General features: G+C 69.3%; 49 protein-coding genes (1 of these 49 only partly in view). 6 read left to right on the top strand and 43 right to left on the bottom strand.

What is annotated here, in order from left to right; genetic code table 11:
• Positions 1 to 409: integrase core domain-containing protein (locus NFU04_RS06440; RefSeq protein WP_251308698.1), on the top strand; the 409-nt coding region annotated here is incomplete at its 5' end.
• On the opposite strand, the gene ppc is transcribed toward NFU04_RS06440, so the two are convergent.
• The 5 genes from ppc to cysM form a co-directional block, all read right to left on the bottom strand.
• Positions 406 to 3,054 (bottom strand): phosphoenolpyruvate carboxylase, encoded by a 2,649-nt coding sequence (gene ppc, locus NFU04_RS06445; RefSeq protein ID WP_251308699.1) that lies wholly within the window; start codon positions 3,052 to 3,054, stop codon positions 406 to 408. The genes NFU04_RS06440 and ppc overlap by 4 nt on opposite strands.
• Complete coding sequence (gene mazG, locus NFU04_RS06450) at positions 3,051 to 3,908, bottom strand: nucleoside triphosphate pyrophosphohydrolase (protein WP_251308700.1); 858 nt, start codon at positions 3,906 to 3,908, stop codon at positions 3,051 to 3,053. Before mazG ends, ppc begins: the two co-directional genes overlap by 4 nt.
• On the bottom strand, positions 3,905 to 6,160 hold the full coding sequence (gene relA / locus NFU04_RS06455; protein WP_251308701.1) for a GTP diphosphokinase: 2,256 nt from the start codon (positions 6,158 to 6,160) through the stop codon (positions 3,905 to 3,907). The genes mazG and relA overlap by 4 nt, the downstream gene beginning before the upstream one ends.
• Before the next feature lie 251 nt (positions 6,161 to 6,411).
• On the bottom strand, positions 6,412 to 7,803 hold the full coding sequence (rlmD, locus tag NFU04_RS06460; protein ID WP_251308702.1) for a 23S rRNA (uracil(1939)-C(5))-methyltransferase RlmD: 1,392 nt from the start codon (positions 7,801 to 7,803) through the stop codon (positions 6,412 to 6,414).
• Position 7,804: 1 nt separating this feature from the next.
• On the bottom strand, positions 7,805 to 8,695 hold the full coding sequence (gene cysM / locus NFU04_RS06465; protein ID WP_251308703.1) for a cysteine synthase CysM: 891 nt from the start codon (positions 8,693 to 8,695) through the stop codon (positions 7,805 to 7,807).
• Between the two features lie 117 nt (positions 8,696 to 8,812).
• Between cysM and NFU04_RS06470 the strand changes: the two genes are divergently transcribed.
• Complete coding sequence (locus NFU04_RS06470) at positions 8,813 to 11,515, top strand: ATP-binding protein (RefSeq protein ID WP_251308704.1); 2,703 nt, start codon at positions 8,813 to 8,815, stop codon at positions 11,513 to 11,515.
• A gap of 99 nt (positions 11,516 to 11,614) precedes the next feature.
• On the opposite strand, the gene pdxJ is transcribed toward NFU04_RS06470, so the two are convergent.
• The 11 genes from pdxJ to rpoE form a co-directional block, all read right to left on the bottom strand.
• Positions 11,615 to 12,403, bottom strand: a complete 789-nt coding sequence (gene pdxJ / locus NFU04_RS06475; protein ID WP_251308705.1) for a pyridoxine 5'-phosphate synthase — start codon at positions 12,401 to 12,403, stop codon at positions 11,615 to 11,617.
• A 149-nt stretch (positions 12,404 to 12,552) separates the two neighbouring features.
• Positions 12,553 to 13,275: a DNA repair protein RecO gene (gene recO / locus NFU04_RS06480; RefSeq protein WP_251308706.1), complete on the bottom strand. Its 723-nt coding sequence runs from the start codon at positions 13,273 to 13,275 to the stop codon at positions 12,553 to 12,555.
• Between the two features lie 312 nt (positions 13,276 to 13,587).
• Positions 13,588 to 14,487 (bottom strand): GTPase Era, encoded by a 900-nt coding sequence (era, locus tag NFU04_RS06485; protein WP_251308707.1) that lies wholly within the window; start codon positions 14,485 to 14,487, stop codon positions 13,588 to 13,590.
• Complete coding sequence (rnc, locus tag NFU04_RS06490) at positions 14,484 to 15,173, bottom strand: ribonuclease III (protein WP_251308708.1); 690 nt, start codon at positions 15,171 to 15,173, stop codon at positions 14,484 to 14,486. Before rnc ends, era begins: the two co-directional genes overlap by 4 nt.
• 72 nt (positions 15,174 to 15,245) lie before the next feature.
• Positions 15,246 to 16,049 (bottom strand): signal peptidase I, encoded by an 804-nt coding sequence (lepB, locus tag NFU04_RS06495; protein WP_251308709.1) that lies wholly within the window; start codon positions 16,047 to 16,049, stop codon positions 15,246 to 15,248.
• Between the two features lie 10 nt (positions 16,050 to 16,059).
• A complete protein-coding gene (gene lepA / locus NFU04_RS06500) occupies positions 16,060 to 17,877 on the bottom strand; it encodes a translation elongation factor 4 (RefSeq protein ID WP_251308710.1) in 1,818 nt (605 codons plus the stop codon).
• 162 nt (positions 17,878 to 18,039) lie between these two features.
• On the bottom strand, positions 18,040 to 19,452 hold the full coding sequence (locus NFU04_RS06505; protein WP_251308711.1) for a DegQ family serine endoprotease: 1,413 nt from the start codon (positions 19,450 to 19,452) through the stop codon (positions 18,040 to 18,042).
• A gap of 71 nt (positions 19,453 to 19,523) precedes the next feature.
• Positions 19,524 to 19,973 (bottom strand): SoxR reducing system RseC family protein, encoded by a 450-nt coding sequence (locus NFU04_RS06510; protein WP_251308712.1) that lies wholly within the window; start codon positions 19,971 to 19,973, stop codon positions 19,524 to 19,526.
• 1 nt (position 19,974) lies between these two features.
• The gene (locus NFU04_RS06515; RefSeq protein WP_251308713.1) at positions 19,975 to 20,955 is read right to left on the bottom strand and encodes a MucB/RseB C-terminal domain-containing protein; all 981 of its coding nucleotides are present in this window, start codon (positions 20,953 to 20,955) and stop codon (positions 19,975 to 19,977) included.
• A complete protein-coding gene (locus tag NFU04_RS06520) occupies positions 20,955 to 21,620 on the bottom strand; it encodes a sigma-E factor negative regulatory protein (protein ID WP_251308714.1) in 666 nt (221 codons plus the stop codon). The genes NFU04_RS06515 and NFU04_RS06520 overlap by 1 nt, the downstream gene beginning before the upstream one ends.
• A 181-nt stretch (positions 21,621 to 21,801) precedes the next feature.
• Positions 21,802 to 22,407, bottom strand: a complete 606-nt coding sequence (gene rpoE, locus NFU04_RS06525) for an RNA polymerase sigma factor RpoE (RefSeq protein ID WP_146804249.1) — start codon at positions 22,405 to 22,407, stop codon at positions 21,802 to 21,804.
• Between the two features lie 307 nt (positions 22,408 to 22,714).
• Between rpoE and NFU04_RS06530 the strand changes: the two genes are divergently transcribed.
• Positions 22,715 to 23,791: a 3-deoxy-7-phosphoheptulonate synthase gene (locus tag NFU04_RS06530; RefSeq protein ID WP_146804248.1), complete on the top strand. Its 1,077-nt coding sequence runs from the start codon at positions 22,715 to 22,717 to the stop codon at positions 23,789 to 23,791.
• Between the two features lie 71 nt (positions 23,792 to 23,862).
• On the opposite strand, the gene dinG is transcribed toward NFU04_RS06530, so the two are convergent.
• A complete protein-coding gene (dinG, locus tag NFU04_RS06535) occupies positions 23,863 to 25,995 on the bottom strand; it encodes an ATP-dependent DNA helicase DinG (protein WP_251308715.1) in 2,133 nt (710 codons plus the stop codon).
• Positions 25,996 to 25,999: 4 nt separating this feature from the next.
• Entirely contained in the window at positions 26,000 to 27,286 is a 1,287-nt protein-coding gene (locus NFU04_RS06540) for a DEAD/DEAH box helicase (protein WP_251308716.1), read from the bottom strand.
• A gap of 169 nt (positions 27,287 to 27,455) precedes the next feature.
• On the opposite strand from NFU04_RS06540, the gene NFU04_RS06545 reads away from it, so the two are divergent.
• Together NFU04_RS06545 and xthA are read left to right on the top strand one after the other, a co-directional pair.
• Complete coding sequence (locus NFU04_RS06545) at positions 27,456 to 27,692, top strand: hypothetical protein (RefSeq protein ID WP_146804245.1); 237 nt, start codon at positions 27,456 to 27,458, stop codon at positions 27,690 to 27,692.
• The gene (xthA, locus tag NFU04_RS06550; protein ID WP_251308782.1) at positions 27,692 to 28,519 is read left to right on the top strand and encodes an exodeoxyribonuclease III; all 828 of its coding nucleotides are present in this window, start codon (positions 27,692 to 27,694) and stop codon (positions 28,517 to 28,519) included. Before NFU04_RS06545 ends, xthA begins: the two co-directional genes overlap by 1 nt.
• An 82-nt stretch (positions 28,520 to 28,601) precedes the next feature.
• Here the strand turns inward: xthA and NFU04_RS06555 are convergent, their stop codons facing one another.
• The 12 genes from NFU04_RS06555 to NFU04_RS06610 all read right to left on the bottom strand — a co-directional run bounded on the left by NFU04_RS06555 (position 28,602) and on the right by NFU04_RS06610 (position 42,440).
• Positions 28,602 to 29,642 carry a hypothetical protein gene (locus NFU04_RS06555; protein ID WP_251308717.1) on the bottom strand — a complete coding sequence of 347 codons (1,041 nt, stop codon included), beginning with the start codon at positions 29,640 to 29,642 and terminating at the stop codon, positions 28,602 to 28,604.
• 240 nt (positions 29,643 to 29,882) lie between these two features.
• Positions 29,883 to 30,620 carry an energy transducer TonB gene (locus NFU04_RS06560; RefSeq protein ID WP_251308718.1) on the bottom strand — a complete coding sequence of 246 codons (738 nt, stop codon included), beginning with the start codon at positions 30,618 to 30,620 and terminating at the stop codon, positions 29,883 to 29,885.
• Positions 30,617 to 31,024: an ExbD/TolR family protein gene (locus NFU04_RS06565; protein ID WP_146804449.1), complete on the bottom strand. Its 408-nt coding sequence runs from the start codon at positions 31,022 to 31,024 to the stop codon at positions 30,617 to 30,619. The genes NFU04_RS06560 and NFU04_RS06565 overlap by 4 nt, the downstream gene beginning before the upstream one ends.
• Positions 31,017 to 31,550 carry a MotA/TolQ/ExbB proton channel family protein gene (locus tag NFU04_RS06570; protein ID WP_146804450.1) on the bottom strand — a complete coding sequence of 178 codons (534 nt, stop codon included), beginning with the start codon at positions 31,548 to 31,550 and terminating at the stop codon, positions 31,017 to 31,019. The genes NFU04_RS06565 and NFU04_RS06570 overlap by 8 nt, the downstream gene beginning before the upstream one ends.
• On the bottom strand, positions 31,534 to 32,904 hold the full coding sequence (locus tag NFU04_RS06575) for a MotA/TolQ/ExbB proton channel family protein (RefSeq protein WP_459382071.1): 1,371 nt from the start codon (positions 32,902 to 32,904) through the stop codon (positions 31,534 to 31,536). The genes NFU04_RS06570 and NFU04_RS06575 overlap by 17 nt, the downstream gene beginning before the upstream one ends.
• 5 nt (positions 32,905 to 32,909) lie before the next feature.
• Positions 32,910 to 33,635, bottom strand: a complete 726-nt coding sequence (locus tag NFU04_RS06580; protein WP_251308720.1) for a DUF3450 domain-containing protein — start codon at positions 33,633 to 33,635, stop codon at positions 32,910 to 32,912.
• Between the two features lie 333 nt (positions 33,636 to 33,968).
• Positions 33,969 to 34,844, bottom strand: coding sequence for a DUF7281 domain-containing protein (locus NFU04_RS06585; protein WP_251308721.1), 876 nt, complete (start codon positions 34,842 to 34,844; stop codon positions 33,969 to 33,971).
• Between the two features lie 9 nt (positions 34,845 to 34,853).
• Positions 34,854 to 36,092, bottom strand: coding sequence for a hypothetical protein (locus NFU04_RS06590; RefSeq protein ID WP_251308722.1), 1,239 nt, complete (start codon positions 36,090 to 36,092; stop codon positions 34,854 to 34,856).
• The gene (locus tag NFU04_RS06595; protein WP_309296786.1) at positions 36,089 to 36,715 is read right to left on the bottom strand and encodes a condensin complex protein MksE; all 627 of its coding nucleotides are present in this window, start codon (positions 36,713 to 36,715) and stop codon (positions 36,089 to 36,091) included. Before NFU04_RS06595 ends, NFU04_RS06590 begins: the two co-directional genes overlap by 4 nt.
• Before the next feature lie 11 nt (positions 36,716 to 36,726).
• A complete protein-coding gene (locus tag NFU04_RS06600; RefSeq protein ID WP_251308724.1) occupies positions 36,727 to 40,401 on the bottom strand; it encodes an ATP-binding protein in 3,675 nt (1,224 codons plus the stop codon).
• Between the two features lie 351 nt (positions 40,402 to 40,752).
• Complete coding sequence (locus NFU04_RS06605) at positions 40,753 to 41,679, bottom strand: electron transfer flavoprotein subunit alpha/FixB family protein (protein ID WP_251308725.1); 927 nt, start codon at positions 41,677 to 41,679, stop codon at positions 40,753 to 40,755.
• Entirely contained in the window at positions 41,676 to 42,440 is a 765-nt protein-coding gene (locus NFU04_RS06610; RefSeq protein WP_251308726.1) for an electron transfer flavoprotein subunit beta/FixA family protein, read from the bottom strand. Before NFU04_RS06610 ends, NFU04_RS06605 begins: the two co-directional genes overlap by 4 nt.
• 446 nt (positions 42,441 to 42,886) lie before the next feature.
• On the opposite strand from NFU04_RS06610, the gene NFU04_RS06615 reads away from it, so the two are divergent.
• A complete protein-coding gene (locus NFU04_RS06615) occupies positions 42,887 to 44,551 on the top strand; it encodes an electron transfer flavoprotein-ubiquinone oxidoreductase (protein WP_251308727.1) in 1,665 nt (554 codons plus the stop codon).
• A gap of 159 nt (positions 44,552 to 44,710) precedes the next feature.
• On the opposite strand, the gene NFU04_RS06620 is transcribed toward NFU04_RS06615, so the two are convergent.
• From NFU04_RS06620 to fabD, 13 genes are all read right to left on the bottom strand, one after another.
• The gene (locus tag NFU04_RS06620; RefSeq protein ID WP_251308728.1) at positions 44,711 to 45,535 is read right to left on the bottom strand and encodes a sulfurtransferase; all 825 of its coding nucleotides are present in this window, start codon (positions 45,533 to 45,535) and stop codon (positions 44,711 to 44,713) included.
• Positions 45,532 to 47,736, bottom strand: a complete 2,205-nt coding sequence (locus tag NFU04_RS06625) for an ATP-dependent helicase (protein WP_251308729.1) — start codon at positions 47,734 to 47,736, stop codon at positions 45,532 to 45,534. Before NFU04_RS06625 ends, NFU04_RS06620 begins: the two co-directional genes overlap by 4 nt.
• Entirely contained in the window at positions 47,727 to 48,293 is a 567-nt protein-coding gene (locus tag NFU04_RS06630; protein ID WP_251308730.1) for a DUF1285 domain-containing protein, read from the bottom strand. The genes NFU04_RS06625 and NFU04_RS06630 overlap by 10 nt, the downstream gene beginning before the upstream one ends.
• Before the next feature lie 21 nt (positions 48,294 to 48,314).
• The gene (locus NFU04_RS06635) at positions 48,315 to 49,160 is read right to left on the bottom strand and encodes a TatD family hydrolase (RefSeq protein ID WP_251308731.1); all 846 of its coding nucleotides are present in this window, start codon (positions 49,158 to 49,160) and stop codon (positions 48,315 to 48,317) included.
• A gap of 81 nt (positions 49,161 to 49,241) precedes the next feature.
• Positions 49,242 to 49,577: a PilZ domain-containing protein gene (locus NFU04_RS06640; protein ID WP_251308732.1), complete on the bottom strand. Its 336-nt coding sequence runs from the start codon at positions 49,575 to 49,577 to the stop codon at positions 49,242 to 49,244.
• 23 nt (positions 49,578 to 49,600) lie between these two features.
• Complete coding sequence (locus NFU04_RS06645) at positions 49,601 to 50,590, bottom strand: DNA polymerase III subunit delta' (RefSeq protein ID WP_251308733.1); 990 nt, start codon at positions 50,588 to 50,590, stop codon at positions 49,601 to 49,603.
• Positions 50,581 to 51,234, bottom strand: a complete 654-nt coding sequence (tmk, locus tag NFU04_RS06650; protein ID WP_251308734.1) for a dTMP kinase — start codon at positions 51,232 to 51,234, stop codon at positions 50,581 to 50,583. Before tmk ends, NFU04_RS06645 begins: the two co-directional genes overlap by 10 nt.
• A 30-nt stretch (positions 51,235 to 51,264) precedes the next feature.
• Entirely contained in the window at positions 51,265 to 52,266 is a 1,002-nt protein-coding gene (gene mltG / locus NFU04_RS06655; protein WP_251308735.1) for an endolytic transglycosylase MltG, read from the bottom strand.
• Between the two features lie 27 nt (positions 52,267 to 52,293).
• Positions 52,294 to 53,094, bottom strand: a complete 801-nt coding sequence (pabC, locus tag NFU04_RS06660) for an aminodeoxychorismate lyase (RefSeq protein ID WP_251308736.1) — start codon at positions 53,092 to 53,094, stop codon at positions 52,294 to 52,296.
• Between the two features lie 8 nt (positions 53,095 to 53,102).
• Positions 53,103 to 54,341 (bottom strand): beta-ketoacyl-ACP synthase II, encoded by a 1,239-nt coding sequence (fabF, locus tag NFU04_RS06665; protein WP_251308737.1) that lies wholly within the window; start codon positions 54,339 to 54,341, stop codon positions 53,103 to 53,105.
• A 227-nt stretch (positions 54,342 to 54,568) separates the two neighbouring features.
• The gene (gene acpP, locus NFU04_RS06670; protein WP_016414620.1) at positions 54,569 to 54,802 is read right to left on the bottom strand and encodes an acyl carrier protein; all 234 of its coding nucleotides are present in this window, start codon (positions 54,800 to 54,802) and stop codon (positions 54,569 to 54,571) included.
• 123 nt (positions 54,803 to 54,925) lie between these two features.
• Positions 54,926 to 55,669, bottom strand: coding sequence for a 3-oxoacyl-ACP reductase FabG (gene fabG / locus NFU04_RS06675; protein WP_251308738.1), 744 nt, complete (start codon positions 55,667 to 55,669; stop codon positions 54,926 to 54,928).
• Between the two features lie 39 nt (positions 55,670 to 55,708).
• Positions 55,709 to 56,595: the 3' portion of an ACP S-malonyltransferase gene (gene fabD, locus NFU04_RS06680; protein WP_251308739.1), read on the bottom strand. Its footprint extends 64 nt past the window's final position; the window shows 887 of its 951 coding nt (coding positions 65-951); the start codon falls outside the window, past its right edge; the stop codon is at positions 55,709 to 55,711.

A 56,595-nucleotide genomic window follows, 5' to 3' on the forward strand; every position in this document is an offset into this window, starting at 1 on the left:
TGGCACTCGCTACCCCGATGAGACCGGGTGGAGTGCGTGTTATGCGCTGCTGGAGACCGTGCGGTACTACCGGGGGCTGGGGGTTCGCTTCACACGCGTGCTAACCGACAACGGTGCCTGCTATCGATCCCGGGCCTTCCGCCGCCTATGCCGGCGACTGGGGCTGAAGCACAAGCGTACCCGCCCCTATCGCCCACGCACCAACGGCAAGGCAGAGCGGTTTATTCAAACCGCCCTGCGCGAGTGGGCCTATGCGCGATCCTATGACAGCTCGGAGCAGCGGGGCCGGTATCTGCTGGTTTGGCTTCACCAGTACAACTGGCATCGACCGCATGCCAGCCTGGATTACCATCCTCCGGTTAGCCGGCTAGGTCTTTCCGTGAACAACCTGGTGGGTTTACACACCTAGCCGGTATTGCGCAGCCCGGCCGAGATACCCGCCATGGTCACCATCAACGCCCGGGAGAGCTCGGGACTGATGGCGCCGTCGGCGTCCCGGTTACGCTGCAGGAGTTCCGCCTGGAGGCCATGCAGGGGGTCGATATAGGGGTTACGCACCTCGATGGCCTGACGAATCAGCGGCGTGCCCTCGAGCAGCTCCTGTTGATCGAGGATCTCCAGCAATCCCTGATGCAAGCGGCCGAAGCGCTGGCGCAGGGCCCCCCCCAGCTCCAGCAGCGGCGGCTCGTCCACCAGGCGATGCTCGTAATAGGCGGCGATCTCCACGTCGGCCTTGGCCAGCAGCATCTCCAGCATGTCCAGGTAGGTGCCGAAGAAGGGCCAGTGGGCGCGCATCTCGCGCAGCCGCTCCAGGCCGCCCTCCTCCGCCAGCCGGGTGGCGAAGGCCTCGCCGCTGCCCAGCCAGGCGGGCAGCATCAAGCGGGTCTGGGTCCAGGCGAAGATCCAAGGGATCGCCCTCAGGGTCTCCACGCCGCCGTCCTGGCGCCGCTTGGTGGGCCGCGAGCCCAGCGGCAGGCGGCCCAGGGAGCCCTCCGGGGTCACCGCCCGGAAGTAGGGCACGAAGTCCGGGTTCTCCCGCACCACCCCCACATAGCCGCGGTGGGCGATGCCCGCCAGGCGATCCATCTCCTCCCGCCACTCGGGCTTGGGCGCCGGGGGCGGCAGCAGCGAGGCCTCCAGCACGGCACAGGCGTAGATCTCCATGGAGCGCAGGGCGATATCCGGCTGGCCGAACTTGAAGCGGATCATCTCACCCTGCTCGGTGACCCTCAGGCTGCCGTTTACCGAGCCCGGCGGCTGGGAGAGGATGGCGGCGTGGGCCGGGCCGCCACCGCGGCCCACGGTGCCGCCGCGACCGTGGAACAGGGTCAGGTCGACGCCGTGGCGCTCGCAGACCGCCACCAGGGTCTCCTGGGCCCGGTACTGGGCCCAGGCGGCGGCCAACTGGCCGGCGTCCTTGGCGGAGTCGGAGTAGCCGATCATCACCTCCTGGCTGTCGCCGGCCAGGGCCCGGTAGCCGGGCAGCGCCAGCAGCTGGTCGATCACCTGGCCGGCCCGGTCCAGGTCGGCCAGGGTCTCGAACAGCGGGGCGATGGGCAGGCGCACGTCGCCGCCCACCTCCTTCATCAGCAGCGCCACCGCCAGCACGTCCGAGGGCTGGCCGGCCATGGAGATGATGTAGGTACCCAGCGCCTCGCGCTGCTCCCGGGCGATGACCCGGAAGGTATCGAGTACCTCATGGGTCTCGGTGGAGCACTCCCAGCGGCGCGGGATCAGCGGCCGGTTGGAGGCGAGCTCCTCGAGCAGGAAGGCCTGGCGCCGGGCCTCGTCCCACTCCCGGTAGTTGCCGAGCCCCAGGTAGTCGCTGAGCTCCTCGAAGACCTGGGCGTGACGGGCGGCGTCTTGGCGAATATCCAGCTTGGTCAGGGTGACGCCGAATACCGCCACCCGGCGCAGGGTATCGAGCAGCACGCCGTTGGCGATGGTGTCCAGGCCCACGTCGCACAGGGAGCGGTAGCAGGTGAGCAGGGGCGCATAGAGCTGGTCGCGGTTCTCGATGATCGGGCCACCCTCGTAGGGGCGCCCGTCCAGGCACGCCTTGGCCCAGTCCCGGGTCGCCTCGACCCGGGCGGCCAGGCGCTTGAGCAGCGCCCGATAGGGCTCGGCCACGTCCCCCACCTCGGCCTTCAGCGCGCTGTTGGCCTTCCACATGGAGAGCTCCGCCTTGAGCTGCTCCAGGTCGCGCAGGTAGAGGTCCGCGGCCATCCAGCGGCCCAGCAGCAGCACCTCCCGGGTGACCTTGGCGGTGACATTGGGGTTGCCGTCCCGGTCGCCGCCCATCCAGGAGGCGAAGCGCAGCGGCGCGGCGTCCAGGGGCAGGCGCTCGCCGGCCTCCTCCAGCAGCAGGTTGTCCAGGTCGCGGTGGAAATCGGGCACCGCCTGCCACAGGGAGTTCTCGATCACCGCGAAGCCCCACTTGGCCTCGTCCACCGGCGAGGGCCGCTCGTGGCGAATCTCGTCGGTGTGCCAGGCCTGGCTGATCAGCTCCTCCAGGCGGCCCTGGGCGCGGCTGGCCCGCTCCGGGTACTCGCCGGAGGCCTCGATGGTGGTCAGGCAGTCGTCGATGGCGTCGTACTTCTGGATCAGGGTACGCCGGATGACCTCGGTGGGGTGGGCGGTCAGCACCAGCTCCACGCGCATGCCGGCCAGGGTCTCCACCAGGGTCTGGGCGGAGTAGCCGGAGGCCCGGGCCCGGGCCAGCAGCTCGCCGAGCACCGGCTGGCTGCCGGGCTTGTAGTCCTCCACCCGGCGGAAGCGCGCCCGGTAGTGCTGCTCGGCGATATTGGCCAGGTTGAGGAACTGGTTGAAGGCCCGGGTCACCGGCAGCAGGTCGCGGTCCGGCAGCCGGCGCAGGTATTCGATCAGCTCGCGACGCCCCTGGGCATCCCCGGAGCGGCCGCGCTTGGCGAAGGCGCGGATCGCCTCGATGCGATCCACGAAGGCTTCCCCCAGGTCATCGGCGATGGTGCGCCCCAGGCTGTCGCCCAGGATGCGGACGTTATCGCGCAGGGATTCATGCAGGTCGTGACTCATTTGGCTCCCTCCTCGGAATGCGCAGTGGCCGACTCCTCGTGCTTGGCGGCCTGCCAGTGATCTTCCATCTCGTCCAGGCTGGCGTCGGCGAGATCCCGCCCCGCCTCGGCCAGGGCCGCCTCCACCCGGCGGAAGCGGCGCTCGAACTTGGCGTTGGTGCCGCGCAGGCACCGTTCGGGGTCGGCCTTGAGCCGGCGCGCCAGGTTGGTCACCGCGAACAGCAGGTCGCCCACCTCCTCGGCGGCGTGATCCCGGTCCCCGGCGGCCAGGGCGGCCTCCACCTCGGCCAGCTCCTCGCGAATCTTGGCGATCACCCCGGTCTCGTCGGGCCAGTCGAAGCCGACCCGGGCGGCGCGCTTGGCCAGCTTGGCGGCCCGGGACAGGGCCGGCAGGGTCCTCGGCACGTCGTCGAGCACCGAGCGGGCGTCCCGCTCGGCGCGCTCCTCGGCCTTGAGGCTCTCCCAGCGGGAGTGGACCTGGCGGGTCTCGATCGCCTCGGCGCTCACCCCGGGGGGCCGCCGCGAGACCAGGGTGCCCTCGGGAAAGACATGGGGGTGGCGGCGCAGCATCTTGGCGGTCAGGGCGTGGACCACGTCGTGGAAGTCGAAGCGTCCCTCCTCGGCCCCGAACTGGGCGTAGTAGATCACCTGGAAGAGCAGGTCGCCGAGCTCCCCGGGCAGCTCCTCATAGGCGCGCCGTTCGATGGCGTCGGCCACCTCGTAGGCCTCCTCCAGGGTATGCGGCACGATGCTGTCCCAGTCCTGCTTGAGGTCCCAGGGGCAGCCCTGGTCGGCGTCGCGCAGCACCGCCATCAGGGTCAGCAGGTCATCGAGGCCGTAGCGGGGCTCGCTCATGCCTTGCCCCCCTTGCCGGTGCGCAACCGCTTGACGTCGATCACGTTGGGCAGCTGCTGGATCCGCGAGAAGAGTCGCCCCAGGGTCTCCAGGCTATCCACCTCCAGGGTGATGGCCAGCCGGGCGATGCCGTCCTCGCTGTCGGTGCGGGTGTTCACCGAGAGCACATTGACCTTCTCGTTGCCCAGCAGGCCGGTGACGTCGCGCAGCAGGCCGGAGCGATCCCAGGCCTCGATGACGATATCCACCGGGTACTGGGTCCCCGGGCGCTCGCCCCACTCCACCTCGATGATGCGCTGGGGCTCGTCGAGGCGCAGCTGGAGGATATTCGGACACTCCTGGCGGTGGATGGTGACCCCACGCCCCTGGGTGATAAAGCCGACGATGGCCTCCCCGGGTACCGGGTGGCAGCAGTTGGCCATGCTGGTCTTGAGGTTGCCCACCCCGAGTACGGTGATATCGCTCTTGCCGCCCTTGGGCGCCGCCTTGCGGGGCTTGGCCAGCAGCCGATCGAGCCGCTCCTGGTCGTCGGACTCGCCGAACAGTTGCTGGGCCTGGTGCAGCACCTGGCCGATGCGCAGGTCGCCGGCGCCGAGGGCCGCGTACATGTCATCGACGCTGACGTAGTTGACCTTGTGGGCCAGGGTCTCCAGGTCCATGTCCTCGAGGTCGAGGCGCTTCATCTCGCGTTCGAAGAGCGCCTTGCCCTCCTCCAGGTTCTGGCCCCGGGCCTGCTGCTTGAACCAGGCCTGGATCTTGGCCCGGGCCCGGGAGGTACGCACATAGCCGAGGCCGGGGTTGAGCCAGTCGCGACTGGGGCCGCCCTTGCTGGCGGTGAGGATCTCCACCTGCTGGCCGGTCTTGAGCTTGTAGGTGAGTGGCACGATGCGGCCGTTGACCTTGGCGCCCCGACAGCGATGCCCCACCTCGGTATGCACCCGGTAGGCGAAATCGATGGGGGTGGCGATGCGCGGCAGGTCGATGACATGGCCGTCGGGGGTGAAGACATAGATGCGATCCGGGGCCACGTCGCTGTTGAGGCCCTCGCGCAGGTCGCCGAACTCGCCCACTTCCTCCTGCCATTCGAGGACCTGGCGCAGCCAGGCGATCTTCTCCTCGTAGCTGGAGCTCTTGGCCTTGGTGTCGTGTCCCTTGTAGCGCCAGTGGGCGCAGACGCCGAGCTCCGCCTCCTCGTGCATGGCGAAGGTGCGGATCTGGATCTCCAGCACCTTGTTCTCCGGTCCCAGCACGGCGGTGTGCAGGGACTGGTAGCCGTTCTTCTTGGGGTTGGCGATATAGTCGTCGAACTCGTGGGGCACGTGGTGCCAGCGGGAGTGGACGAGCCCCAGGGCGGTGTAGCAGTCGGCAACCTCCGGCACCAACAGGCGCACCGCACGGACGTCATAGACCTGGGAGAAGTCGATGCGCTTGCGCTTCATCTTGCGCCAGATGGAATAGATATGCTTGGCGCGACCGTCCACCTCGTAGCGGGTGATGCCCTGGGCCTCCAGCAGCTCCTCGAGGGTGCCCACCACATCGCTGATATAGCGGTCCCGATCGAGGCGCTTCTCGGCCAGCAGCTTGGCGATGGCCTTGTAGTCTTCCTCGTGGAGGTAGCGGAAGGAGAGGTCCTCGAGCTCCCACTTGAGGTGGCCGATGCCCAGGCGGTGGGCCAGGGGGGCGTAGATATCGAACACCTCCCGGGCCACCTGCAGGCGCTTGTCGCGGGGGGCGTCCTTGACCTGGCGCAGGGCACAGGTGCGCTCGGCGATCTTGATCAGGGCGACGCGCACGTCGTCGATCATGGTCACCAGCATCTTGCGCAGGTTGTCCTGCTGGTCGTGCTGCTGCATGCCGTGGCTGGGGGCCTGCTGACTGATGGCGGCCATCTGCAGCACGCCGTCGATCAGCCGCGCCACCTCGTCGCCGAACTGCTTGGCGACCTGCTCCTGGCTCAGCAGCCCCTCGCGTACCGTGCGGTAGAGTACCGCGGCCTCGAGCGCCGCCTGGTCGAGCTTGAGCTCGCCGAGGATATCGGCCATCTCCAGCCCCATGCGGAAGCTGGTGTCCCTAGGCAGCCAGGTCTTGTGGCCACCGGCGTTATCGGCGGCCAGGCACTGGGCCAGCTCACAGGCTCGGCGCAGCTTCGCCGGGTCACTCAGGGTCACGTCTTCCTGCAGGCGCACCAGCCACTGGTCGATATCGACCCGGCCCTCGCCGTTCAGCGGCTGGTCTTCACGAACCTTCACCATCTCCTGGCGCTCCTTGATTCCACCCCGGGCCGCCGGCCGACGGCCCGCTAATTGTTCTAACAACCTGGCCAAGGCAAACGATGGCATCTTGGCCCACCAGCCTGGCCAGATCCCGGGGCTAACCTGGGGGTAGGCACTCCGCAAAGACGCTGTGAATCCTTCCATGGAAGCTCGACTTTATCGTCCATGATAAAGACGCTTTGCTCCGACCTACCCCCAGCGCCCCTGTGTTCCCAATGGTGTATCCCCGACTAACCTTCCCCGCGGCGAAATAGCAGCACCGACTCCAGGTGCGCCGTCTGGGCGAACATATCGGCCACGGCGCCACGCACCGGGCGCAGCCCCCCCGCCGCCAGGATGGCGGCATCCCGAGCCAGGGTCGCCGGGTCACAGGAGACATAGAGTAACCGCTCCACCGCTTCCTGGTTGGCCAGGGCGCGACATACCGCTTCGGCGCCCTCCCGGGGCGGGTCGAGCAGTACCGCCGTCGCCGGCACCTCGTCGAGCAATCGCGTCACCGCCCCGGGGTCGTTGAGGTCGGCCTGGCGCGCGGCGAGGGAGAGCGCATTGGCCCGGGCGTTGTCGGCCAGGCGCTCGACCATCGCCGGACTGCCCTCGACACCGGTGACCCGGGCCCCGGCGGCGGCCAGCGGCAGGCTGAAGTTGCCGACCCCGGCGAAGAGGTCGAGCACGGCCTCCCCCGGGGCCGGCGCCAGCCAGGTCAGGGCATGCTCCACCAGGGCACGATTGACCTCGCCATTGACCTGGATAAAGTCCCCCGGCGCGAAGTTGACCCGCAGCTCGCCCAGGGCATAGTGCAGGCTCGGAGCCTCGCCGAGCCAGCGCAGCACCGGCGCCTCGCGGCCCAGCAGCCAGGCCAGGTGCACGCCCTGGCGCTCGGCGAAGGCGCGCCAGCGCTCGGCGTCGCGGGGATTGTCGCGCAACTGGCGCACCACCAGGGCCACCCCGGCATCGCTATCGATCAGCTCCAGATGCCCCACCTGGCGAGGTGCCTCCAGGCTCGGGAGATGCTCCCGCAGGGCCGGAAGCAGCCGGTCGAGGGGCGGGGTCAGCACCGGGCAGGCGGCGATATCCACCAGGTGGTGGCTACGCCGGCCGCGAAACCCCAGATGCAGGGTCCCCTCGGCGTCGAGCCGCACGCCGAGGCGTGCCCGGCGCCGATAGCCGAGCCCCTCGCCGGCCAGCAGTTGCGGCGGCGCCTCCAGGGTCACGCCCTGACGGCCGAGTTGCTCGGCGAGCACCGCCTGCTTGTGGCGACGCTGGGCGTCCGGGCTCAGGTGCTGGAGGTCACAGCCGCCGCAGCTGCCGTAGTGGGCGCAGGGGGGCTCGATTCGCTCCGGCGAGGCCGTGATCAGCTCGCGCAGATGGGCCTCGTCGAAGCGCTTGCGCTGACGATGCACCGCCAGGTGCACCCGCTCGCCGGGCAGGGCGCCCTCGACGAAGCAGGCCTTGCCGTCGGCGCCATGGGTCAGGCCACGGCCATCATGAGCGAGACGCTCGATCACCACGCCGTCCTCGTCGCCGGCGGGCGCCGTCTCCGGCGCCGGCGTGGTGGCGCGGCCACTGAGTCCCGACACGCCGGAGCGCCGCCGCGGGGGGCGACGTTTGCCAAGCATCGCCATGTCAGGCTCCGAACAGGCCGGTGGAGAGGTAGCGGTCGCCGCGGTCGCAGACGATAAAGACGATCACCGCATTCTCCACCCGCTCGGCGATACGCAGGGCCCCGGCCAGGGCACCGCCGGAGGAGACGCCGGCCATGATGCCTTCTTCCCGGGCCAGGCGGCGCATATGCACCTCGGCCTCTTCCTGGCCGATATCCAGCACCCGGTCGACGCGGCTGGCATCATAGATCCGCGGCAGATACTCCTCGGGCCAGCGACGGATGCCGGCGATGCTGGCGCCATCCTCCGGCTGCAGGCCGACGATCTGCACCTCGGGGTTGCGCTCCTTGAGGTAGTGGGAGACCCCCATGATGGTGCCGGTGGTACCCATGGAGCTGACGAAGTGGGTGATTTTCCCCTCGGTCTGGCGCCACAGCTCGGGACCGGTCCCCTGGTAGTGGGCCAGGGGGTTATCGGGGTTGGCGAACTGATCGAGGCCCTTGCCCTCGCCCCGGCCGATCATCGCCTCGGCCAGGTCCCGGGCCTCTTCCATGCCCCCCTCCTTGCTGACGCCGATCAGCTCGGCGCCGTAGGCGGCCATGGCCTGCTTGCGTTCCTCGGAGGCGTTCTCGGGCATGATCAGCACCATGCGGTAGCCCTTGATGGCGGCGGCCATGGCCAGGGCGATACCGGTGTTGCCGGAGGTGGCCTCCACCAGGGTATCGCCGGGGCGGATCTCGCCACGGGCCTCGGCCTGCTGGATCATCGACAGGGCCGGACGATCCTTGACGGAACCCGCCGGGTTATTGCCCTCCAGCTTGGCCAACAGGGTGTTGTTACGGCCGGCGCCGATGCGCTGCAGGCGCACCAGGGGCGTGTTGCCGACCACGTCCTCGAGGGTGGGAAACTGCATCTAACTTTCCTTATGGAAACGTTTTTTCCATTATATCCGTGGGACCAGCCGGGTGACAGTGATGATCCCCGGCTATGTCATACTGTCCGCCAACTCCTGGTGCCAAGGGAAGCCCCGATGTCCTTGCGAACCCGCCTGATGCTGCTCGTCTTCCTGATGCCGCTGATCCTGATCAGCGGCATCGCCGTGGCGAGCCTCCTCTACCTCGAACACCAGCAGCAAGAGGCCGTCCAGCAGCGCCTGGAGCGCGCCGTGGCGCTGCTGGCTCCCTCCCTGGCCGAGGCCGTCGAGGCGGGCGACGCATCGCGCCTGGAGCGCCTGGCCCAGCGCCTGATGGACGAGCCACCGGTCCAGGCGCTGAGCCTGCGTGACGCCCAGGGCGATACCCCCCTGCACCTGGGCAAGGGCCAGGAATCGCTGCGCCCCGACCCGGCCGGGGCGTCCACCTGGCAGGAGTGGCGCCTGCTGACGCCCCTGCCGGACCTTTCGCCCCCCCTGTGGGTCGACCTGGAAGTCGACCCCGCCCCCCTGCGCCTGGCGCTCTACCGCCACCTGACCCTGGTCGGCCTGGGCTGCCTGGTACTGGGGCTGGCCCTCTTCCTGCTGGCCTACGCCCTGGGGCGCCAATGGGTGCAGCCGCTGGAGTCGCTGCGCCGCGCCCTGGAACGCTTCAACAGCGGCGACTACCGCCCGCGCCTGGATACCCGCGGCCCGGTGGAGACCGCCGAGCTGGCCCAGGGACTCAATGCCCTGGCCGACTACCTGAGCCATGCCCAGGAGGAGATGCAACAGCATATCGAGCAGACCACCCTGGACCTGCAGGAGTCCATGGAGACCATCGAGATCAAGAACATCGAGCTCGATATGGCCCACCGCCGCGCCCTGGAGGCGAGCCGCATCAAGTCGGAATTCCTGGCCAACATGAGCCACGAGATCCGCACCCCGCTCAACGGCGTCATCGGCTTCTGCCAGCTACTGGCCCGCTCGGAGCTCGACGACCGTCAGCAGGAGTGGCTCAGCCATGTGCACAAGGCCTCCAACAACCTGCTGTCGCTGATCAACGATATCCTCGACTTCTCCAAGATCGAGGCGGGCAAGCTGGAGCTGGAGAGCGTCGACCTGGATATCCTGGTGATCGTCGACGAGGTGCTGGGCCTGCAGGCCCCCATGGCCCAGCAGAAGCAACTGCACCTGCTGGGGCTGATCTATGATGACGTGCCCGCCCAGTTGCAGGGTGACCCCCTGCGCCTCAAGCAGGTACTGACCAACCTGGTCCATAACGCCATCAAGTTCACCGAGAAGGGCGAGATCCTGGTGCGGGTGATGCTCGAGGAGGCCGAAGGCGCCGAGGTGATCCTGCGGGTGCAGATCAGCGATACCGGTATCGGCATGGACGAGGCGAGCCAGCGCCGCCTCTTCCAGGCCTTCCAGCAGGCCCGCGACAGCGATACCCGCCACTATGGCGGCACCGGCCTGGGGCTGATGATCTGTCGCCAGCTGGTCGAACAGATGGGCGGTGACATCGCCGTGGAGAGCGCCCCGGGACGCGGTTCCACCTTCACCCTGAGCCTGCCGCTGCGCGCCAAGTCCCTGGAGGAGCGCCCCCTGGAGCTGGATCTGGGCGGCCAGCGGGTCGCCCTCTACGAGCCCCACGCGGCGACGCGACACGCCCTGGCGCACCTGCTGAGGACCTGGGGCGCCGAGCTGCAGGTCCTGGAGGAGGCGTCGCCCTGCGATGCCCTCCAGACGGCCCCGGACCTGCTGCTGGTGGGGCTACCGCCGCTACCCATGACCAAGGCCGAGATGGTCGGCTGGCGAGAGTGCCTGGCCGGCGTGCGCTGCCCCAGCATCGTGATGGCCAACGTGCCGCCCTTCGATATCCCCGACCTGCCGCTGCCCCATGGCGGCGAGGTGATCAGCAAGCCGCTGTCGCGGCGCAGCCTCGCGGCGGTGATCCAGCGCCAGTTGAATGCCCCGACGCCCGTCCCGATCGAGTCGCCCGTCACCGCCGTTCCCCCCCGGCGGGTGCTGGTCGTCGACGACACCGACTCCAATCGCCTGCTGGTCCGCGAGATGCTCGATGGCCTGGGCCTGGAGGTGGAGGAAGCCGCCAGCGGCGAGGAAGCCCTCGCCCGAGGCCGCACCCGCCCTTACGACCTGGTGCTGATGGATATCCGCATGCCGGGCATGGATGGCGTGGAGGCGATGAAGGCGCTCCGCGAGCTGGGCGATGCCTGGCGACGCTGCCCGATCATCGCGGTGACCGCCCATGCCCTGGAGGAGGAGCGCCAGCGGCTGCTCAAGGCGGGCATGCATGACGTGCTGATCAAACCGATCCAGGCGGAGGCCCTGGTCGGCCTGCTGGGGCAGCATCTCAATATGACCCTGAGCCTGCCCGCCGCGCCGCGCCGGGTGGCCAGGCGCCGCCCGACGCCCACCGCCGACGAGGAACTGCCGGCGGTGGACCTGACCCTGGGCACCCAGTTGGCCGGCGGGCGCGAGGACCTGGCGCGCCAGACCCTGGGAATGCTGCTGGCCAGCCTCGACGACACCGAGCGCCAGCTGCGCGCGGCCTGGGACGCCGGGGACGAGACCGCCTTCCTGGATGTCGTGCACGCCCTCAATGGCGCTTGTCGCTACTGCGGCGTGCCCCAGTTGGCGCTGCTGGCCGAGACCCTGGAGACCCGCCTGCGGGTCGCCGGCCTGGCCGATACCGAGTCGCTGGTCGAGGCCCTGCATGCCGCCATGGCACGGCTCCGAGCCTGGGCCGCCGAGGAGGCCCCTCAGGCCATGGAAACGCCCCTCGGCACGCCGAAATAACTAGCCCGGGGCGCCGAGGAAGCGCCGCGGCTTGTGCAGGGAAACCGCCTCCGATACGCCGAAATGACTGGCCCGGGGCATTAGCGCCCCGGGCGCGGCTCAGTGCTCGTGGTCGTGATCATGATCGTGGGCCTCCAGGGCCGCCACGAAGCCCGCCTCCTGGCCGGCGATGATCAGGCGCTTCATTTCCGCCACCGCCTCCTTGAGCCCCACGAAGAGGGAGCGGGCGATAATGGCATGGCCGATATTGAGTTCATGCAGGCCGGGAATGGCGGCGATGGCCTCCACGTTATGGTAGTGCAGGCCATGGCCGGCATTGACGATCAGCCCCAGCTCCCCGGCCAGCTCGGCGGCGGCGGCGATACGCTCGTGTTCCTGGCGTGCCGCCTCGCCGCTGGCTTCGGCATAGGCGCCGGTATGCAGCTCGATCACCGGCGCCCCGGCCTTGGCGGCGGCCTCGATCTGACTCGGCTCCGGGTCGATAAACAGCGATACCTCACAGTCGGCGGCGGCCAGGCGCGCGCAGGCCGCGGCGATCGCCTCGAAGCCCCCCACCACGTCCAGCCCGCCTTCGGTGGTCAGCTCCTCGCGCTTCTCCGGCACCAGGCAGACATGGGCCGGGCGCACGCTTTCGGCCAGGGCCAGCATCTCCTCGGTAACCGCCATCTCCAGGTTCATGCGGGTATTGAGCACCTCGGCCAGCAGGCGCACGTCGCGCTCCTGGATATGCCGGCGATCCTCGCGCAGGTGCACGGTGATGCCGTCGGCGCCGGCCTCCTCGGCCAGCAGCGCCGCCTGGACCGGGTCCGGGTAGCGGGTGCCACGGGCCTGACGCAGGGTGGCGATATGGTCGATATTGACGCCGAGCAGAATACGCGGGGGATGCATAACGGGCTCCAGGAAAAAGGAAATCAGAGCCTAAGGATAAAGCGGGAAGCCAGAAGCTGAAAGAGCGGCGCCAGGCGCCTGGAAGAGGAAAGAAAACCTGCGAGCCGCCCAGGGGCCAGGATAACAGCGCTGGCGTCCGGGCGTTTTAGCTATGCTTGCCGCTCAGGGCTGTCCGGGCGAGAGCGTCGTGAGGCGGCGAGGCGCTGCATCAGCTCCCGGGAGCGTAGCGGGCGGCTGCCCAGCAACGGCGCCAGGGCCGCCCGGGCGAGTCCCTTGGCGGGCCCCGCCAGCCCCGGCTCGCTCCAGTCGCCCTGGGCCAGCAGGCGCAGGGTACGCCCATCCAGGCCGCCCTCGGCCAGGCGCACGAAGTGACGCGTCTCGGCCCGGTAGGCGTAGCGACCCTGGGGGTCCAGCTCGGCCCCCTGCTCGTCCAGATAGACGGGCGCCGCATCCAGGGCCTCCAGCAGGGCCAGTTCCAGGCGCCGCAGGGCCGGGGCCCGCCGCTCCGGAAACGGCAACGCCTCGAGCAGCGCCCCATAGAAGGCGAACACCTCGGCCACCGGCAACTCCACCGGCAGGGTGCGGGTCAGCAGCTCATTGGCATAGAAACCACACAGCAGCGCCTCGCCGGCCAGCAGCGCCGCCGCGCCGCGGCTCTCCATCAGCCCCAGGCGCTTGAGCTCGGCCTGGCCGCTCCAGGTCAGGTGCAGGGGAGTAAAGGGCTGCAGTCGCCCACGACTGCGGCTGCCGGGGCGCTGTACGCCGCGTGCCACGGCACGTACCCGGCCGTGGTCCAGGGTGATCAGCTCCACCAGGGCGCTGGTCTCCCGGTAGGGACGCTTATGCAGCAGAAATGCGGGTTGTGGCTGCATGGACTGCCATCCAATTCAGGGCGAACTCCTGCAAGCAACAAGGAGCCTTGTTGCCGGAATCGCTGAGGGGCGCTGGGGGCAGGCCGGAGCGAAGCGTCTTTTTCCAGGGGTGAGGAGCACTGCTCCGAACGGGCTGGCCATGGATGGCCAGCACCGGCCCTGCAAGCGAAGCAGGATTGCGTAGCTTCGCAGGAAAAAGTCGAGCGCCCAGGGATGGGTTCACAGCGTCTTCGCGCGGGGCCGGCCTTCCGGAGCTGCCTGCCCCCAGGAAAGCCCCGGGCTGAATAGCCTGCCCGAGGTCGTGGGTTACCATCAGTCCAGATCGTAACCCAGGCTCTTGAGCGCCCGGCTATCGTCGGACCAGCCGCGCTTCACCTTGACCCAGAGGTTGAGCATGATCTTGGCATCGAAGGCCCGCTCCATCTCCAGGCGCGCCTCGCGACCGATCAGCTTGATGCGCTCGCCCTTGTCGCCGATCAGGATCTTCTTCTGGCCGGGACGCTCCACCAGGATCAGGGCGCTGATATGGATCACCTTGCCGGTGTCGCGGAACTCCTCGATCTCCACCGTCATCTGGTAAGGCAGCTCGTCGCCCAGCTGACGCATGATCTTCTCGCGCACCAGCTCCGCGGCCAGGAAGCGCTGGCTCTTGTCGGTGACCTGATCTTCCGGATAGAAGTGAATGCTCTCCGGCAGATGCTTGGCCACCTCCGCCTCCAGCTCCGGCACATTGGTGCCGTGCTTGGCGGAGATCGGCAGGATGGCGGCGAAGTCGCGCTTGGCCCCCACCTTGGCCAGCCAGGGCAGCAGGCTGGCCTTGTCCTCCAGCCAGTCCACCTTGTTGACCGCCAGGATCACCGGCGCCTTGACCTGGGCCAGCTTGTCCAGCACCACCTGATCCTCGTCGCTCCAGCGGGTGCGGTCGATGATAAAGACCACGCAGTCCACGTCGCGCAGGGCCTGGGTGGCCGCCTGGTTCATGAAGCGGTTGATCGCCTTGTTGCGATCCTTCGCCATGATATGCATCCCCGGGGTGTCCACATAGATGAACTGGGCCTCCCCTTCGGTCTTGATCCCCATCACCTGATGACGGGTGGTCTGGGGTCGCCGGGAGGTGATCGACACCTTCTGGCCGAGGATGCGATTCATCAGCGTCGACTTGCCCACATTGGGGCGACCGACGATGGCCACGAATCCACAGGTCTGGGTCATGACCGGGCTCCCTTGGGTTCGAGTTGGGCGAGGGCCTGTTCGGCGGCCTGCTGCTCGGCATAGCGACGGCTGGAGCCGACGCCGACGGTGGGGGCATCCAGCATCTCTACCTGGCACTCGATGGTAAAGGTCTGGGCATGCGCCTCGCCCTCCACCGACAGCACCTCGTAGCGGGGCAGCGGCGACTGGCGGGACTGCAGGAACTCCTGCAGGCGGGTCTTGGGATCCTTCTGGGTATCCTGCAGGTCGATGGCCTCCAGGCGGGTGCCGTACCAGGCCAGCACCCGAGCCTTGGCCACGTCCATGCCGGCATCCAGGAAGATGGCACCGATCACCGCCTCCACGGCATCGGCGAGGATGGAGTCGCGGCGATGGCCGCCGCTCTTCATTTCGCCGGAGCCGAGCCGCAGGCAGGGGCCCAGGTCGAACTCGCGCGCCAGCTCGGCCAGGGTCTGACCCTTGACCAGCCGCGCCCGCAGCCGCGACAGCTGGCCCTCGCGGGCCTCGGGGAAGCGCCGGAAGAGCGCCTCGGCGATCACGAAGTTGACGATGGAGTCGCCGAGAAACTCGAGCCGCTCGTTGTTCTTGCCGCCATAGCTGCGATGCGTCATCGCCAGTTCCAGCAGCGCGTTATCGCCGAACTGGTGGCCGATGCGGCGGCTGAAGTCATTCAGGGGGTTGCTCACGAAACTCCTGCTCTATTGCTTATGGGATGGCGCGCGGTCGTGGCGCGCGCCATCGGGGGCTGTGCCCCGTGATTACTGAATCCGCCGCACGCTGGTAAAGCTGGGCAACCCGCCGTCCCAGTGCATCCACACCGCGAAGGCGCGGCCGACGATGTTCTCTTCCGGCACGAAGCCCCAGTAGCGACTGTCATTGGAGTGGTCGCGATTGTCGCCGAGGGTGAAGTAATGCCCCTCGGGCACCACCAGCTCACGCACCTGGGGACCCGGGTCCTGAGGATTATTGTAGATAAGGTGAGCGACCTCGCCTAAGCGCTCTTCGAGCAGGCGCTCGCGGGGCGCCTCGGCGGGGCCCTCCTCCAGCAGCGCCTTGGGCACCGCCTGGCCATTGACGTAGAGCTGCTTGCCCTCGTAGCGAATGCGGTCGCCGGGCAGCCCCACCACCCGCTTGATAAAGTTGACCGAGGGCTCCTCGGGGAAGCGGAACACCATGACGTCACCCCGCTCGGGCTCGCCCAGGTCGACGATCTCGGTATGCACCACCGGCAGGCGCAGCCCGTAGGCGAACTTGTTGACCAGGATGAAATCGCCCACCTCCAGGGTCGGGCGCATGGAACCGGAGGGAATCTGGAAGGGCTCCACCAGGAAGCTGCGCACCACCAGCACCACCAGCAGCACCGGGAAGAAGGAACGCGCGTAGTCGACGGGCCAGGGCTCCTTGAGCAGCTTGCCACGGGTCGCCTCGTCGACCTCCCCCTGCGCCTCGGCACTCACCGCCGCCAGGCGCGCCAGCCGGGCGGGCCGCCACCAGAGTCGGTCGGCCAGCCAGATCACCCCGGTGACGGCCACCGCCACCACCAGCAATAGCGAAAAATCCATTTAACGTTTCCTAGTCATTGACCTTGAGCACCGCCAGGAAGGCGTCCTGGGGAATCTCCACCCGGCCCACCTGTTTCATGCGCTTCTTGCCCGCCTTCTGCTTCTCGAGCAGCTTCTTCTTGCGGCTCACGTCGCCGCCGTAGCACTTGGCGGTGACGTTCTTGCGCAGCGCCTTGACGGTGGAGCGCGCCACCACCTGGCCGCCGATGGCCGCCTGGATGGCCACGTCGAACATCTGCCGCGGGATCAGCTCCTTCATCTTCTCGACCAGGATGCGTCCTCGGGAGTGGGCGTGATCGCGGTGGATGATCACCGCCAGGGCATCGACCCGGTCGCCGTTGATCAGCACGTCCAGGCGCACCAGCTTGGCCGCCTCGAAGCGCTCGAAGTTGTACTCCAGGGAGGCGTAGCCCTTGGAGATCGACTTGAGGCGATCGAAGAAGTCCATCACCACCTCGGACATGGGCAGCTCATAGGTGAGCTGGATCTGGCTGCCGAGGAACTGCATGTCGAGCTGGGTGCCGCGGCGATTCTCGCACTCGGCGATGACGTTGCCGACGAATTCCTGGGGCACCAGGATGCTGGCCCGCACGATGGGCTCGCGCATCTCCTCCACGTCGGCCATGTCCGGCAGCTTGGAGGGGTTGGAGACGTAGCGCACCTCGCCATTCTTCATGGCCAGTTCGTAGACCACGGTGGGGGCGGTGGTCAAAAGGTCCAGGTCATACTCGCGCTCGAGGCGCTCCTGGATGATCTCCATGTGCAAGGTGCCGAGGAAGCCGACCCGGAAGCCGAAGCCCAGGGCATCGGAGTTCTCCGGTTCGTACTCCAGGGAGGCATCGTTGAGGGCCAGCTTCTCGAGGGCGTCGCGGAAGTCCTCGTAGTCGTCGGCGCTGACCGGGAACATCCCCGCATAGACCTGGGGCTTAACCTTCTGGAAGCCGGGCAGGCGCTCCACGTCCGGGGTCTTGGCGTGGGTGATGGTATCCCCCACCGGCGCGCCGTGAATGTCCTTGATGCCGGCGACGATAAAGCCCACCTCGCCGGCCCGCAGCACGCCGGTCTCCTTGCGCAGCGGCGTGAAGATGCCCACCTCGTTGGCCTGCCAGTCGCGGCCGGTGGACTTGATGCGAATCTTGTCGCCCTTCTTCAGGGTGCCGTCGAAGATCCGCACCAGGGAGACCACGCCCAGGTAGTTGTCGAACCAGGAGTCGATGATCAAGGCCTGCAGCTGGCCGTCCGGGTTGCCCCGGGGCGGCGGGATATCACGCACCAGGCGCTCCAGCAGCGCCTCCATGCCTAGGCCGCTCTTGGCGGAGACCTGGCAGGCATCGGTGGCATCGAGGCCGATGATCTCCTCGATCTCCTGGGCGACCTTGTCCGGGTCGGCCTGGGGCAGGTCCATCTTGTTGAGCACCGGCAGCACCTCGAGCCCCTGCTCCACGGCGGTATAGCAGTTGGCTACCGACTGGGCCTCGACGCCCTGGGCGGCGTCCACCACCAGCAGGGCCCCCTCGCAGGCATACAAGGAGCGCGACACCTCGTAGGAGAAATCCACGTGGCCCGGAGTATCGATGAAGTTGAGCTGGTAGGTGTTGCCATCCTCGGCGTGGTAATCGAGGGTCACCGACTGGGCCTTGATGGTGATGCCCCGCTCCCGCTCGATATCCATGGAGTCGAGGACCTGCTCCTTGAGCTCCCGGTCACTCAGGCCGCCACACAGCTGAATCAGCCGATCCGACAGGGTGGACTTGCCATGATCGATATGAGCGATGATGGAAAAATTGCGTATGTGATTGATTTCTTTTCGAGTTTCTTTGCTGCTCATGCACTGGGATCCGATTCGTGTAGGCGCTCCTGGCCGTGACGGCCATGCCACCCGCCGGGGGATCGCGCCGAAAGCTTGCGCGCATTGTACCGGCATGGCCGCGGCTTGGACAGCGAGGCCAGAAACGCATCGGGGCCCCGCGGGGCCCCGATGCCGATGACCTCAGCGCGGTTCGAGTCGCAGCGCCACATAGAGGGAGCGCCCGTCCCGGTAGAGACGCACCGGCAGGGCCCGATCTCCGGACTGGTCGGCCACCGCAGCGACCAGGTCGTCGCTGGAGGCAATGGGGCGATGATCCACCGAGACGATGATATCGCCGCCGCGGATGCCCGCCTCGTAGGCGGCACCGCCCGACTCCACCTGACGCACCCGTACCCCGGCCTCGATGCCCAGGCGCTCGCGCTCGCCCTCGCTCAGCTCGCCGACCATCAGGCCCAGGCGAGCACCGCCGGCGCGCTTGCCGGCGGCCACATCGGTCTCGGCATCCGGCCAGGCACCGACGGTCACCTCGAGGCGCCGCTCGGCGCCATCGCGCATCACCGTCAGGGTCACCTCGTGGCCCGGGCTGACCCGTCCGATCAGCCGCGGCAGATGGCTGGAACGCTCCACCTCCTCGTCATCCACGGCGACGATCACATCGCCGGCCTGGATGCCGTCACGGCGCGCCGGCCCCTCGGGGTCGAGGTCGGCGACCAGGGCGCCATGGGGGGTATCCAGGCCGAAGGACTCGGCCAGGTCACGGGAGACCGGCTGAATCACCACCCCCAGCCAGCCCCGGCTGACATGGCCGTCGGCGCGCAGCTGATCGGCGATATCCATGGCCACATTGATGGGAATGGCGAAGGAGAGCCCCATGAAGCCGCCGCTGCGGGTGAAGATCTGCGAATTGATGCCAACCACCTCGCCGGCGAGGTTGAACAGCGGCCCCCCGGAGTTGCCGGGGTTGATGGCCACATCGGTCTGGATAAAGGGCACGTAGGCGTCCCGCGGCAGGGTGCGATTGATGGCGCTGACGATACCGGCGGTCACCGAGTGATCGAAGCCGAAGGGAGAACCGATGGCGGCCACCCACTCCCCCACCTGCAGGTCGTCCGAATCGCCCAGGGCCAGGGTCGGCAGCCCCTCGGCCTCGACCTTGAGCAGGGCCACGTCGGTCTGGCTGTCGACGCCCACCACCTCGGCGGGGAGCTCACGGCGATCGTTGAGGCGCACCAGGATCTCATCGGCGCCCTCCACCACATGGGCATTGGTCAGCACATAGCCATCGGCGTCGATGATAAAGCCCGACCCCAGGGAGTGACGCTCCTGCCCGCGCTCACGCCCCTGCCCCGGCGGCATGGGGATCTGATCGCCGAAGAAGCGCCGCAGCAGTTCCGGCAGCTCCTCGCCGGGCCCGTAGAATTGCTGGTAGCGGGACGGCACCACCCGGGTGGTGGAGATGTTGACCACCCCGGGGGCGGCCTGCTCCACCAGGGAGCGGAAGTCGGGCAGCTCCTGGGCCTGGGCGGAGGATCCGACCACCAGGGCGACCAGGAGGACGAGCCAGGCTGGGACGAATTGGCGAAGGGGTTGCATGAGACGCTCCTGCGAATTGACGCGATACGTTGATGAGACGAAACATCAAGAAACCGGCGAGGCGACCGAGCCTAGGAGGGCGGCGGCTCATGCAGTCGCGGACGATAGCGGGCGCCATGGTGGCCGGCCACCAGCCGCGACAGCCCGGCCCCCAGGGCCAGGCCAGCCAACAGGGCGAGGATCACCACGGGACTATCGGCGCCGAAGCGCCACTCGCCCCAGGCCCCCAGCCCCAGGCCGACGCCCAGGGGCAGGCCGTAAAGGCTCAGGGCCCCCTGCACCAGGCGCCTGGCCGGCAGCGCTACCGCCACCCGCTCGCCGGCCACCAGCGGGCGGGGGCTCTCGATGGCCAGACGCCGGGACCTCGCCCCCCGCCAGCGGGCCCAGAGGCCGGTGCCGCAGCCCTGGCTCGCGGCACACCCCTGGCAACCGGCCAGGGGCGTGAAATCGACCCAGGCGCCTCCCTCGAAGGGGGCGATCACTCGCCCCTCGGCGATCAACAGCCGCGATGCGGAAGCCATGTCACGGCCCCCCCGATTGCCACTGCAGGCGATCCACCACCTGCAACAGGACCCGAGGCGGCACCTCGCCCAGGGCCATCACCTGCATGACCCGCCCGCCCAGCTCCCGATGCCGCACCGCCGCATAGGAGATCCCCAGGCGGTGCAGGCCCGGCGCCAGGGCCGGAAAGTCCTCGGTCAGGGGTTCGACGAAGAGGCTCAGGCTCGACAGGCCGTCGCTGTAGACCCGGTGCCCGACCCGCTCGCCATGCAGGCTGCTGGTGGTCACCACCGGCTGGGCCACATAGCCCGGCGGCAGCCAGCCGGGGCGCCAGGTCTCGGGAGGCGGCTCCCGCAAGCGATCGAAGCGCACCCGCCCCGCATAGAGACGCGGTGCGTCCAGTTCGGTGAGCTGAAAGGTCTCCAGGACTCGCCCCTCGACATCCAAGAGCTCCTGCTTGAGGGGTAGGCCGGTCGCGCGGTCGAGCCACAGGCGCTGACCGAAACGCATGGCGTCCAGGGGCTCGATATCCAGGCGCATGGCCTCGCGACCGGCCACCCGGGCATCCTCCGCCAGGCGCAACCGGTAGAAGTCATCCAGATGGGCCATAATGGCATCCGGCGAGGCGGGCACCTCGTCGTCGCTACGCGCCCAACCGCCGCGCCCCACCTTGCCCAGGCGCTCATAGGTGAGCGGCGGGCCGTCCAGGAAATGGGCCACTTCCCGCTGCAGACCATTCTCCACCTGATGGGTCAGGGCCAGGGCACGCACGCCCTCGCCACTGATGCGCACGGCCCTCGCCTCGAAGAGATAGCAGTGGTTGGCCCAGAGGCTGCGCTCGAACCAGGCGGCGGGGGTCTCGGGGGCCGGTGCGTCGGCCAACTCACGGCAGTCGAACCCCGGCTCCTGCGCCAAGGCCAGGCCACTCAAGCCCAGGCCCAGGCCCAGGCCAAGACCCAGCCACAGGGCCAGCCGCTCGCGTCGTCTCGGCCAGCCCCGCATCAGCGCTGCCCTTGGAGCTCGCTCGCGGAGGCTCGCAGCAGCGGCATCCAGGCGTCGCCACTGCGATAGGCGCTGCCCTGGGCATGGCGGTCGAGGTAGGACTGCAGCAACAGGGCCTGCTGTTGATCGTTACGCTGGGACTGGCGGGAATTGGCGGCCTGCCAGGGCGACTCGGCGCCCACCGTCATCAGCGGCGAGGCGCCACCCTGGGTGCCGCGCTGGAAGAGCGGCAAGTCCACCAGGGAGGGGCGCGTCGGCGACGCATCGGCGGCGGCCAGGGGCGCCTGGGTGGCGGCATCGCGGCCGGCCATCTCGGGGCCGCCCTCGCCCTGGTTATAGAACTGCACCCCGGTGATCACCGCCAGGGAGACCCCGGCGGCCACGGCGGCACGTCCCGCCCAGGAGGCGAAGCGCCGCGGCGACCTCTCGACCGCTCGACCGGGGGCCGGCTCGCCCTCCAGGCGCGCCAGAATGCCGGCGGAGAGGTCGATATCGGGTGCCGTGTCGCGCTCCCGGCGCATGGCGCTGCGGGCCAGATGATAGCGTCGCCAGGTGTCGGCCGCCTGCGGCTCGCCCTCCAGCGACTTGAGGACACGGCGCAACTCCAGATCGTCACCCTCATCGTCCATCAAGGCGGACAATGACTCCCGCGTGTTCTGCTTCATTACCTCTACCCTCACACTCGACACGGCATGACGCCGATAAACAGACCCGGGCCCGACGGCCCCCCAGCGGTGCATAGCGCAGCCGCGTCATCCTGCGTGAATTTGTCGCAACCTCATGGCATCTCCTGTGACGCCAAGGACCGCCAACAGTTCAGCCGCCTGGCAAAAGTTTCGCCCCGCCTTATTCGGAGACCAGATCCTGGGTCCGCGAGGTGGTCACCAGCGGCTGGATATGGCGATCCACCGCTTCCCGGGCACGGAAGATCCGCGAGCGTACCGTGCCCACCGGGCAGTCCATCACCTGGGCGATATCCTCGTAGGAAAGCCCGTCGAACTCGCGCAGGGTAATGGCGGTGCGCAGGTCCTCGGGGAGCTGCTCGATGGCCTCGAAGACCGCCGCCTCCAGCTGATCCCGGGCGATGGAGGCCTCCGGCGACTCGATATCGGCGAGGCGCCCGCTATGGTCGAGGATCTCGGCGTCGACGATATCCAGGTCGCTGCCCGGCGGGCGGCGCCCCCGGGAGACCAGGTGATTCTTGGCGGTATTGATGGCGATGCGATACATCCAGGTATAGAAGGCACTCTCGGCGCGGAACTTGCCCAGCGCCCGGTAGGCCTTGATAAAGGCCTCCTGCGCCACGTCCTGGACCTCGGCCTGGTCGTGCACATAGCGCCCGATCAGGCCGAGAATCTTGTGCTGGTACTTCTTGACCAGCAGGTCGAAGGCTCGGGTGTCACCCTGCTGCGCCCGCTCGACGAGGCGCTGATCGGTTTCGCGGTTGCCCATTCAATCCCTCCCCATCCGGGCGGCGCATGGCGCCAGGGGAGACGGCGCGGCCTGACTGGCGGGGAGAGTGACAAGCGGGGGCTTCATAGACGTCGACCTTAACCTGGCAGGGGTGATGGATTAGCGTAAGTGTTCCTGTTTATCGGCATTCCATCAAGCGGCATGCGCGCGACTCACGAGGGCCTGTGACTGCGCCGACGGTGGCGAGTTCCATGGTACGATTGATTTCCGCCCAGACGGCGAGCGATAGTAGAAGCCTACTCGGACACACCCTTATATTACCGCGCGATTCATCACAGGTAGCCGCATGTCACAACAGCAGGTCAACAACCTCAATGTTCTTGCCCAGGACGTCCTGATCACCCCCGAGGCCCTCAAGCAGGAGATCCCCCTGACCGAGGAGGCCGAACGCACCGTGATCGAGGGGCGCGGGGCCATCCAGCGCATCCTCGACGGCGAGGATCCCCGCCTGCTGATGGTGGTGGGCCCCTGCTCCATCCACGACGTGGACGCCGCCCTGGACTATGCCCGCCGCCTGCGCCGCCTGGCCGACGAGGTCAAGGAGAGCCTGCTGATCGTGATGCGCGTCTACTTCGAGAAGCCGCGCACCACCGTGGGCTGGAAGGGGCTGATCAACGACCCGCACATGAACGACTCCTTCGAGATCGAGGAGGGGCTGCATATCGCCCGCCGCCTGCTGGTGGAACTGGCCGAGATGGGCCTGCCCCTGGCCACCGAGGCGCTGGACCCAATCTCCCCCCAGTACCTGCAGGACTGCATCAGCTGGTCGGCCATCGGCGCCCGCACCACCGAGTCCCAGACCCACCGCGAGATGGCCTCGGGCCTCTCCTGCCCGGTGGGCTTCAAGAACGGCACCGACGGCAGCCTGGACGTGGCCATCAACGCCCTGCAGTCGGTGGCCCACCCGCACAACTTCCTGGGCATCGACCAGGGCGGCCAGGTGGCGATCATCCGCACCCGCGGCAACGCCTATGGCCATGTGGTGCTGCGCGGCGGCAACGGCAAGCCCAACTACGACAGCGTCAGCGTGGCGCTGGCCGAGCAGGAACTGAAGAAGGCCGGCCTCAAGGCCAATATCATGGTCGACTGCTCCCACGCCAACTCCAACAAGGACCCGGCCCTGCAGCCGCTGGTCCTGGAGAACGTCACCAACCAGATCCTCGAGGGCAACCACTCGATCATGGGCCTGATGATCGAGTCCAATATCGGCTGGGGCAACCAGAAGGTGCCGGCGGATCGCAGCCAGCTGCAGTACGGCGTCTCCATCACCGACGCCTGCATCGACTGGGATGCCACCGAGGAGGCCCTGCACCGCATGGACGACAAGCTCAAGGCGGTGCTGCCGACCCGCCCCCGCGGCTGAGCCTCCCCCCGTTACCGACAGGGCCCGCCAATTGGCGGGCCCTGTCGTTGATGGCACGAGAGGCGAGACGCTTACCCCTGACGCACCCCGTCGATCTCGCGCACGAAGGGCGGCAGGGCATCGAGCAGGGCGCGGCCGTAGCGGCGGGTCAGCACCCGGCGATCGAGCAGGCTGATGCGCCCGGCATCCGCCTCCTTGCGGATCAGCCGCCCGCAGGCCTGCACCAGCTTGATGGAGGCATCCGGCACGCTGATGCGCATAAAGGCGTTGCCGCCGCGGCTCTCGATCCACTCCGCCAGGGTCGCCCCCACCGGGTCATCGGGCACCGCGAAGGGCAGCCGGGTGATCACCACATGGGTCAGGTAGGCGCCGGGCAGGTCGATGCCCTCGGCGAAGCTGGCCAGGCCGAAGATGATGCTGCCCTGGCCCTTGTCCACCCGCGCCCGATGGCGCTCGATCAGCTCGCGCTTGGGCAGGCGATCCTGGGCCAGCACCCGCTCGGCCAGCGCCTTGGGCAGCGCCTTCTCCACCGCACGCAGCTGGGCCCGGGACGAGAACAGCATCAACACCGCCTCGTCGGCACCGAGGCCGCCGATAAAGTCGAGAATGGCCGCCTCATGGGCCTCGCGGTCACCCGGGTCCACCGCCTCCCGGGGCACGCTGAGCACCGCCCGGGAATAATCGAAGGGACTGGGCAGGCGCTGGTAGCGGTAGCGATTGGCCAGGCCGGCGCGCTCCTGGAGGCGCTCGAAGCGTCCCAGCGCGGTCAGGGTGGCCGAGGTGACCACGGCGCCATAGCAGCTGCCCCAGAGGTGGCGGGCCAGGGTCGAGGCCGCCGACACCGGGCTCGCCGAGATCAAGAGGTCCGGCTCGCCCTGGAAGCGCTCGAAGGTCAGCCAGCGGGCCCGGGGCGGCTCGGCGGGGTCATCCTGCTCGGCGAAGGCCAGCCACAGGGCGTGGGCCTCCAGGGCGCGACCATGCAGCAGGGCCACCAGCGGCAGCCAGGCCTCCGCCTGCTCCCGGGGCAGGCCGGTGGACTTCTCCGGGTCGAGGCTCTCGCGGAGGATATCCGCCATGCTCTCCAGGGTGCGGCTCATCTCGGCGAACACCGGCACCAGAGCGGCGGCCTGATCGCGCAGCGCCTGGGGCGCCTCGCCCATGGGGAAGCGGTGATGCTGGGCGCTCTCGCCGGCTCCCTCCGGCAGCTCGGCGAGCTGGTGGGCCAGGCCGAACACCTCGCCGAGGCGCGGCTCCAGGGCCGCCAGGGCCTCCGGCAGGGTCGCCAGCAGACGTGCCAGGGTGGGCTGCACGGCCAGCGCCGCGTTGAGCTCGGTGAGCGACTTCTTGAGGGTACCCAGCCAGCGCAGGGCGCCGTTGACGGCGAAGCGGTGAGTAAAGTGCTCGATCGCCTTGTCCGGCAGGTGGTGCCCCTCATCGAAGATATAGATGCACTCGCCGGGGGCCGGCAGCACCACCCCGCCGCCCAGGGCCAGGTCCGCCAGCACCAGGTCGTGGTTGGCGACGATGACGTCGGCGCCCTCCAGGCGACGCCGGGCACGGAAGAAGGCACAGGCGGAGAAGTGACCGCAGCGGCGGTTGGTGCACTGGCGATGGTCGATGGTCAGGCGCCGCCAGTGGGCATCCTCGATGGCCTCGGGCCAGGCGTCGCGGTCGCCTTCCCAGCGCCCGCCGCCATAGGCCTCGCCCATGGCCTTGGCCAGGGCCTGGAAGTCGTCGCCGCTGTCGAGGGCCTGCTCGAAGAGCGCCAAGGTAGGATTCTCCTCGCCGCCCTCCAGGGCCTGGTCGAGGCGCGCCACGCAGAGGTAGCGCCCGCGCCCCTTGGCCAGGGCGAAGTCGAACTCGAGGCCGCTATGGGTCTTGAGCAGCGGCAGGTCCTGGTGCAGGACCTGCTCCTGAAGGGCCACGGTGGCGGTGGCCACCACCAGGCGCTTGCCGCGGGCCTTGGCCACCGGCAAGGCCGCCAGCAGATAGGCCAGGGTCTTGCCGGTGCCGGTGCCCGCCTCCAGCACGCAGACATGCTCGTCGCTGAGCCGCTTGCCGGCCTCGTCGGCCTGAATGCCGGCCAGGGTGCGGGCGATCTCGGCGATCATCAGCCGCTGGCCATAGCGGGGCGTCAGCTCGAGTCCCTCCAGCAGGCGCCGGTAGGCGGTCTGGATCTCGCCCTTCAGGGCCTCGTCGAGCATGGCCTCAGAGCAAGCCTTCCGGCGGATGCTCGCAGGGCAGCTTGGCGTCGATATAGCGCTCGATCTCCGGCAGGGAGAAGGCATCCTCCTCGCCCACGAAGCTGATCGACACGCCCTTGGCGCCGGCCCGACCGGTACGCCCGATGCGATGGACGTAGTCCTCCGGATCCTCCGGCAGGGTGTAGTTGATCACATGGCTGACGTCATCGATATGCAGGCCGCGACCCGCCACGTCGGTGGCCACCAGCACCTGCACCTCGCCCTCGCGGAAGCGCTCCAGGGTGGTGATGCGCTGGTTCTGGGGCACGTCGCCGGAGAGCATCGCCACGTTGATGTCGGCCTGGCGCAGCAGCTCGTCGAGCTTGCGCACCAGGTCGCGGCGGTTGCCGAAGACGATGACCCGCTCGAAGCTCTCCTGCTGCAGCAGCTTGACCAGCAGGCGCTGCTTGTCGGCATCGCTGACCAGGTAGACCCGCTGATCGATATCCGCCTGGTTGTCGACGGTGACGGCGATCTCCACCTGGGCCGCCTCATGGGTCCACTGGCTGGCCAGGTTGAGGATGTCCTCGGTAAAGGTGGCCGAGAAGAGGAAGGTCTGACGCGCTTCCTTCTTGGGGGTATGGCGGATGATGCGCTTGACGTCGGGGATAAAGCCCATGGAGAGCATGCGATCCGCCTCGTCCAGCACCAGCACCTCGACCTGGGTCAGGTCGACGTCGCGCTTCTCGTGGAAATCGAGCAGGCGCCCCGGGGTGGCCACCAGGATATCGAGCTTCTTGCCCAGGTTCTCGCGCTGCTTCTGGTAGTCCATGCCGCCGACGACGCTGGCCACATTGAGCTGGGTGAAGCGGGCCAGGGCCTTGGCGTCCTTCTCGATCTGCAGCGCCAGCTCGCGGGTCGGCGCGACGATCAGCGCCCGGGGCGCGCCGGGCTTCTGGCCATCCGGGGCCTCCTCCTCGAGGAAGTAGGCGAGGATCGAGATCAGGAAGGCGGCGGTCTTGCCGGTGCCGGTCTGGGCCTTGCCGACCACGTCGCCGCCGAGCAGGGTCTTGGCCAGGGCCTCGGCCTGAATCGGGGTGCAGTATTCGAAGCCCAGGGCATGGATGGCCCGCATCAGGGGCAGCGGCAGATCGAAGTCATGGAAGCGCCACTTGCCCGCCACCGCCGGCACCTGGAACTGGCGCAGGTCCCAGTTGGACCCGGACTTGCGCGGCTTGCGACGCCGACGCTTGGGTTTGCGGTTCTGGGCCGGCTGCGGCGCCGCTGCTGTGGGGTTATCCGACTCGCTCATAGGCTGTGATTCTGTCCCAAATCGTTCAGTGGATGTGGCCTGGCGACATGCCCGGGCGATTCCAAGCGAGGTATTGTAGCAGGGCTTGGCCGCCAGGGCTCGCCAAGCTGTCTCAGGACGCGACCGCCCTGCTAGAATAGGCGGCCAACGCGCAATGGAGCCGCTACTCATGACCCGCAAGAAAAAGACCCGCTCCCTGGCCGACCGGGTGACCATCCGCACCGGCCGGCGCAAGGACTACAAGAAGTGGCGACACGAGAACCCCGACGAGGTGGGGTCGTCGCAGCGCTTCCAACAGAAGAAGGCCGACCAGCGCAAGCGTCAGGCCGAGCGCAAGCAGGCCCGCCAGGAGCAGGCCCCGCGCATCGAGATTCACCCGAAACGCGCCGACAAGGACGACGAATGATGCGCCTGGTGTCCTTCAATATCAACGGCATCCGCGCCCGCCTTCACCAGTTGGAGGCGCTGGTGACGAGTCAGCGTCCGGCGCTGATCGGCCTGCAGGAAACCAAGGTGGATGACCCGGAGTTTCCCCGCGCGGCGGTGGAGGCCCTGGGCTATCGCGTCTACTTCCATGGCCAGAAGGGCCACTACGGGGTGGCGCTGATGATCGACCCCGCCCAGTGCGGCGAGCCGGAAAGCGTCTACTACGGCTTCCCGGACGATGCCGAGGACGCCCAGCGGCGGATGATCGGGGTGCGCATGCGCCCCGCGGGGAGCGAGCCGCTGACGGTATGGAACGGCTACTTCCCCCAGGGGGAGAACATCGAGCATCCGGTGAAGTTTCCCCACAAGCGCCAGTTCTATGCCCAGCTCAGGCGCCTGCTGACGGAGGATCACCGCCCGACCGAACGCCTGGCGGTGATGGGAGATTTCAATATCTCGCCGGAGGATAGCGATATCGGCATCGGCGAGGCCAACCGCAAGCGCTGGTTGCGCGACGGCAAGACCAGCTTCCAGCCGGTGGAGCGGGAGTGGCTCTCGGGCATCAAGGCCTGGGGCCTGGTGGACAGCTACCGGGTCCGTTACCCGGATATCGACGACCGCTTCAGCTGGTTCGACTACCGCTCCAAGGGCTTCGATCGCGAGCCCAAGCGAGGCCTGCGCATCGACCATATCCTGGTCACCGCGCCCCTGGCCGAGCGCGTCGAGGATGCCGGCATCGACTACGTCCTGCGCGGCATGGAGAAGCCCTCGGATCATGCCCCGGTGTGGACCGAGCTGGCTCTCTGACTGCCCCGTCGATAAGCCACTCCATCGGGGGCGCGCGCCTCGGCTCGCTCACCCGACTTATGAGATGACTCAAGGGGTCGACTCAAGGGGCTTGATCAAGGGCCTCGGCGGAGTCCAGGGTGGCCAGCCAGGCCTCGGCTCGCGTATCCCCCAAAGCCGCCGCCCGTGCCCAGGCATCGGCGGCGGTCGCGTCCCGCCCCCAGGCATAGGCCAGCCGCCCCAGGGCGAGCCAGTCCTCTGCCATATTGCTCGCCTCGGCCAGCGCCCGCCAGGCGCCCAGGGCCCGCTCGCGATCCCGGGCCGCCTCCCAGGCCTGGGCCAGCAGACGCCGGCGCTCGAGGCTGTCCTCCAGGGCATGCTCCTCGAGGGCCGCCTCCAGTAGCTCGGCGGCCCGGGCCGGGGTGCCCCCGGCCAGATGCAGGCGGATACGCCGCTCCAGGTCCCCGCTGCCCGAGAAGACCCCTTCCCGCCAGCCCGCCTCCCAGAGGGCCGCGGCCCGCCCATGGCGGCCCAGCCGCTGGGCCAGGCCCACGGCGCGACGCCAGGTCGCGGCCTCGGCACCACTCGCCAACCTGGCTTCCAGGCGGGCCAGGGCCTCGCCGCCGCGGCCGGCGCGCTGATAGACGGTGGCGGCCAGGGCCTGCTGATCGGGCGAGCCCCCCGCCGGCACCCAGTCGGCGGCGCCCCCCCAGCGCCCGAGTTCGGCCAGGGCCCGGACCAGGCGCCAACGCGGTGCCCGCTCCTGGGGATGATCGCGCACCCAGCGCTCGAGCAGCTCGGCGCCCCGGGCGGCCTGTCCCGCGGCCAGGCGCAGCTCCGCCTCGCGACGCAGCCAGCGGTCGTGGCGCTCGCCGGGCGCCACCAGCGAGCGCGCCCGGGCCAGGTGATCGGCGGCGGCGGCGTGGCGCCCGGCGGCGGCCTCGGCGCGGGCGGCCAGCTGGGCGTAGAGGGCCGCGGCCCAGCGGTCGGCGGCATTGCCGGCGGCCAGGCGAGCGTGCTGGGCCGCGGCACGCTCGGCCACCGCCGCCCCCTCCCCCGCCGCCAGGCGCTGCTGGAGTCCCTCCAGGTCGCGGATGGTGGCCCCGGGCAGGGCCGGCTCGGCCAGCGCCAGGGGAGCGGCCAACCAAAAGCTCAGTGCTACTAGCAGAGGGCGCGAAAGAAAGCGGAACATCGGCGTGTTTACCTTAACTGGAATTCCAGGCCATGGATGGTGGCAGCGGGCGGCGCCGGTTGCGCCGGAGGCACGAACAGAGAGCGGGACATCGGCGTGTTTACCTTAACTGGAATTCCAGACCATGGATGGTGGCAGCGGGCGGCGCCGGTTGCGCCGGAGGCACGAACAGAGAGCGGAACATCGGCGTGTTTACCTTAACTGGAATTCCAGGCGCTGCTGGGCACGGCGCAGTCCCTCGGCCGGTGCGAAGCGCCAGCGGGCCACCGCCTGCCGGGCGGCGCGATCGAAGACATTGCGCGGCCGGGCCGAGATCACCTGGATGGAGTCCGTATCGACGCTACCGTCGGCGCGAATCAGGAAGCGCAGCTCCACATGGCCCTCGATGCCGCGGCGCTGGGCGCGACTGGGGTAGTCCGGCGGCACCCGGCTGGTGGGGGCCAGGGCACCCACTTCCACCGGCGCCTCGCTGACGTCCCCCGGGGTCGGGGCGCCGGCGGGCTCGCTGGCCACGGCGGTGTCGGCCGGCGCCTCGCTGGGTGAGGGGCTCGGCGCCGGCGCGGGCTCGGGGGAAGGCTCGGGGACGGGCCGCGGCTCGGGACGCGCCTCGACCAACTCGGGCAGCGGCTCGTCGAACTCCACCGGCTCGAGCTCCCGGGGCGGCAATTCCGGCTCCGGCAGGCTCACCGGGCTCGCCTGGGGCGGCGCCGGCTCGGGCAGCGGCGGAGGCGGCGGCGCCGCCTGGGGTGGCGCCGCCTCGGCGACGCGCGGCTCCGGCACCGCCTCGGGAGCCTCCACCAGGTTCATGCTCATGGGCGCATCGAGCACCTCGATCTCCGCCTCCGGCGGGGCCACCAGCAGCGCCAGCAGCCAGAACAGCAGCAGCGCCAGGGCGGCGCCGCCCAGCGCCGAGAAGGGCACCCGGGTCATGAACCGCTCCGGGTGGCGGCCACCGCCACCTGCGCCACGCCGGCCTCGCGGATGCGATCCATCACCTCGATCAGCACCCCGGTGGGGGCCTCGCGATCGGCCTGAATCACCACCGCGCCCTCGCCGCTGACTAGGTTAGCCACGCTGTCGCCGACCCGATGACGGTCCACCGGGTCGCCATCCACCCAGACCGCCCCCTCGGCGGTAATCGCCACCATCACCTGGGCCTCCGCCTGGGGCGTGGCGGCGCTCGACTCGGGGCGCTCGATCTCCACCCCGCTCTCCTTGATAAAGCTGGTGGTGACGATGAAGAAGATCAACATGATAAAGACCACGTCGAGCATCGGGGTCAGGTTGACTTCATTGGCGTCGCCGCCATCGGCGACGAGACGGCGCCTACGCATGACGTTCCTCCACGGCCCGGGCCAGGCGATCGTGCAGACGCTGGTCCTCGCGGCGAATGATATGTTCCAGGCGGCTGGTGAAGAGCAGGCCCACCACCGCCACGGCCATGCCGGTCAGGGTCGGCAGGGTGGCCCGGGCCACCCCGTCGGCCATGGCCCGCGCCTGGCCGCTGTCGCTCAGCGCCAGGCTATCGAAGACGCTGATCATGCCGGTGACGGTGCCCAGCAGCCCCAGCAGCGGACAGAGTCCCACCAGCAAGCGGAGCCAGGGCAGCGGGCGACGCAGGCGACGCAGCAGGGCCTGGGTCCAGGCCTCGCGCAGGGTCAGGGCGCTCCAGCTGGCGTGATCGGCCCGCGCCACCCAGTGGCCAATCAGCTCGCGGCGGGCGCGGCGATAGGTGACGCGGAAATACCAGACCCGCTCCAGGGCCATGGCGAAGAGCAGCATGGCCACCAGAGCGATGCCCACCAGCACCGCGCCCCCCGCCTCCACCAGGCGTTCCAGGGGCTCAAGCCAGAGCGGCATCACGACGCGCGCGCTCCTCGTCACGGCTTGCGGTCGGGCCACGCCCTTCCAGGTGCTCGGCCAGGGCCGCGCTGGCCAGCCCCTCCACCACGCCGGCTAATTGACGGCTGCGGGCGCTCAGGGCGGTATGGGCGAAGAGTAGCGGCACCGCGGTGATCAACCCCAGCACGGTGGTGACCAGGGCCTGGCTGATGCCGCCGGCCATCAACTGGGGATCGCCGGTGCCGAAGACGGTGATCGCCTGGAAGGTGACGATCATGCCGGTGACGGTGCCCAGCAGCCCCAGCAGCGGGGCCACCGCGGCCAGCAGCTTGACCAGTGGCTGGCCGCGCTCCAGGCGCGGCAACTCGGCCAGCACCGCCTCGTCGAGGCGCGCCTCCAGGGCCTCGGGCACCGGGTGTCCCTCGCCGGAGAGGGCGCGGAAGCGCGCCAGCACCCGCCCCAGGGGGTTATCGTCGCGCAGCGTCTTCAGGTCGCGGCGCTGGCGGCGCACCGCCAGGCTGACCCGCAGCAGGTAGGCGTACTGCAGCAGTGCCACCAGCATGCCGGCGGCGCCGAGCGCCACCACCACATAGCCCACGGCACCGCCCTGCCGGAAGCGCTCCCAGAGGCTCGGCTGCTGGGCCAGGGCCGTCAGCACCTGGCCGTGGGTGGGATCGATGGCCAGGGTCCGCGACGCCCCGGCATGGAAGGCGGCCAGGTCATCGGCCAGAGCCTCGGGGGAGCCTTCGGCCACCGCCAGGGTCGCGTCGTCGGCGCCGAGGCGCAGCAGCGCCTCGGGGGTAAAGGCGGCGAAATCCCCCAGGCGCACCACCGGGCGTTCGCGGATCTCGCCGTCGACGCCGGCCACCGGCGCCATGAAACGCACCACCCGGCCGGTCTCGGCGGTCAGCGCCATCAGGCCATCGGCGAAGGCCTCCAGGTCGGCCAGGGTCAGCACCTCCTCGCCATCCAGCCGCGGCGGCAGCTCGGCGCCATGGGTGGTGAGCCAGCTCTCGGCCAGGGCATCGCGCAGCTCGCCGCCATGGCGCGCCAGGCTGGCGAGGATCGACGCCAGGCCGTCGTCCTGCTCGCTGCGGCGTGCGGCCAGGGCCTCCCGGCGCTCATCCAGCGCCGCCTCACGCTCGCCGAGCTCCCGGTGACGGGCCTCGACCTCGGCATGGGCCGCACGGGCCTCTTCCAGGGCGCTCTCCAGGGCCTGGCGATCGCCGAGCAAGGCCTCGAGACGCGCCAGGTCGCGGGCCTCGGCGGCCTGACGCTCGGCGCGCAGGCCGGCCGGCGAGGCCTCCCGGGGCTCGGCGCTTAGCGGGGCGACGACGAACCAGCCCAGCAACAGCACGGTCAGTCGTGACATCAGCCTCATGCGTCATCCTCCAGGGGCTGAGAAACCGGCAGGCGCAGCAGTTCCGGCGCCCGTTGATCGCGGGCCATGCGCAGGCCCTGGCGCACCTGGCGACGCTGGGCGTCATCCAGGGCATCCCAGCGCCCCGGCTCCGCCAGCCAGACGCCGCCCCGACGCCCGTCCGGGGTCAGGTAGTAGAGACCGACGCGCCCCAGGCGCAGGAAGTCCACCTCGCGGCGCGTCTCCCCCGCGTCCAGGGTGCCGCGCCAGGCATCCATCTCGCGGCCGTAGTCGAGCTCGGCACGCCAGGCCGCCAGGATGCGCTCCAGGCGCTCGGCGTCGTCCAGGTCGGGGTCGGTGAGGCTCCCGCGCAGGGCCTCGACCCGGCCCCGGCGCTGCTCGACCAGGAACGGCAGGTCGGCATCGACCCAGGCGGCGAGGCGCTCGATCAACGCCCGTTGCAGTTCGGGCAGGGCCTGGCGGGTATCGGCCAGGGCCTCGAGGGCCGCCTCGCGGCGATCGAGGCGCTCGGCGCGGGTCGCAAGGCCCGGCGCCAGGCGTTGGTTCTCCAGCCTCAGGCGGCGGGTCTCCCCCTCCAGGCGGCGCAGCTCCTCGAGCATGGCACGGCTCTCGTCGTCGGCGGCATCGATGCGTTCCTGCAACGCCGCCTGGGCCTGCTGCGCCTCCCGATGCGTGTCCAAGGGCGTCGTGGCCAGGACGGGAAGGCTCAGGGCCAGTCCCATGAGTCCTGCCAACCCGCGGATGCGCCACGCTGCGATGGCGGTTCGATTCACTCTCGCCTCCTGGAAATGGTGATGATGCGATGCGCTACGCTAAACCAAACAATAATAATTATCAATTATAAAGATCGCCGAAGCCGCCGCCCCGCCAACCAACAATCGCAACGCCCCGTTACGGGTATTGCAACACCGGTGCGCCTTCCTTCGAACCAGAACCGGCGCAGTCGCCCGGCATCTAACGCAGGGCCACCCGCGTCAGCGTAGCGCCGGCTGCACCGCCTCGAACCAGGGCCGACACAAGCCACGTCCTTATATCGCCCAGCGATCGCCTGACGCCTAACGCAGGGCCACCCGCGTCAGCGTAGTGATGGACTCGAACCACTGCTGACGCAGGCCACGCTGCTGCCCCAGCAATAGCCTCAGATAGGGAACCAGCGGGTGGCCGGCCGGCAGCCGGGCGGCGTGATCGCCCAGGGCCGGCTGATACTCCTGCTGCCGCGACGGCTGGTGCTCGGCACAGGCGCGTGCGGCGAGGGTCTCGAGGGGTGGCAACAGCAGATGGGTGGCGCCGCTGCCCAGGGCGAGACTCACCCCCTTGGCATCGAAGTCTCCCAGATAGCCGTGGGGCTTGCCGGTGGCGGCCCAGGCGTCGGCCAAGGCGGCGAAACCGCCACCATAGTGAGAGTCGCCGCGGTAGCACACCAGGGGCCGTGCCCCGGTGGCCGGCCCCGACGGTTCGACCAGGTCATAGAAGCTATCGAGATTCTCGACCTGCACGAGCACGTCGAAGGCGGCCGGGTCGAGCCGCCGCCAGTCGAGGTCCCGCACCTCCCGGGGCTCGGGAGCGATGCCGGGCCGGGGAAGCGCGGCGGGCAGGCTGACCAGTACTCGCCGTGCCCGGGGCGCCTCGCGATTGCTCTTGTCCTCGACGCTGCCGTGGCGGGCCTGCTCGGCGCTGGTCAGGCCGCCGAGGCGGATATCGAGGGCGGGTTCCCCCGAGAGGAAAAGCCTCTCCTCGATATCCGTCAGCAGGTCCCGGTCGAAGGACAAGCCGGCGCGGGAGCGCCGCCAGCCGGGGTCGATATGCCACTCGTCCAACAACTCGAGCACCTCATCGAGGGCCTTGCCGTTCGCCTTCGTGACCCGGGGCGCTCGATGCAGCCCCCGGGCGACGTCGCGAAGCAGCTTTCTAGCGTTAGCCGAGAGTGGCATGGGACCTCCTCAGGCGAGCCGCAGCAGCACGTCATGGATCAGCCGCAGCTGGTTATAGGGGCCGGCCTGGGACTCCTCCTGGTGCAGGTGGAAGGCCCGCTGCTCGGCCCGCGGCAGGCCGCGGTATTCGGCGATCACCTGGAACAGCCAGAGCTCCTCGCCCCATGTCAGTTCGCCCGCCTCGAGGTACGCCAGGGCGCTGAGGGGCTCACCGCCGCCATCCACCACCGCCAGGTAGTAGGCCTCCACGTCCTCCTTGAGGGCCTGCTGGCGGGCGGCGACCAGGGTCTCCTCGGGCGCCTGGGCGACGCCGGCGGCGGTCACCGGCTCGGGGCGCGAGGCGGGGCGAGGCAGCTGGTGGAGCAGCTCGGTCAGGGTGCGGACATCGGGAGCCTGGTCCAGGGCGGCGGCCCCCGCGGCGCTCAGGGGCGCGGCACGATTGACCAGCACCGGTACCTCGCTGCGCCTGGCGTAATTACCGGGCACGAAGTCCGGGTGTTCCCGCAGGAAGCCGACCATGCCGGCCACCAGGCGGCTGCGCGACTGCTGCTGGCGAAAGCGTGCCATCAACTCGATCAGCCGCCGCTGTACCTCGCGCAGGCTGGTGAAGTGCTGGGTGAGCTGCTGCTGCAACTGACTGACCAGCAGCTTGCGCAGGGCGCCGTCGCTGCCCACCAGGGCGATCAGCTCGTCGAAGTCGATCAGCGCCAGGCCATCGAGCAGGCGCACGATCTGCTTCTGGGCACGGGCGTTCTCGCGAATCTTGTCGGCCAGCCGGCTGACGAAGCCGAAGTCGCCGTTGAGGCGCCGCCACAGGCTGTCGATGGCATCGGCGAAGCGGCCGTTGAGGTCATCCACCTCCTGGCGCAGGCGCAGTAGCTGCTGCTCCTGGCGCCAGTACTCCCCGGCATCGCGGGCCTCCCGGTAGCTCTGCACCAGGCCGCGCATCAGCTCCAGGGTCTCGGCGACGTCGGCATTGACGTGGCGACGGGTCTCGTCGGCGAGCATCTCGGCGATCAGCTCGCGCACCTTGGGGGCGAGCTTCACCCCACCCTGCTCGTCGGGGCGCCACAGGAGGCGCGCCGCCAGCAATCGATTCAGGGCGGTGGTGCTGAGCCCCTCCAGGGGCACCTCATCGCGGGCATAGCCGGCCATCAACGCCTCGGCATGCTTGCCCAGCAGCGCCAGGCGCTCGACGCCGGTGGTGACCAGGCGGCTCTCCAGGGCCTGAGCGTCGCCGCCACTCACAGCAGGCGCTCCTGGCCGGCCGACACCTGGTCATCCACCGGCAACTGCTCCTCGTCGCGGATCAGGCGCACCAGATCGATCAGGTAGTCGATCTTGGCGGTGACCACGAAGTACTGGCGGTCGGCGTGGGGCTGGAGCAGGTAACCGTGCTCCTTGAGGCGCTTGAAGACCTGCTTGAGCTGGGCGTCGAGCTGGTCGCTCTGGGAGCCGAAGAAGGGGTCGCTGGCCAGCCGCTCGAGGCGCTCGCGCAGGCCCTGGTTATCCTCGCAGCGGGAGCTGAAATCGGCGGGCTTGAGCACATCGCCGGGGGCGGCCAGGCCGTCGCGCCCCAGCGCCTCCTGCACCAGCTGCAACCACTCCAGCAGGGGCAGCAGGCTGGTCACGGTGTCATTGAGCTGACGCGAGAGTTGATCGCGGGCGGTCTCGTCGAGCCGACGCCAGGCGAGGAAATAGACGCTGCCCTCCGCGTTGGTCGCCAGGCGCCGATTGAGCGGGCGCAGGTAGGCATCGACCCGCTCGCGGGTCGCCTCGTCCTGCAGATGCCGGAAGGCGTTCTCGTCGCTGACCGCGCAGACGAAATCGCCGGCCAGCAGGCGCTCGAGCAGGGGGCCGAATTCCACCATCGAGGACTCGCTCATGGGGCGACCCCCTCGGCATGCGCCTGCAGGCGCTGGGCCAGGCGCGAGAGGCGCGGCTCGATGCGTTTGAGGCGACGCTTGCCGGGATCAATGGCGTCGCGATCGATCAGGTAACGGTGGTGGAATAGCAGCAGCACGTCCGACTCCGGATTGGGGAAGGCTCCGACGATCTGGATACGGTTGTTGTCGCAGGCGCCGAAGAGCTTCTCGACGTTGTGGTAGGCCAGGGTACCGATCTCGTCGATGGGCCAGTGAATCGCCACCCGGGCCTCGCCGCGCAGCAGCCGGGTGAAGGCGAGCAGGAACTTGCACAGGATCAGGTAGGCCATGCCGTGACTGGAGGACTCCAGCAACTGACGGTCGTTGCGGATCACCAGGTCGGTGCCGCCCTCGTTGAGGTGCAGCTCCAGGCGCAGCAGGCTCTCGAAGTCATAGCGCTGATCGCTGCGCAGCAGCTCCACCACGTCGGCCAGGGCGTCGAGGTAGTCGTCGCCGGGCAGCGGCTGCCCGGAGTCACGCCACTCGTGGTAGCGCTTCGCGAAGCGCTTGAGCGGCTCCCAGAAGCCCAGCTCGTCGATGGTCGACTGGATCTTGACCTCGGCGCGGCCGATGCCCTCCAGGCGCAGGTCGTCGGCGACCTCGTCGGAGAGGCGCCGACTCTGGGCATTGATGCGCCGATTGAGGTCGCGGAACACGGTGAAGAACTTGTCGAGGTCATCGGAGAGATTGCGGCCCTCCTGCAGCAGCTGCTGCTGTTGCCCCTCGAGCAGCTGCAGCATGCCCCGCAGCACGGCCAGCAGTTGACGGGGCCCGGCCTCCTCGAGCCGGGCGCGCTCGGCCTCCAGGGTCGCCTGAAAATCGGCGCTGGCGCCCTTGATCAGCTCGGCCTCGACCTTCTCGCCGCCGCGACGCAGCTCGTCGAGCGACCGGGCGTGATCGGCCAGCGCCTGGCGGGTGCGCTCGATGCGCTCCTCGGCATCCCCCGGCGCCTCGCCGCGGGGCGTCGTGTCGGGGGCGAGGCTCAGGGCCTCGAGCCGGGCGAGCAGCGGGACCAGGGTCTCGAGCAGTTGCTGCTCGGCGTCGCGCCGGGCCTTGAGTTCACCGACCGCCGCCTGGTGCTCGCGCCGGTCGGCCTGGAAGGCCGCCTTCAGGGCCTCGCGCTCGCGCTCGGCGGCCTGATGCTCCCGGGAGAGCCGCGCCTCCTTCTCCACCAGCCGCGGCTTGCGCTCGTCCCACTCCACGCGCATGAAACGGGCATAGTCGTCCAGTTCGTCGCGACGCTCGGCCGTCTGGCGGATGCGCTGCCCCAGGGCCTCGAGGCGCGAACGGGTCTCGCGCAGGCTCGCCGTATCGACGCCCCGCTCCGCCAGCTCCCGGTCATAGGCGGCCTGCAGCTCCTCCCGCTGGCGGCGGTTTTCCGTCTTGTGTTCGTCCCACTGGCGGCGATGCCGGGCCACCTGCTGATCGAAGGCGGTCAACCGCCCCTGGAAATCGGCGGTCAGCTCCAGGCGCTGGCCCCGGTGCCCATCGTCCAGCGCCTCCAGGGCCTGGCGGCGCTCCTCGTCGAGCGCCTGCTGCCGGGCCTCCTGCTCCTCCAGGGCCTCGCGGGCGGCGGCCTGACGGGCCCGGCGGGCGGCGGCCTGGCGCTCCTGGCACTGGCCGCGGGCCTGGAGGGCGTAGTCCACCTCCTCGGCGGCGCGACGCTGGTCGGCGCGGGCCCGATCGAGACGAGCCCTGAGCGCCTGCACCGCCTCGTGACGGGCCGTCAGGGCTTTCTCGGCGCTCCCTTCGGCCTCCTGGGCGGCGGCCAGCGAACGCTCGGCGGCGTCGATGTCGGCCAGCAGGGTCGCCTCGTCCCGGGCATGCTCGGGCAGGGCGATGGCGGCAAGGTCCAGGACCAGCCCGAAGAGGTCATCGCTGGCCCCCTCATTGAACTGCGGGGCCAGGTCGCGGCGCTCGAGCAGCGGCGGAGCGATCACCTTGCCCAGGACCTGCTCCCAGCCCGGCCGGTGGTGGCGCAGGAAGTGACGCAGGCTGCCCTGGGCGGGGTCGCGCTGGACCCGCAGCGCCTCGAGGTGGGCCTCGGCCCGGGAGCGCTGGGCTCGCGCCAGCTCCAGGTCACGCTCGGCCTGGCCCCGGGCCTGCTTGCCGGCGTCGAGCTCGGCACGCAGGCCATCGAGGGTCGCCGCCGCGGCGCTGTGCTCCGCCTGGGCCTGATCGACCCGGGCCTGGGCCCGTTCCGCCTCGCGGCCCTCCTCCGGCGTCTGGGCCTGATGGGTCAGTTGCGCCTTGAGCTCGGAGAGCCGGGCGGTGCCCTGCGCCAATCGGGCGCGGTAGTCGTCATCCAGGGCCTGACGCCGGGCCTGATAGTCGGCATCCAGGCGACGCTCCTCGGCGTTCTGGGTCTCGCGGCAGGCTTCCTTCTCCTCGCCCAGGGCATCGATCAGCGCCTGGATCTCCTCCCCGTGCCGGCTCAGCAGGTCGCCGAGCTCGACGAGTCGCGCATCGAGGCGCGCCTTGCTCTCGCTGGCGGCCTGCTGCATCAGCTCGAGGTGGTCGCGCAGTTGCTGTTGCTGCTCCCGCCACTGGGGCAGCGCCTTGAGGTCGCGCTCGAGCCCGGCCATGTCGGCCGCCTCATAGGCCTCGAACTGGCGCTGCAGGTCATCGAGCACCCGGCGGGACTGATCCAGCTCGCTGTCGAGCTCGCTGAGGCGCTCGTTGAGCTCGCCGCGCGCCTCCTCGAAGGCCTGTTCCCGGGCCTGGAAGTCGCGCTGGCGGGCACCGAGCCGGGCCTCGAGATCGGCGCTGGCGCGCTCGGCCCGGTGGCGATCGGCCTCGAGCTGGGGCCGGAGCTGCCAGAGTGCGGCCTCGAGGTCGGCGATCTCGCGATCGAGGCGCTCCAGCGCCTCCAGCGAACGCTGCAGGGGAGCGAGCCGCATGGATTGACGCATCCGGGCGATCCACTCCCGGGCCTTGGTGTTGCGAATCCGGGTCACCGGCAGTTCGACGCCATCTTCCTCGAAGATCGCCGCCAGCATGGTCTTGAGGGTGTCCATCTTGCCCTCCTTGGCATGCACCGCCGAGACCAGCTTCTCCATATGGCGCAGCCGCTGGCCGGGGCGCACCAGGCTGAAGCGGGCGGCCAGCTGGCGCAGCCGCAACCCTTCCCGGCGGCTGCCCGGCCCGGCACCCTGCTGGGTGAAGTCGTTCTGGATCACGCTGCGATACTCGGAGGTGGCGCCCAGCTTGTGGGAGGTGCCGATGCCCTGGCGGCGCAGGCCGGCGAGCCACTGGGCGTAGTCCAGGGCGGAGACGCCGCCCTCGCTGTGCACCAGGTAGTCCTCGGGGCGATAGGGGGCGCCGACGAAGCGGTACTCCACGCCCCCCTCGCTCTTGCGGGTCAGCACCGCCTGGCAGAGCTCCCCCTCCTCGCGGCGATACTCGTAGACCAGGTAGCTGTTGCGATGCGGCAGGTAGAAGGCGTCGAACTTGAGACGCGTCTTGGGGACGACCCGGTTGGGCAGCTCGCCATAGAAGACCGGCACCAGCCGTTGCAGGGTGGTCTTCCCCGAGGCATTGGTGCCGCAGATATTGGTGTGGCCATCGAGGCTCAGCTCCACCACGCCCTCGAGATGGCCGTGAATCATCACGATACGTAATAGCTGTGCCATGCGAATCCCTTGCGCTTCCAAAGCACCTATCTTGCCAGAGCCGGCACCGAGATGCCGCCCATGATGGCCTTCACCAGAGTGACTGCAGCTAGTATGTTTCTGCTCCCAAGCCGGGGCCCCTGGAGCCAGGACTCGCAAAGACGCTGTGAATCCGTCCCTGGAAGCTCGACTTTATCGTCCCTGATAAAGACGCTTTGCTCTGCCCTGCCCCCGGCGCCCCTCCATCATGCCAACGATGCCAGCCCTGCCACCTCACCCCATCACCGGCATCCCCATAACGACACGAGCCGATCCCCGGGGGGATCGGCTCGTTTATGGGCGACCTGGAAGGTTTTTTCCAGGAAGGTCGCCTTACAGCTTCTGCTCCAGCTCCGGCAGGGCGTCGAAGAGGTCCGCCACGAGACCATAATCGGCCACCTGGAAGATCGGCGCCTCCTCGTCCTTGTTGATGGCGACGATCACCTTGGAGTCCTTCATGCCGGCCAGGTGCTGGATGGCACCAGAGATGCCCACGGCGATATAGAGGTCCGGGGCGACGATCTTGCCGGTCTGGCCCACCTGCATGTCGTTGGGCACGAAGCCGGCATCCACCGCGGCCCGGGAAGCGCCGATGGCCGCCCCCAGCTTGTCGGCGATGCCGTCGAGCAGCTTGAAGTTCTCGCCGTTGCCCATGCCGCGGCCGCCGGAGATCACCACCCGGGCACTGCCCAGTTCGGGGCGGTCGGACTCGGCCAGGGCCTCTTTAACGAAGGTGGAGCGGGCGTTGTCGACCACGGTCTCCACGGCCTCGACGCTGGCGCTGCCCCCTTCGGCCACGGCATCGAAGGCGGTGGCGCGCACGGTGATCACCTTCAGGGCGTCTTCGCTCTGCACGGTGGCGATGGCGTTACCGGCGTAGATGGGGCGACGGAAGGTATCGGCGCTCTCCACGGCGATGATCTCGGAGATCTGGCCGACGTCCTTGAGGGCGGCGAGGCGCGGCAGGACGTTCTTGCCGGTGGTGGAGGCCGTGGCCAGCACATGGCCGTAGTCGTCGGCGAGCGCCACCAGCAGGTCGCCCAGGGGCTCGGCCAGCTGATGGGCATAGACGGCGTGATCGGCGACGCGCACCTTGGCCACGCCGTCGAGCTTGGCGGCGGCCTCGGCCACGGCGCTCACGCCTTGGCCGGCCACCAGCACGTGGATATCGCCACCGATCTGCTGCGCGGCGGCGACCACATGGGCGGTGGCGCTGCTCAGTTGGCCGTCATGATGTTCGGCGAGTACCAGGATGCTCATGAGATCACCTTCGCTTCGTTCTTCAGTTTATCGACCAGCTCGTCCACGGAGCCCACCTTGATGCCGGCCTGGCGCTCCGCCGGCGGCTCGACCTTGAGCAGCTTGACGCGGCCGGCGACATCGACGCCGAGATCGGCCGGTGTCTTGACGTCCAGCGGCTTCTTCTTGGCCTTCATGATGTCCGGCAGCTTGGCGTAGCGCGGCTCGTTCAGGCGCAGGTCGGTGGTAACGATGGCCGGAAGCGACAGCTCGACGGTCTGCAGGCCGCCATCGATCTCGCGGGTCACCTGCACTTTTCCCTCACCCTCGTCGCCGCTGACCTTGACCTCGGAGGCGAAGGTGCCCTGGGGCAGGCCGGCCAGCGCCGCCAGCATCTGACCCACCTGGTTGTTGTCGCTGTCGATGGCCTGCTTGCCGAGGATCACCAGCCCCGGCTGCTCCGCCTCGACCACCTTGGCCAGCACCTTGGCGGCGGCCAGGGACTCGACGGTGGCATCGGTTTCCACATGAACGGCGCGATCGGCCCCCAGAGCCAGGGCGGTGCGCAGCTGCTCCTGAGCCGCCTTGGGACCCACGGTCACGGCCACGATCTCGCTGGCCACGCCCTTCTCCTTCAGGCGAACCGCCTCTTCCACGGCGATCTCGCAGAAGGGGTTCATGGCCATCTTGACGTTGGTAAGATCCACGTCGGAGTGGTCCGGCTTGACCCGGATCTTGACGTTGTAGTCGATGACGCGTTTGACCGCGACGAGTACTTTCATGGTGTCCTCGCTTGGTTCTGGAAAGTCGAACCCTTGTGGTTAGAACCGGCGGGCTGGTTCTTGTAACCCTTCGTTAGATACTCGGTCGAGCGTTTGATAGGCCGCCCGGGTAAAGTGTTGTCAATCTGCCACAGCGGGCGGGGTGACGACAACGGCTGAGCCGCCTGAGTCGGCCCTGGGCCGGCCTCAATCGCGCCTGGCCGGCCCCCGAGGTCGCCCTTGGTAGGGGTGTCTCGGAATTTCTATTATGCATATCATGGCGGAAGACTAGAAGCAAACGACCGTTTTAAATTACGCTGACCGGGTCACGACCTATCAAGCCCCGGCGGAATCCCGCACAATACGCCGTCAGGCGACACGAGAAACGCCCTTGGGATGGTAATTTTCAAGCGACGTGACGCTTTCCGGGGTCCTGGGTTTCCCGACGCATTCGAGGAGAGAACAAAGTGGAACAGGTAGAACGCGATTCGATGGAGTTCGACGTGGTGATCGTCGGCGCCGGCCCCTCGGGCCTGTCGGCGGCCTCCCGGCTGATGCAGCAGGCGGGTGAGGCCGGCCAGGAGCTGACGGTCTGCGTGGTGGAGAAGGGCTCGGAGGTGGGCGCCCATATCCTCTCCGGGGCGGTCTTCGAGCCCCGCGCCCTGGCCGAGCTCTTCCCCGACTGGGAGGAGCGCGGCGCGCCCCTGACCACCCCGGCGACCCGCGATGAGGTCTACCTGCTCAAGGATGCCGAGAAGGCCCAGAAGCTGCCCAATGCCCTGGTGCCCAAGTCGATGCATAACACCGGCGGCGACATGCCCCGCTATGTGATCAGCGCCGGTAACCTGTGCCGCTGGCTGGCCGAGCAGGCCGAGGGGCTGGGGGTGGAGATCTTCCCCGGCTTCGCCGCCCAGGAGGCGATCGTCGAGAATGGCGTGGTCAAGGGCATCCTGATCGGCGACATGGGCGTGGGCGCCGATGGCCAGCCCAAGGACGGCCATATGCCGGGCATGGAGCTGCGCGCCAAGTACACCCTCTTCGCCGAGGGCGCCCGGGGCCATATCGGCAAGCGCCTGATCGAGCAGTATGACCTGGCCGCCGGCCGCGATCCCCAGCACTACGGCATCGGCCTCAAGGAGCTGTGGGATATCCCCGCCGACCAGCACGAGCCCGGCCTGGTGCTGCACGGCTCCGGCTGGCCCCTGGACAAGTCGACCCATGGCGGCTGGTTCCTCTATCACGCCGAGAATTCCCAGGTGGTGGTGGGGCTGATCATGGACCTCTCCTACGAGAATCCCTGGCTGTCGCCCTTCGACGAGCTCCAGCGCATGAAGCACCACCCGGTGCTGGCCAAGCACCTCTCCGGCGGCAAGCGGGTCGCCTACGGCGCCCGGGCCATCACCAAGGGCGGGCTGAACTGCCTGCCGAAGATGACCTTCCCCGGGGGCCTGCTGATCGGCTGCGATGCCGGCACCCTCAACTTCGCCAAGATCAAGGGCCTGCACACCGCCATGAAGTCGGGCCTGGTGGCCGCCGAGGCGGTCTTCGAGGCCATCGCCCAGGGCGACGAAGGCGGCCAGGAGCTGACTGCCTTTAGCGACAAGTGGCAGGCCAGCTGGGCCTACGCCGAACTCAAGGAGAGCGCCAGCTTCGGCCCGGCGATTCACAAGTACGGCACCGTCGGCGGTGGCGCCTACAACTTCGTCAACCAGCTGCTGGGCGGCAAGCTGCCCAATGTCCACGACACCACCGCGGACCATGCCCGACTCAAGCCGGCCAGCCAATTCGAGAAGATCGACTACCCCAAGCCCGACGGCAAGCTCTCCTTCGACAAGCTCTCCTCGGTGTTTCTGTCGAACACCAATCACGAGGAGGATCAGCCCTGCCACCTGAAACTCGCCGATCCCGAGCTGCCGATCCGCGACAACCTGCCGGAATACGCCGAACCGGCGCAGCGCTACTGCCCGGCGGGGGTCTATGAGGTGGTCGAAGGGGACGACGGCACGCCGCAGTTCCAGATCAACTTCCAGAACTGCGTGCACTGCAAGACCTGCGATATCAAGGACCCGGCCCAGAACATCACCTGGGTGGCGCCGGAAGGCGGCGGCGGGCCCAACTACCCGAACATGTAACCCGGCTTCGCCGGGAGCTGGAAGCTGGAAGCTGGAAGCTGGAAGCTGGAAGCTGGAAGCTGGAAAACAGCCTGAATTGCACCGCCGCCGGGACAAGGCCCGGCGGCGGTTTTTTCTTCCAGCTTCAAGCGTCCAGGCGCGAAGCGCCGCTCTTCGAGCTTACGACGGCGAAGCCGCCGTGGCGATGGGCCGCCCGGGATCGCGGATCCAGTCGCTCCAGGAACCGGCGTAGAGGCGCGGCAGGGGTCGCCCGGCCACGGCGTAGGCGAGAATGTTATGGCAGGCGGTGACCCCGGAGCCGCAGTAGGCCACCTCGGCCTCGGGGAGCTCCCGGGCCAGCACCGCGGCGGACCGGAAGCGCCCCTCGGCGGTCAGATTGGCGGCGCTGGGGTGACAGCGGGCCCCGGGAATATGCCCCGCCACCGGGTCGATGGGCTCCTCCTCGCCGCGAAAGCGCGCCTCGCCCCGGGCATCCACCAGACTCGGCGACTCGGCCTGCAGGTCTTGCGCCGACACCCAGGCGCCCTCCTCGAAAGACGGCGCCCAGTCGCTTGGCTCGAGCGTCGGCGCCTCGGTGTCCAGAGCGCCCGCTTCCGCCTGCCAGGCGGCCAGGCCGCCATCCAGCACCCGCACCTCGGGATGGCCCGCCCAGCGGGCCAGCATCCACCAGGCCCGGGCCGCCGCCAGCTGGCCGCCCCTATCGTCATAGAGCACCACGGGAACCCCGGGAGTGATTCCCAGCCGTTGCAGGCTGGCCGTAAAGGCCTCGCGACTCGGCAGGGGGTGGCGTCCGCCCTCCCCCGGCGGCGCCGCCAGGTCACGATCCAGGTCCAGATGCCGACTGCCCGGCAGGTGGCCCTGCCGCCACAGGTCGCGCCCCGCCTCGGGCTCCCCCAGGCGGGCGCGGCAGTCGAGGATGCACAGCGGCGCCCCGGTCTCGATCGCGTGGCGCAGCTGGTCGGCGGTAATCAGGGGATCGATCATGCGGGGGCTCCGGGTAACCATTCGATGGGCGCGCGACTGGCGATCAGGCGTCGCCGGCCGACCTGGGTAAAGCGGACCTCGATCACCGGGTCCTGGGGCTCCCCCTCCACCACCAACACCTCGCCCTCGCCGAAGACCGCATGGCGCAGGCGCTGACCGGGGCGTGGCGCCGCCGCGCCCCGGTAGTCGGCGGCGGGGCTGGCCACGCCGGCGGCCTCGGCGACCAGCGGCAGCTCGAGACCCTGGCGGCGCAGGTAGTCCGCCACCAGCGGCGCCGCGGCGACCGGCAAGGGCTCGGTGATCGCCTGGGGCGCCGCCAGGGCCTCGGCCAGGCGGTTGCACTGGGCCCAGTGGGTCTCGGCCAGGAAGCGGCTGGGCGGGTGTTCGCCGCCGTCATGGAGCAGCAGCAGGCGCTCCCGGGCCCGGGTAATGGCCACGTAGTAGAGGCGCCGCTCCTCCTCCAGGCGCGCCTCGTCGAGGGGGGTGTCGCGGCTGTAGTGGGGAAAGTCCTCCTCGTTGGCGCCCCACAGGGCCACCAGGGGCCACTCCAGCCCCTTGGCGCCATGCACCGTGGTGATCAGCACCCCATCGTCGCGATTCTCCACCGGGCTGCGCAACAGGGCGATAAAGGCCTCCGGGTCGCTGCCCAGCTCGGCGGCCTGCTCCACCAGCACGTCCAGCAGGCGCACGTCCTCCTCGCCCTTCTCGCGGCGCGCCGCGGCGCGCTTGAGCACCTTCTCGGCATCCAGGCGTTCCACCACATGGGTCAAGAGGCGATCCGCCGGCCAGCGGCTGCGCTTGGGCAGGTCGCAGAGCAGCTCCCAGCGCCGCTTGAGGTTGCGCCGCTGGATCGGCTTGAGGCCGGCCAGCAGCGGGTCATGGCGTTCCGGGTAGGCCTGGGTCTCGGCCAGGTGACGCACCAGGGCCTGCAGGCGCTCGTGGGGCACGAAGGGGGTCGGCTGGGCGAACAGCAGGGCGAGGCGCTCGGGGTCGCGCAGGTAGCGCCCGTCCCGGGCCACCTCCAGGTAACCGGCCAGGGCCTGCACCAGGGGCAGACGGAAGACGAAGCGATCCTCCCGGCTCAGCCGGAAGGGAATGCCGGCGCGCAGCAGCGCCAACTGTACCGGCACCGAGAGCGCCCAGCTGCGCACCAGCACGCAGGCCTCGTCGAGGCCACGCCCCCCACTCCGCCAGTCGCCCAGGGCCTCCACCAGGCGGGCGCTGCCCTGAGCCAGGTCGAGGCGGGTCCGGGGGTTCTCCGGGGCCGCCAGGCAGAGCTGGTTCGGCCGACGCCGATTGGCGGCGATGGCATGGTTGGCGGCCAGGGCCAGGGCATGGCCGTGGCGGAAGGTGGTGGAGAGCGGATAGTCCCGGGCGGCGCCGAAGGTGGCGGTGAAATCCTCGAGCATGGTGTCCGGATGGGCGCCCCGCCACTCGTAGATGCACTGATTGGCGTCGCCCACCGCCATCACCGCCGCCCGGTCGCCGGCCAGCATCGCCAGCAGGCGCTGCTGGGCGGCGTTGATGTCCTGGTACTCGTCGATGATCACCTCATCCAGGTAGCCCTGGACCCGGGCCTGGAGGCGCGAGTCCGCCGCCAGCGCCGTCAGCGGGCGATAGAGCAGGTCGGCGTAGGTCATCTGGCCATGGTCGGCGAGGAGCTGCTCGGCGTGGCCATAGGCGGCGACAAAATGGCGCGTCTCGGGCCCCAGGGCGAGCCGCTCGTAGAGTCGCTCCGGGGCCACCAGCTCGGCCTTGACCAGTTCGCAGAAGTGGCCGAAGGCCTCCAGGGTCTCCGGCTCCAAGGCCCCCTCGACCTCCGTTCCCTCCCCCAGGGCCTGGAGGGTCGCCTGGCGCAGCAGGCGCTCGCGCTGCCACTCCTGGGTCAGCAGTTGGCGGGGCGCCAGCACGCCCCAGCGGGTCAGGCTCCGGGTCAGGCGGTGGCCCAGGGAGTGGAAGGTACGCACGTCCGGCAGCCGCTGGCCGGCCGGGGCATGGCGGGCCAGCTTGGCGGTGAAGTCCTCCCGGGCCGAGCGGTTGAACATCAGCACCAGCACTCGCTCCGGCGGCACGCCCCGGGCCAGCAGCGCCAGCACCCGGGCCACCAGGGTGGTGGTCTTGCCGGCCCCGGCCACCGCGGCGACCCGGGCATGCCCGCCCCGGTGGGCGACCACCGCCCGCTGCTCCTCGGTCAGTCGCATGCCACCTCGTTTCCGTCCGCATCGAGGCAGCCCAGGGGGTGCCAGTGTCCGCCGCTGGTCAGCCCCAGGGCCAGAATCTCGCCCTGCCGGCGGTGCTCGGCGGCCTCCACCAGGCGGTAGAAGAGCGGCCGATTGAGGCGTCCACTCAGGCCATGGCGCAGGGCCAGCTCCGGCACCCGGGCCCCGTCGGGGGTCCGGCTCAGGGTCAGGGCATGGTCGCCGTCCAGACGCACTCGCTCCCCCACCTGGGTGGTCAGCCACCAGTCGCCGCCCTCATCCCGGTCGGCGTCGACGATCAGCAGGGGCCGATCCGCCACCCGGATACGCCACTTCTCCTCGGGGCTGACCAGGTAGTAGTGACCGTCCGCCTCGCGGCGCAGCACGCTGGCCAGCAGGCGCACCAGGGGGGCTCGACGAATCGGCGCCCCCTCGTGGATCCAGTGGCCCTCGGCGTCGATGGTCAGGTCCATGTCGCCGCACAGGGGCGGATCCCAGCGCTCCAGGGGCGGCATCGAGCCCAGGGGCGCCAGATGGGCCAGCAGGGGTTCCAGGGACATGGGGCGACTCCTCTTGCCGGGCTAGATCAGCCCCGCCTGGGCCAACGACTGGCGCACCTCGGCGGGGGCCTCCGGGACGGCGGCGCGGAACAGTCGATAGAAGTTGGCGGTGGTCTGCATGGCCACCTCGTCGACGCTGATGCCGCGTTCGGCGGCAATCGCCTCGGCCACTTCCACCACCCACTGGGGCTCGTTGGGCTTGCCGCGATGGGGCACCGGGGCCAGGTAGGGGCTGTCGGTCTCGATCAGCAACCGGTCCAGGGGGATGCGCCGGGCCAGCTCGCGAATGGCGCCGGCGTTGCGGAAGGTGACGATGCCGGACAGCGACACGTAAAAGCCGTGGCGTACCGCCTCCCGGGCCATGTCCAGGTCCTCGGTGAAGCAGTGCAGCACGCCGCCCACCGCCGGATCCACCTCGTCGCGGATCAGCGCCAGGGTATCCTCCCGGGCCTCGCGGGTATGGATGATCACCGGCAGCTCGAGCTCCCGGGCCGCCACCAGGTGGCGACGGAAACGCTCGAGCTGAAGTTCCCGGGAGGGCACCTTCTCCGGAGTCTTGTCCAGGTAGTGGTAATCGAGGCCGGTCTCGCCGATGGCCACGGCGCCATAGCGCTCGGCGCATTCGACGATATCGCTCACCTCGGGCTCGCGGGCGACGCCATGCAGCGGGTGCACCCCGGCGGAGATCACCACGTCGTCGTGGGCACGGGCGATCTCGGCGATGCCGGGCACCTCGTCGAGGGTCACGGCGATGGCCAGGAACTGGCGCACGTCCCGGGCCCGGGCGGCCGCCAGGGCGGCATTCAGGTCGCCGTCATGGGCGCTCAGGTCGAGACGGTCGAGGTGGCAATGGGAATCAACAAACATGGGAGAAACACCGAAGAGAAATTCCTATCGCCCCCCGACGAGCGCGGCGGGCGATAACCGATAAGGACGCGCGTCTAGCGTCTAGAGCGTATAGGTCGGCGAGCCCTTGTCGAGCTGACCGGCCAGATGGGTCTCGATACGATTGCGCACCGCCTGATCCTCGGTGCGGAAGTGCACGCCGATGCCCGGCACCCGGCGCCCGCTGACCCCCGGCGGCGAGATCCATACCACCTGGCCGGTGACCGGCAGGCGCTCGCTCTCGCCGGGCAGGGTCAACAGCAGGAAGACCTCCTGGCCCAGCTCGTAGCGCTCCTTGGTGGGCACGAAGATGCCGCCCCGCTCCAGGGAAGGCATATAGGCCGACAGCAGGGTCGGCACATCATGAATCGTCAACGACAGGGCCTTCTGTCCACTCATGGCACGCCTCCGACAGGGAAAGATCAGGAACGCAGCAGCGCCGACCAGCGAATCAACCAGGCCTCCAGGGCCAGCTGGGGGTTGGGGTTGCCGCCGCCGGCCACCAGGCGCCGCTGTTCTCGAGCGTAGTCCAGCAGGCGGAACCAGTCCTGGACCCGGGCGTTCTTGACCGCCTGGCGATAGAGGGCTAGCAGGTCCGGGTTGCGCAGGCGCCGCTCGTCTCCGGAGAGGCCGAAGCGAATCAGGTCCTCGAGCCAGTCGATACCATACCACAGCAGCTGCTCCAGCGGATGACCGCCCAGCCGGCTGGCCTCCGCCACCGGCTCGGCGCCGCGCACCAGGGCGTCGAAGGCCTCGTGGAGGTCCTGGCGCAGGGCGCGGGCCTCGGGGGCGGCCAGGGAGCGGGCCAGCAGGGGCGCGCCCCCCGCCACCCGCAACCAGAAGTCGGCCTGCTCCGGGTCGCCGAGCTCGCGCCCCAGCCACTCCCGGGCCGGTGCCGCCTCCGGCAGCCCCAGGGCGAGCTGCTGACAGCGGGAGCGGATGGTCGGCAGGATCCGCGACGGCACCTCCGCCAGCAGGATAAAGAGGGTGCGGCCCCCCGGCTCCTCCAGGCTCTTGAGCAGGGCGTTGGCGGCGGCCAGGTTCATGGCCTCCGCCGGGGCCAGCACGATCACCCGGTAGCCACCCTGCTGGGCGGTCTGGGTGACGAAGGCGTTGACCTCACGGATCGCATCGATGCGGATCAGCCGGCTCTTCTCGGCGGGACTCACCCGCAGCAGGTCGGGATGATAGCCGGAGGCCAGCATGGCGCAGCCGTGACACTCGCCGCAGGCAACCTCTCCCGGCGACTGGCAGAGGCTGCGCGCCACCAGGGCCTCGGCGAGGGCCTCGCCCCCCACCCCGGGCACGCCGGCCAGGAGCAGCGCATGAGGCAGGCGCCCGGCATCCTGGCGGGCGACCAGCCCGCGCCAGAGCTCCTGCTGCCAGGGCAGGGGCCGGGGCATCAGCGCCATGCCGCCACCTCGGTCTCCAGGCGCGCGAGGATATCCGCCTGGACCCGTTCCAGGGAGCGAGCCGCATCGATCACCGTGATGCGCTCGGGCGCCGCCTCGGCCCGCGCCAGGTAGCCGCGACGCACCCGCTCGAAGAAGGCCTCGCGCTCCTGCTCGAAGCGGTCGCGCTCCCCCCCCTGGGCCGCCAGGCGACTCGCCAGACGCGCCTGGGAGGCGGCCAGCGGCATATCCAGCAGCAGGGTCAGGTCGGGGCGCAGCTCGCCCTGCACCAGCCGCTCGAGGGTGGCGATCTGGGCCAGGTCGCCGCCGCGGCCGGCACCCTGATAGGCGTAGGTGGCATCGGTGAAGCGGTCACAGAGTACCCAGGCGCCGCGTTCCAGGGCCGGGCGAATCTTGCGGGCCAGGTGCTGGGCGCGGGCGGCGAACACCAACAGCAGCTCGGCGTCGTCGCACAGGGGGTCGTCGCCGTCGGCCCCCAGCAGCAGCTCGCGGATGCGCTCGGCGCCGGGGGTGCCGCCGGGCTCGCGGGTGGCCACCACCTCGATGCCCCGGGCCTCCAGCCAGGTGCGGATCAGGGCGCCATTGGTGGTCTTGCCGACCCCCTCGCCGCCCTCCAGGGTGATAAAGCGTCCGCGCCTCGACATATGGGCTCCTTGGCTTGGCTGAGTGCGATGCTACCGGTTACGGATATAGCGGTTCACCGCGTTGTTGTGCTCGCGCAGGCTGCGCGAGAAGTGATGGGTGCCGTCGCCCCGGGCCACGAAATAGAGCGTCTCGCCGGGCAGCGGGTTGACCGCCGCCTCCAGGGCGGCACGCCCCGGCATGGCGATGGGGGTCGGCGGCATGCCATCGATCACATAGGTGTTGTAGGGAGTCGCCTCGCGCAGGTCGGCATAGGTGATACGCCCCTCGTAGCGCTCCCCCATGCCGTAGATCACGGTGGGATCGGTCTGCAGCCGCATGCCCCGCTCCATGCGCCGCTTGAAGACGCCGGCGATCTCGCGTCGCTCCTCCGGCGCCCCGGTCTCCCGCTCGATCAGCGAGGCCATGATCAGCGCTTCATAAGGGGTCTCGATGGTCAGGTCATCGACCCGCTCGGCCCAGACCTCCTCGAGGATGGTCTCCATGCGCCGATGGGCCTGACGCAGGATCTCCAGGTCGCTGAGCCCCTTGTGGTAGCGATAGGTGTCGGGAAAGAACCAGCCCTCGGGGTGCTCCCCCTCGCGTCCCAGCAGGGCCATGATCTCGGCGTCGCTGAGCTCGGCGGTCTCGTGATCGAGCTTGGCGGCCTCGGCCAGGGCCTGGCGCAGCTGACGGAAGGTCCAGCCCTCGGGAATGGTCAGCGGGTAGGTCACCACCCGGTCGCTTCCCAGCAGGCCGATCAGCTCGCGTCCGCTCATGCCCGGCTCGAGCATGTATTCGCCGACACGCAGCTGGGGCACGCTCTCCGGCTCCAGCCGGGTCAACAACCGGAAGGCCCACTCGTCGGCGATGACCCCGTCGGCGGCGAGCTCCCTGACGACGCGGTGATAGCCGGCCCCCCGGGGTACCTCGTAGAGGGTCGACTCGTCGATGGCGATGGGCGCCGCGAGACGACTCTGCCAATAGTGGTGGCCTCCCGCCAGCAGGGCCGCGCCCAGCACCAGCAGGATCGCCAGGGGTTTCACCACACGCATGGAACAATCCTCGAAGATAGGCGGAAATCAGGGGCCGGGATAACCCAGCAGGGGATGCGCCAGGGCCGGCAGCTCGTCCAGCGCGCCCCCCGGCGACCAGCGCCTGAGGCAGCGACCGTCGGCGGCGTCGAGCCGGGTCAGCGGCCAGACTCCCTGCACCGAGTTGAGCAGCCACACCGCCTCGGCCTCCTCCAGCGCCTCGGGGCCGACACGCACCCGATGAATCGTGAGGCGCTCGCTTAGCGCGGCCAGCAGGGTGCCGGCCACGCCGCAGCGGCTCAGGTCCGGCGTCTCGAGCCGGCCGTTCCGACGCCACACCAGGTTCATACAGGTGGCCTCCACCAGCCGGCCGTCGCTGTCGCAGAGCACTCCCTCGGCGATGGTCGGCTCCGACCACTCGCTCCGGGCCAGGACGTTCTCCAGCCGATTAAGGTGCTTGAGCCCGGCCAGGGCCGGCTGAATGCCCAGGCGCAAGGCGCAGTGGCGCGCCCGCACTCCGGCCCAGCGTTCATGCCGGGGGGCGAAGTCGCCGAGCTGCCAGCGCAGCCGCGGGTGGGGCGCCTCGGGGGCCAGGTAGCCCCGCCCGCCCCCGCCCCGGGTGACGATTAGCTTGAGCACCTTGAGGCCGTCTCCGGCTCGGGCCGGCAGGGTCTCCAGGCCCTCGGGCATGGCGAAGCCGAGCCGCTCGCAGCCCCGGGCCAGGCGCGCCAGGTGGGCCTCCCAGAGCAGCGGCCGGCCGTCGCGCACCAGCACCGTCTCGAAGAGGCCGTCGCCATAGGCGAGCCCCCGGTCATCCAGGGGCAGCGGAGCCTGGGCATCCTCCCACATGGGTGATCCTAGACGCGGGTGAAGACCAGGGAGCCGTTGGTGCCGCCGAAGCCGAAGGAGTTGGACAGGGCCACCTCGATCCGCTTCTCCTGGGCACTCTGGGGCACATAGTTGAGCACGCAGCCCTCCTGGGGGTTGTCCAGGTTGATGGTGGGCGGGGCCACCTGGTCGCGAATCGCCAGGATGCTGAACACCGCCTCCACCGCCCCGGCTGCCCCCAGCAGGTGACCGATCATCGACTTGGTGGAGCTTACCGCCACCGACTTGGCGGCCTCGCCCATCACCTGCTCCACGGCGCGACTCTCGGCCAGGTCCCCGGCCGGGGTGGAGGTGCCGTGGGCATTGATATAGTCGATGCGCGAGGCATCGATGCCGGCATCCTGGATGGCATTGCGCATGGCGGCGGCCGCGCCGCGGCCGTCCTCCGGCGGCGCCGTCATATGGTAGGCGTCGTCGCTCATGCCGAACCCGGCCACCTCGGCATAGATGGTGGCCCCACGCGCCTTGGCGTGCTCGTAGTCTTCCAGCACCAGCACCCCGGCGCCGTCGGAGAGCACGAAGCCATCGCGATCACGATCCCAGGGACGGCTGGCGGCCTGGGGGTCGTCGTTGCGGGTGGAAAGCGCCCGGGCCGCGGAGAAGCCGCCCAGCCCCAGGGGGGTGGTGGCCATCTCGGCGCCGCCACAGATCATCACGTCGGCGTCACCGTAGGCGATGGTGCGCGCCCCATAGCCGATGTTGTGGGTGCCGGTGGTGCAGGCGGTGGTGATGGCGATATTGGGCCCCTGGAAACCGTGCTGGATGGCCAGGTTGCCGGAGATCATGTTGATGATGGAGCCCGGCACGAAGAAGGGCGAGATGCGCCGCGCACCGCCCTTGTTGAGGGCATTATGGTTGTGCTCGATCATCGGCAGGCCACCGATACCGGAGCCGATGGCCACGCCGATGCGGTGAGCATTGGCCTCGTTGCACTCGATACCGGCATCCTCGATGGCCTGGGCCCCCGCGGCGATGCCGTACTGAATGAACAGGTCCATCTTGCGGGCGTCCTTGGGGTTCATGTAAGGACTCACATCGAAGTCCTTGACCGAGCCCCCGAAGCGGGTATTGAAACCGCTCACATCGAAGTGCTCGATGGGGGCGATCCCGCTCTTGCCGGCGACGATATTGTCCCAGCTCTCCTTGACGCTGTTACCTACGGGTGTCACCAGACCGAGCCCGGTCACCACGACCCTTCTACGAGGCATCTGCTTTCCTCCAGACGTGTTGGGTGGCACGGCCAAGACGCTACTACCGGCAGCGTGCCGCATCTGCGCGCATTATACCCGACCACGGCCCCGCATGGGATGGGGAGTCGTCGCCGAGGCGCGAGGAGAACACAAAAACGCGCGGGAGCCGCCCTGAATCAGGACGACTCCCGCGACGAAGCCTGACGGGGCTCCGTTACGCCGCGACGAAGGCGGCACACCCAGGCTTACTGGTGGGCGTTGACGTAGTCGATCGCTTCCTGAACGGTAGTGATCTTCTCGGCTTCTTCGTCGGGGATTTCGGTGTCGAATTCCTCTTCGAGCGCCATCACCAGTTCCACGGTGTCCAGGGAGTCGGCACCCAGGTCTTCGGTGAAGGAAGAGGTATTCTGGATATCTTCTTCCTTGACGTTCAGGCGCTCGGCCACAACCTTCTTCACGCGCTCTTCGATAGTGCTCATTCTCAAGTCACTCCAATCGTTCAAATAAGCCGCACGGAACCCCGTACGAAATCCGCAAGCGAAGCTGCGGGGTAGTTTATAGACCGCACCTGAGGGACGCAACAGATGCGTCCCCCGGATGGATCAGCGCATATTCATCCCGCCGTTGACCTGCAGGGTCTCGCCGGTGATATAGCCCGCCGCCTCGCTGGTCAGGAACCCCACGGCGGCAGCGATCTCCTCGGGCTGGCCGAGCCGGCCGAGGGGAATCTGGGTGAGCAGGGCCTCATGCTGTGCCTCGGGCAGGGCCTCGGTCATGTCGGTGGCGATAAAGCCCGGCGCCACCGAATTGACGGTGATGGCACGGCTTGCCACTTCGCGGGCCAGGGCACGGGCGAAGCCCTCCATGCCGGCCTTGGCGGCGGCATAGTTGGCCTGCCCCAGGTTGCCCATGGTGGCCACCACCGAGCTGATATTGACGATGCGGCCGAAGCGCGCCTTGGTCATGCCGCGCAGGCACGCCTTGCTGACCCGGTAGACGGACTTGAGGTTGGCGTCCATCACCGCGTCCCACTCGTCTTCCTTCATGCGCATCAGCAGGTTATCGCGGGTGATCCCGGCGTTATTGACCAGGATGGTGGGCGCCCCATAGGTCTCGTTGATCGCCTTGATCACCGCATCGACGCTGGCCGGATCGGTGACATCCAGGCACAGGCCGGTGCCTTCGATGCCCTGAGCCTTCAGGTCGGCGGCGATCTTCTCGGCGCCCGCCTCGCTGGTGGCGGTGCCGATCACGACGCGCCCCTGGCGACCCAGCTCATGGGCGATGGCGCGGCCGATGCCACGGCTGGCACCGGTAACCAGGGCGATTCTGCGTTCGCTCGTCATAGTCAGTCCTGAAAAAGTTTGAGTCCTTGTGATGGGGTGTCAGCCGGCCAGCTCGCGGGCCAGCTCGAGGGCCGTCTCCAGGCTATCCGGATCATTGATGGCCACCCCCTTGCTGCCCCGCACGATGCGCTTGCCGAGACCGGTCAGCACCTTGCCGGGGCCACACTCCACGAACAGCTCGGCGCCCTCGCCGGCCATCGCCTCGACACACTCGGTCCAGCGCACCGGGCGATAGAGCTGCTCCACCAGACGCGTGCGCAGGGTGTCGATGTCCCCATGGGCCCGGGCATCCACGTTCTGCACCACGGTATAACGCGGCGCGCGCAGCTCGATGGCCTGCATGGCCGTGGCCAGCCGCTCGGCGGCGGGACGCATCAGCTCGCAGTGGGAAGGCACCGACACCGGCAGCGGCAGGGCGCGCTTGGCCCCGGCCTCCTGGCACAGGGCGATGGCCCGGTCCACCGCCCCCTTGGCCCCGGCGATCACCACCTGACCGGGCGCATTATAGTTGACCGCGGCCACCACGCCAGCGCCGGCGGCCTCCCGGCAGGCCGCCTCCACGGCGGCATTCTCCAGGCCCAGCACCGCGGCCATGGCACCCTCGCCGGCGGGCACGGCCTCCTGCATCGCCTCGCCACGCAGGCGCACCAGTTTGATGCCTTCGGCGAAGGTCATCACGCCGGCACAGACCATGGCGCTGTACTCCCCCAGGCTGTGTCCCGCCATGGCACCGGGGCGCGGCCCCTCCAGCTCCTGCCAGACACGCCAGGTGGCGACACTGGAGGCCAGCAGCGCCGGCTGGGTGCAGGCGGTGGCATTCAGGGCCTCGGCGGGGCCGTCCTGCACCACATGCCAGAGGTCGTAGCCGAGGGCCTCCGAGGCCTCCTCGAAGGTGGTACGTACCACGCTGTAGCGCTCGGCCAGCT

This window comes from Halomonas sp. NCCP-2165 (assembly GCF_023708045.1).
Taxonomy (GTDB): Bacteria; Pseudomonadota; Gammaproteobacteria; order Pseudomonadales; family Halomonadaceae; genus Bisbaumannia; species Bisbaumannia pacifica.

Excerpts from the sequence above, each read along its gene's own strand:
- xthA (WP_251308782.1), top strand. The coding sequence starts at position 27,692 with ATGCGCCTGGTGTCCTTCAATATCAACGGCATCCGCGCCCGCCTTCAC.
- rlmD (WP_251308702.1), bottom strand. The coding sequence starts at position 7,803 with ATGGCGATGCTTGGCAAACGTCGCCCCCCGCGGCGGCGCTCCGGCGTG.
- recO (WP_251308706.1), bottom strand. The coding sequence starts at position 13,275 with ATGCAGCCACAACCCGCATTTCTGCTGCATAAGCGTCCCTACCGGGAG.
- mltG (WP_251308735.1), bottom strand. The coding sequence starts at position 52,266 with ATGCGTGTGGTGAAACCCCTGGCGATCCTGCTGGTGCTGGGCGCGGCC.
- pabC (WP_251308736.1), bottom strand. The coding sequence starts at position 53,094 with ATGTGGGAGGATGCCCAGGCTCCGCTGCCCCTGGATGACCGGGGGCTC.
- fabG (WP_251308738.1), bottom strand. The coding sequence starts at position 55,669 with ATGACGAGCGAACGCAGAATCGCCCTGGTTACCGGTGCCAGCCGTGGC.
- NFU04_RS06635 (WP_251308731.1), bottom strand. The coding sequence starts at position 49,160 with ATGTTTGTTGATTCCCATTGCCACCTCGACCGTCTCGACCTGAGCGCC.
- dinG (WP_251308715.1), bottom strand. The coding sequence starts at position 25,995 with ATGCTCGACGAGGCCCTGAAGGGCGAGATCCAGACCGCCTACCGGCGC.
- ppc (WP_251308699.1), bottom strand. The coding sequence starts at position 3,054 with ATGAGTCACGACCTGCATGAATCCCTGCGCGATAACGTCCGCATCCTG.
- NFU04_RS06510 (WP_251308712.1), bottom strand. The coding sequence starts at position 19,973 with ATGGCTTCCGCATCGCGGCTGTTGATCGCCGAGGGGCGAGTGATCGCC.
- NFU04_RS06570 (WP_146804450.1), bottom strand. The coding sequence starts at position 31,550 with ATGCCGCTCTGGCTTGAGCCCCTGGAACGCCTGGTGGAGGCGGGGGGC.
- NFU04_RS06515 (WP_251308713.1), bottom strand. The coding sequence starts at position 20,955 with ATGCGGGGCTGGCCGAGACGACGCGAGCGGCTGGCCCTGTGGCTGGGT.
- NFU04_RS06505 (WP_251308711.1), bottom strand. The coding sequence starts at position 19,452 with ATGCAACCCCTTCGCCAATTCGTCCCAGCCTGGCTCGTCCTCCTGGTC.
- NFU04_RS06595 (WP_309296786.1), bottom strand. The coding sequence starts at position 36,715 with ATGGTGGAATTCGGCCCCCTGCTCGAGCGCCTGCTGGCCGGCGATTTC.
- relA (WP_251308701.1), bottom strand. The coding sequence starts at position 6,160 with ATGGTGAAGGTTCGTGAAGACCAGCCGCTGAACGGCGAGGGCCGGGTC.
- lepA (WP_251308710.1), bottom strand. The coding sequence starts at position 17,877 with ATGAGCAGCAAAGAAACTCGAAAAGAAATCAATCACATACGCAATTTT.
- cysM (WP_251308703.1), bottom strand. The coding sequence starts at position 8,695 with ATGCAGTTTCCCACCCTCGAGGACGTGGTCGGCAACACGCCCCTGGTG.
- rpoE (WP_146804249.1), bottom strand. The coding sequence starts at position 22,407 with ATGGGCAACCGCGAAACCGATCAGCGCCTCGTCGAGCGGGCGCAGCAG.
- fabF (WP_251308737.1), bottom strand. The coding sequence starts at position 54,341 with ATGCCTCGTAGAAGGGTCGTGGTGACCGGGCTCGGTCTGGTGACACCC.
- NFU04_RS06470 (WP_251308704.1), top strand. The coding sequence starts at position 8,813 with ATGTCCTTGCGAACCCGCCTGATGCTGCTCGTCTTCCTGATGCCGCTG.
- NFU04_RS06560 (WP_251308718.1), bottom strand. The coding sequence starts at position 30,620 with ATGACCCGGGTGCCCTTCTCGGCGCTGGGCGGCGCCGCCCTGGCGCTG.
- era (WP_251308707.1), bottom strand. The coding sequence starts at position 14,487 with ATGACCCAGACCTGTGGATTCGTGGCCATCGTCGGTCGCCCCAATGTG.
- NFU04_RS06600 (WP_251308724.1), bottom strand. The coding sequence starts at position 40,401 with ATGGCACAGCTATTACGTATCGTGATGATTCACGGCCATCTCGAGGGC.
- NFU04_RS06565 (WP_146804449.1), bottom strand. The coding sequence starts at position 31,024 with ATGCGTAGGCGCCGTCTCGTCGCCGATGGCGGCGACGCCAATGAAGTC.
- tmk (WP_251308734.1), bottom strand. The coding sequence starts at position 51,234 with ATGTCGAGGCGCGGACGCTTTATCACCCTGGAGGGCGGCGAGGGGGTC.
- NFU04_RS06540 (WP_251308716.1), bottom strand. The coding sequence starts at position 27,286 with ATGAGCGAGTCGGATAACCCCACAGCAGCGGCGCCGCAGCCGGCCCAG.
- acpP (WP_016414620.1), bottom strand. The coding sequence starts at position 54,802 with ATGAGCACTATCGAAGAGCGCGTGAAGAAGGTTGTGGCCGAGCGCCTG.
- NFU04_RS06580 (WP_251308720.1), bottom strand. The coding sequence starts at position 33,635 with ATGGGACTGGCCCTGAGCCTTCCCGTCCTGGCCACGACGCCCTTGGAC.
- NFU04_RS06530 (WP_146804248.1), top strand. The coding sequence starts at position 22,715 with ATGTCACAACAGCAGGTCAACAACCTCAATGTTCTTGCCCAGGACGTC.
- NFU04_RS06630 (WP_251308730.1), bottom strand. The coding sequence starts at position 48,293 with ATGTCCCTGGAACCCCTGCTGGCCCATCTGGCGCCCCTGGGCTCGATG.
- NFU04_RS06520 (WP_251308714.1), bottom strand. The coding sequence starts at position 21,620 with ATGAAGCAGAACACGCGGGAGTCATTGTCCGCCTTGATGGACGATGAG.
- pdxJ (WP_251308705.1), bottom strand. The coding sequence starts at position 12,403 with ATGCATCCCCCGCGTATTCTGCTCGGCGTCAATATCGACCATATCGCC.
- lepB (WP_251308709.1), bottom strand. The coding sequence starts at position 16,049 with ATGGATTTTTCGCTATTGCTGGTGGTGGCGGTGGCCGTCACCGGGGTG.
- NFU04_RS06625 (WP_251308729.1), bottom strand. The coding sequence starts at position 47,736 with ATGCGACTGACCGAGGAGCAGCGGGCGGTGGTCGCCCACCGGGGCGGG.
- NFU04_RS06610 (WP_251308726.1), bottom strand. The coding sequence starts at position 42,440 with ATGAAAGTACTCGTCGCGGTCAAACGCGTCATCGACTACAACGTCAAG.
- NFU04_RS06605 (WP_251308725.1), bottom strand. The coding sequence starts at position 41,679 with ATGAGCATCCTGGTACTCGCCGAACATCATGACGGCCAACTGAGCAGC.
- NFU04_RS06640 (WP_251308732.1), bottom strand. The coding sequence starts at position 49,577 with ATGAGTGGACAGAAGGCCCTGTCGTTGACGATTCATGATGTGCCGACC.
- NFU04_RS06645 (WP_251308733.1), bottom strand. The coding sequence starts at position 50,590 with ATGGCGCTGATGCCCCGGCCCCTGCCCTGGCAGCAGGAGCTCTGGCGC.
- NFU04_RS06545 (WP_146804245.1), top strand. The coding sequence starts at position 27,456 with ATGACCCGCAAGAAAAAGACCCGCTCCCTGGCCGACCGGGTGACCATC.
- mazG (WP_251308700.1), bottom strand. The coding sequence starts at position 3,908 with ATGAGCGAGCCCCGCTACGGCCTCGATGACCTGCTGACCCTGATGGCG.
- NFU04_RS06585 (WP_251308721.1), bottom strand. The coding sequence starts at position 34,844 with ATGCCACTCTCGGCTAACGCTAGAAAGCTGCTTCGCGACGTCGCCCGG.
- NFU04_RS06575 (WP_459382071.1), bottom strand. The coding sequence starts at position 32,904 with ATGTCACGACTGACCGTGCTGTTGCTGGGCTGGTTCGTCGTCGCCCCG.
- NFU04_RS06620 (WP_251308728.1), bottom strand. The coding sequence starts at position 45,535 with ATGATCGATCCCCTGATTACCGCCGACCAGCTGCGCCACGCGATCGAG.